Annotated in this window: 47 protein-coding genes (2 of these 47 running past the window's edge); 10 read left to right on the top strand and 37 right to left on the bottom strand. The window is 67.5% G+C overall.

All coding sequences use genetic code 11. The annotated features are described in order from the left end of the window. Positions 1–129 carry the final stretch of a sensor domain-containing protein gene (locus tag BST13_RS12355; RefSeq protein ID WP_083164166.1) on the top strand. Its footprint begins 876 nt before the window's first position, so the window shows 129 of its 1,005 coding nt (coding positions 877–1,005); the start codon falls outside the window, past its left edge; the stop codon is at positions 127–129. 90 nt (positions 130–219) lie between these two features. On the opposite strand, the gene BST13_RS12350 is transcribed toward BST13_RS12355, so the two are convergent. The 16 genes from BST13_RS12350 to BST13_RS12275 all read right to left on the bottom strand — a co-directional run bounded on the left by BST13_RS12350 (position 220) and on the right by BST13_RS12275 (position 18,463). After that, positions 220–849, bottom strand: a complete 630-nt coding sequence (locus tag BST13_RS12350; protein WP_083164165.1) for an LppA family lipoprotein — start codon at positions 847–849, stop codon at positions 220–222. Then, the gene (locus tag BST13_RS12345) at positions 843–2,390 is read right to left on the bottom strand and encodes an alpha/beta hydrolase (protein WP_425437012.1); all 1,548 of its coding nucleotides are present in this window, start codon (positions 2,388–2,390) and stop codon (positions 843–845) included. The genes BST13_RS12350 and BST13_RS12345 overlap by 7 nt, the downstream gene beginning before the upstream one ends. A gap of 135 nt (positions 2,391–2,525) precedes the next feature. Next, on the bottom strand, positions 2,526–4,058 hold the full coding sequence (gene eccD / locus BST13_RS12340) for a type VII secretion integral membrane protein EccD (protein WP_095533512.1): 1,533 nt from the start codon (positions 4,056–4,058) through the stop codon (positions 2,526–2,528). Further along, positions 4,055–5,479 (bottom strand): MinD/ParA family ATP-binding protein, encoded by a 1,425-nt coding sequence (locus BST13_RS12335; RefSeq protein WP_083164163.1) that lies wholly within the window; start codon positions 5,477–5,479, stop codon positions 4,055–4,057. Before BST13_RS12335 ends, eccD begins: the two co-directional genes overlap by 4 nt. 125 nt (positions 5,480–5,604) lie before the next feature. After that, a complete protein-coding gene (locus BST13_RS12330) occupies positions 5,605–5,892 on the bottom strand; it encodes a WXG100 family type VII secretion target (RefSeq protein ID WP_029368901.1) in 288 nt (95 codons plus the stop codon). 32 nt (positions 5,893–5,924) lie between these two features. Beyond that, positions 5,925–6,224, bottom strand: coding sequence for a WXG100 family type VII secretion target (locus BST13_RS12325; protein WP_029368902.1), 300 nt, complete (start codon positions 6,222–6,224; stop codon positions 5,925–5,927). 89 nt (positions 6,225–6,313) lie between these two features. Then, entirely contained in the window at positions 6,314–7,603 is a 1,290-nt protein-coding gene (locus BST13_RS12320) for a PPE family protein (protein WP_083164242.1), read from the bottom strand. An 82-nt stretch (positions 7,604–7,685) separates the two neighbouring features. After that, the gene (locus BST13_RS12315) at positions 7,686–7,979 is read right to left on the bottom strand and encodes a PE family protein (RefSeq protein ID WP_083164162.1); all 294 of its coding nucleotides are present in this window, start codon (positions 7,977–7,979) and stop codon (positions 7,686–7,688) included. A gap of 147 nt (positions 7,980–8,126) precedes the next feature. Beyond that, on the bottom strand, positions 8,127–9,908 hold the full coding sequence (gene eccCb, locus BST13_RS12310; RefSeq protein WP_083164161.1) for a type VII secretion protein EccCb: 1,782 nt from the start codon (positions 9,906–9,908) through the stop codon (positions 8,127–8,129). Positions 9,909–9,939: 31 nt separating this feature from the next. Beyond that, positions 9,940–12,180, bottom strand: a complete 2,241-nt coding sequence (gene eccCa, locus BST13_RS12305) for a type VII secretion protein EccCa (RefSeq protein WP_083164160.1) — start codon at positions 12,178–12,180, stop codon at positions 9,940–9,942. Then, on the bottom strand, positions 12,177–13,619 hold the full coding sequence (gene eccB, locus BST13_RS12300; protein ID WP_083164159.1) for a type VII secretion protein EccB: 1,443 nt from the start codon (positions 13,617–13,619) through the stop codon (positions 12,177–12,179). The genes eccCa and eccB overlap by 4 nt, the downstream gene beginning before the upstream one ends. A gap of 13 nt (positions 13,620–13,632) precedes the next feature. After that, a complete protein-coding gene (gene eccA / locus BST13_RS12295) occupies positions 13,633–15,357 on the bottom strand; it encodes a type VII secretion AAA-ATPase EccA (protein WP_083164158.1) in 1,725 nt (574 codons plus the stop codon). Beyond that, positions 15,350–15,886, bottom strand: a complete 537-nt coding sequence (locus BST13_RS12290; protein ID WP_083164157.1) for a secretion protein EspD — start codon at positions 15,884–15,886, stop codon at positions 15,350–15,352. The genes eccA and BST13_RS12290 overlap by 8 nt, the downstream gene beginning before the upstream one ends. 14 nt (positions 15,887–15,900) lie before the next feature. After that, positions 15,901–16,749, bottom strand: a complete 849-nt coding sequence (locus BST13_RS12285) for an ESX secretion-associated protein EspG (protein WP_083164156.1) — start codon at positions 16,747–16,749, stop codon at positions 15,901–15,903. After that, the gene (locus tag BST13_RS12280; RefSeq protein WP_083164155.1) at positions 16,746–17,087 is read right to left on the bottom strand and encodes an ESX-1 secretion-associated protein; all 342 of its coding nucleotides are present in this window, start codon (positions 17,085–17,087) and stop codon (positions 16,746–16,748) included. Before BST13_RS12280 ends, BST13_RS12285 begins: the two co-directional genes overlap by 4 nt. Positions 17,088–17,116: 29 nt before the next feature. Next, positions 17,117–18,463 carry an EspA/EspE family type VII secretion system effector gene (locus BST13_RS12275; RefSeq protein WP_083164154.1) on the bottom strand — a complete coding sequence of 449 codons (1,347 nt, stop codon included), beginning with the start codon at positions 18,461–18,463 and terminating at the stop codon, positions 17,117–17,119. A gap of 253 nt (positions 18,464–18,716) precedes the next feature. Here BST13_RS12275 and BST13_RS12270 point away from each other — a divergent pair, with 253 nt between their 5' ends. Beyond that, positions 18,717–20,246, top strand: coding sequence for a MinD/ParA family ATP-binding protein (locus BST13_RS12270; protein WP_083164153.1), 1,530 nt, complete (start codon positions 18,717–18,719; stop codon positions 20,244–20,246). Positions 20,247–20,255: 9 nt separating this feature from the next. On the opposite strand, the gene BST13_RS12265 is transcribed toward BST13_RS12270, so the two are convergent. Next, entirely contained in the window at positions 20,256–21,044 is a 789-nt protein-coding gene (locus tag BST13_RS12265; RefSeq protein ID WP_083164151.1) for a transcriptional regulator, read from the bottom strand. 384 nt (positions 21,045–21,428) lie between these two features. On the opposite strand from BST13_RS12265, the gene BST13_RS12260 reads away from it, so the two are divergent. Beyond that, positions 21,429–21,722, top strand: coding sequence for a WhiB family transcriptional regulator (locus BST13_RS12260; protein WP_029368917.1), 294 nt, complete (start codon positions 21,429–21,431; stop codon positions 21,720–21,722). A gap of 201 nt (positions 21,723–21,923) precedes the next feature. Here BST13_RS12260 and BST13_RS12255 read toward each other — a convergent pair whose 3' ends face one another. Continuing rightward, positions 21,924–22,181: a DivIVA domain-containing protein gene (locus tag BST13_RS12255; protein ID WP_425437011.1), complete on the bottom strand. Its 258-nt coding sequence runs from the start codon at positions 22,179–22,181 to the stop codon at positions 21,924–21,926. Between the two features lie 53 nt (positions 22,182–22,234). On the opposite strand from BST13_RS12255, the gene BST13_RS12250 reads away from it, so the two are divergent. After that, complete coding sequence (locus tag BST13_RS12250; RefSeq protein WP_083164147.1) at positions 22,235–23,200, top strand: pirin family protein; 966 nt, start codon at positions 22,235–22,237, stop codon at positions 23,198–23,200. Here the strand turns inward: BST13_RS12250 and BST13_RS12245 are convergent. The 13 genes from BST13_RS12245 to BST13_RS40395 all read right to left on the bottom strand — a co-directional run bounded on the left by BST13_RS12245 (position 23,197) and on the right by BST13_RS40395 (position 44,108). Beyond that, entirely contained in the window at positions 23,197–23,712 is a 516-nt protein-coding gene (locus tag BST13_RS12245; protein ID WP_083164145.1) for a pyridoxamine 5'-phosphate oxidase family protein, read from the bottom strand. The two genes, BST13_RS12250 and BST13_RS12245, sit on opposite strands and share 4 nt — an antisense overlap. A gap of 126 nt (positions 23,713–23,838) precedes the next feature. Beyond that, entirely contained in the window at positions 23,839–24,744 is a 906-nt protein-coding gene (locus BST13_RS12240) for a sensor domain-containing protein (protein ID WP_158087144.1), read from the bottom strand. Between the two features lies 1 nt (position 24,745). Continuing rightward, entirely contained in the window at positions 24,746–25,762 is a 1,017-nt protein-coding gene (locus BST13_RS12235) for a sensor domain-containing protein (RefSeq protein WP_083164141.1), read from the bottom strand. Further along, the gene (locus BST13_RS12230) at positions 25,759–26,646 is read right to left on the bottom strand and encodes a sensor domain-containing protein (protein ID WP_083164139.1); all 888 of its coding nucleotides are present in this window, start codon (positions 26,644–26,646) and stop codon (positions 25,759–25,761) included. The genes BST13_RS12235 and BST13_RS12230 overlap by 4 nt, the downstream gene beginning before the upstream one ends. A gap of 2 nt (positions 26,647–26,648) precedes the next feature. After that, positions 26,649–27,806 carry a hypothetical protein gene (locus BST13_RS12225; RefSeq protein ID WP_083164137.1) on the bottom strand — a complete coding sequence of 386 codons (1,158 nt, stop codon included), beginning with the start codon at positions 27,804–27,806 and terminating at the stop codon, positions 26,649–26,651. Beyond that, the gene (locus tag BST13_RS12220) at positions 27,803–28,732 is read right to left on the bottom strand and encodes a hypothetical protein (protein ID WP_083164135.1); all 930 of its coding nucleotides are present in this window, start codon (positions 28,730–28,732) and stop codon (positions 27,803–27,805) included. Before BST13_RS12220 ends, BST13_RS12225 begins: the two co-directional genes overlap by 4 nt. Continuing rightward, positions 28,732–31,218 (bottom strand): GAP1-N2 domain-containing protein, encoded by a 2,487-nt coding sequence (locus BST13_RS12215; RefSeq protein ID WP_083164133.1) that lies wholly within the window; start codon positions 31,216–31,218, stop codon positions 28,732–28,734. Before BST13_RS12215 ends, BST13_RS12220 begins: the two co-directional genes overlap by 1 nt. Continuing rightward, the gene (locus BST13_RS12210) at positions 31,215–33,341 is read right to left on the bottom strand and encodes a SaeA-related protein (protein ID WP_083164131.1); all 2,127 of its coding nucleotides are present in this window, start codon (positions 33,339–33,341) and stop codon (positions 31,215–31,217) included. Before BST13_RS12210 ends, BST13_RS12215 begins: the two co-directional genes overlap by 4 nt. A 1-nt stretch (position 33,342) precedes the next feature. Beyond that, entirely contained in the window at positions 33,343–35,982 is a 2,640-nt protein-coding gene (locus tag BST13_RS12205; RefSeq protein ID WP_083164129.1) for a hypothetical protein, read from the bottom strand. 2 nt (positions 35,983–35,984) lie between these two features. Next, positions 35,985–39,536, bottom strand: a complete 3,552-nt coding sequence (locus BST13_RS12200; protein ID WP_083164127.1) for a tubulin-like doman-containing protein — start codon at positions 39,534–39,536, stop codon at positions 35,985–35,987. Beyond that, positions 39,536–42,499 (bottom strand): vWA domain-containing protein, encoded by a 2,964-nt coding sequence (locus tag BST13_RS12195; protein ID WP_245839530.1) that lies wholly within the window; start codon positions 42,497–42,499, stop codon positions 39,536–39,538. Before BST13_RS12195 ends, BST13_RS12200 begins: the two co-directional genes overlap by 1 nt. Before the next feature lie 63 nt (positions 42,500–42,562). Continuing rightward, positions 42,563–43,129: a COX15/CtaA family protein gene (locus BST13_RS12190; protein WP_142282772.1), complete on the bottom strand. Its 567-nt coding sequence runs from the start codon at positions 43,127–43,129 to the stop codon at positions 42,563–42,565. 205 nt (positions 43,130–43,334) lie between these two features. Next, positions 43,335–44,108, bottom strand: a complete 774-nt coding sequence (locus tag BST13_RS40395; RefSeq protein WP_095533511.1) for a DUF4190 domain-containing protein — start codon at positions 44,106–44,108, stop codon at positions 43,335–43,337. Positions 44,109–44,374: 266 nt separating this feature from the next. Here BST13_RS40395 and BST13_RS12175 point away from each other — a divergent pair, with 266 nt between their 5' ends. The 4 genes from BST13_RS12175 to BST13_RS12160 are packed head-to-tail and all read left to right on the top strand — an operon-like array spanning position 44,375 to position 46,919. After that, a complete protein-coding gene (locus BST13_RS12175) occupies positions 44,375–44,998 on the top strand; it encodes a nitroreductase family protein (protein ID WP_083164121.1) in 624 nt (207 codons plus the stop codon). 39 nt (positions 44,999–45,037) lie between these two features. Next, on the top strand, positions 45,038–45,802 hold the full coding sequence (gene ygiD, locus BST13_RS12170; RefSeq protein WP_083164119.1) for a 4,5-DOPA-extradiol-dioxygenase: 765 nt from the start codon (positions 45,038–45,040) through the stop codon (positions 45,800–45,802). Positions 45,803–45,838: 36 nt separating this feature from the next. Next, on the top strand, positions 45,839–46,255 hold the full coding sequence (locus tag BST13_RS12165) for an EVE domain-containing protein (protein WP_083164117.1): 417 nt from the start codon (positions 45,839–45,841) through the stop codon (positions 46,253–46,255). Positions 46,256–46,277: 22 nt separating this feature from the next. Further along, positions 46,278–46,919, top strand: a complete 642-nt coding sequence (locus BST13_RS12160) for a class I SAM-dependent methyltransferase (RefSeq protein ID WP_083164115.1) — start codon at positions 46,278–46,280, stop codon at positions 46,917–46,919. A 224-nt stretch (positions 46,920–47,143) separates the two neighbouring features. Here the strand turns inward: BST13_RS12160 and BST13_RS12155 are convergent, their stop codons facing one another. The 5 genes from BST13_RS12155 to BST13_RS12135 all read right to left on the bottom strand — a co-directional run bounded on the left by BST13_RS12155 (position 47,144) and on the right by BST13_RS12135 (position 55,575). Continuing rightward, complete coding sequence (locus BST13_RS12155; RefSeq protein WP_083164238.1) at positions 47,144–50,524, bottom strand: ATP-binding protein; 3,381 nt, start codon at positions 50,522–50,524, stop codon at positions 47,144–47,146. Then, positions 50,508–51,179, bottom strand: coding sequence for a DUF4194 domain-containing protein (locus BST13_RS12150; RefSeq protein ID WP_083164113.1), 672 nt, complete (start codon positions 51,177–51,179; stop codon positions 50,508–50,510). The genes BST13_RS12155 and BST13_RS12150 overlap by 17 nt, the downstream gene beginning before the upstream one ends. Before the next feature lie 16 nt (positions 51,180–51,195). Next, a complete protein-coding gene (locus BST13_RS12145; RefSeq protein WP_083164111.1) occupies positions 51,196–52,653 on the bottom strand; it encodes a DUF3375 domain-containing protein in 1,458 nt (485 codons plus the stop codon). Positions 52,654–52,766: 113 nt separating this feature from the next. Continuing rightward, positions 52,767–55,013 carry an NADP-dependent isocitrate dehydrogenase gene (locus tag BST13_RS12140; RefSeq protein WP_083164109.1) on the bottom strand — a complete coding sequence of 749 codons (2,247 nt, stop codon included), beginning with the start codon at positions 55,011–55,013 and terminating at the stop codon, positions 52,767–52,769. A gap of 109 nt (positions 55,014–55,122) precedes the next feature. Next, positions 55,123–55,575 (bottom strand): MarR family winged helix-turn-helix transcriptional regulator, encoded by a 453-nt coding sequence (locus tag BST13_RS12135; RefSeq protein WP_083164107.1) that lies wholly within the window; start codon positions 55,573–55,575, stop codon positions 55,123–55,125. A 92-nt stretch (positions 55,576–55,667) separates the two neighbouring features. Here BST13_RS12135 and BST13_RS12130 point away from each other — a divergent pair, with 92 nt between their 5' ends. Together BST13_RS12130 and BST13_RS12125 are read left to right on the top strand one after the other, a co-directional pair. Continuing rightward, the gene (locus BST13_RS12130; protein ID WP_083164105.1) at positions 55,668–56,894 is read left to right on the top strand and encodes an FAD-dependent oxidoreductase; all 1,227 of its coding nucleotides are present in this window, start codon (positions 55,668–55,670) and stop codon (positions 56,892–56,894) included. Beyond that, positions 56,891–57,637: an alpha/beta fold hydrolase gene (locus BST13_RS12125; protein WP_083164103.1), complete on the top strand. Its 747-nt coding sequence runs from the start codon at positions 56,891–56,893 to the stop codon at positions 57,635–57,637. Before BST13_RS12130 ends, BST13_RS12125 begins: the two co-directional genes overlap by 4 nt. Here BST13_RS12125 and BST13_RS38670 read toward each other — a convergent pair. After that, positions 57,634–57,671, bottom strand: the 3' portion of a protein-coding gene (locus tag BST13_RS38670) for a hypothetical protein (protein ID WP_083164101.1). The gene runs 361 nt beyond the window's last position; only the last 38 of its 399 coding nucleotides appear in the window; its start codon lies off the right edge, out of view; the stop codon is at positions 57,634–57,636. The genes BST13_RS12125 and BST13_RS38670 overlap by 4 nt on opposite strands.

The raw sequence follows: 57,671 nt of genomic DNA, 5'->3' as shown, positions 1-57,671 counted from the left end.
CGCACAGTCTCTGTCAGAGACAGATACATCGTCGACGTACGGGTTGTCGGGTACGCGAGCAACCACGAAGATCCCGGAAGCGGCGCTTCTGATGTAGCCAACGCCGTGTTCAGGAAGATCGGCGTGTGAACCCGCGCCATCACTGACTTCCACGAAAGTGTCGCTACACCAAGAGAATCCCTGCGTTTACGTCGAATTCGGAGGTGCAGTGCAGACGACTCAGGGCGTGGGGACGATCGGTGGTTCGGGCGGCAGTTGACCGGCGGGCAGATTCACCACGCTCTGCATCAGGAAGCAGTCCCCGGTGATTTCGAGTGTGGCGTACTTGATTTGACCTATCTTGAACTCGTAACCGTTGCCTGTCGCGGCGTAGTCACGCTTGGCCTGATCGTTGAAGAGAGACGATTGGTCGGTCGCGCCATAGGCGGCGGCTTCTTGCCGGACGATGTCGTGGGCCGTCGTGAATTCCTCTGTGTTGAAGGTCCTTCCGAACACGACTGGGTCGGCCATCGGGCGACGGGCAATGTCGCCGGTGAGCTTCTCGCACGGCAGCCCTTGCCGTTTGGCGTCCAGCCCATGCGGATCGTCCTCGAACTTCCAGGTCTGCCCGGGAATGGCGGCGACGATGCGTGCGGCGATGACGCTTGCTGTGTCGGTGAGGCGTTGGCGAGCCGCCTCGAAGGAGCCTTTCGGCCGGAGGCTGTCGATGAGCTGGATCGCGTCGTCACCTTTCACGGTCTTCGACTCGTACGGATTCTCGGTCACCTGGCATCCACCCATCAGTGTTGAGGCACAAAGCAATAAGGACCCCGCTGCCAGACCACGCCAGGAGCGCCGTGAATTCACCATGACAGGGGCGTCTCCTTTACTGCGAGGTCCGGACGGTTGAGCAGGATCGCGGCGAGGTTGTAGCCGGTCATCCGATGTTCGGCGTCCCGCCCGTAGTCAGAATGCCCCGACGCACCGGTCTTCGATTCGTAGCCAGGTATCGGGGTGTCGCCGGCCGAGGTTTCCAAGTGCTGGAACCGGAACCGCAAGTGCCCGTCCTCGTTGATGATGTCGTTGGGATCCGACCCCCACCCGTGCAAGGGCGCCAATGCTCCGATCGGGTTGATCGGGTCATCGGGGGCGGCCATGACGAAGAAGTTGTTGTCGTTCATGCCGAGTTGCGCCGGAGTGGTGGCTTCGAAGCCGGGTGAGCCGTACAGCACCGCGTTGTCGACGTAGGCGCTCGCACCCTCCTTGAGCGCGATCCCCGACGTGAGCGAGCCGTAGGAGTGCCCGAACAACGCTGTGGTGTGTCCCGGATTCTTCGACGCCGCGTCGATGTCGTGCAGGAAAGACGTGAGCTTCGGTGCCCCAGCCTGAGCCAGGTCGTCGCTGAGCATGCCGGAGTCACCGAGATTCGGCGGCGGTTGATATCCGACCCACGCCACGGTGGCGATGTTCTGACTGTCCCCGACCTGCCGTGCGATGTCGATGGCTTCGTTGCGCAATTGGGCTGCCTCACCGGTCATCCCGGCGATGGTGCCGCGGGTCGTCCCGGACACCCCGGGAACCGTCACCGATACGTGGTCGGCGGTGAACGGATCGCCCACGGAGGTCGCCGCGGGGATCATCTGCGACGGATCGGCCGGCTTCTCCAGATACACCAGGTGCGAACCGGGAACCTTCAGTGCGTCCTGGATTGCCGCGATATCGGCCAGTCGGTCGCGTTTGACCTGGCCATCTGGGAGACGCTGGTATTCGTCGAGCATCTCCTGCAGCAGTTGGCGATTCGCCTGGTCGATCTGATTGATGTCCCCGGACGACATGTCGGTCTTGGTCGGCCGCTCGTCCTTGCCGTCGTTCTTGAATTCGTGGACGTCACGGTCTTTATCGGCCCCGGGCCCGAATTTCTGGCGGGTCAGCGCCTCATATTCGCCCTTGATTCCCTGGATTCGCCTGCCGATCTCGGTCATGTCGGCGGTCGATTTGTGGATGATGTCGCGGATGTCGCCGGTGCCCTTGCTGACGATGTTCATCAACGCTTGCCGGCCCGCCTCGTTGTTGGGCACCGAGGATGCGGCGCTGGCGACCCAGTCACGACTCACATCGAGATTCTGCCGACCTGCGGTGACGACAGCTGCGGCGTTCCTGACCTCGGCGGCCATCCGCTTGTCCAGATCTGCGAGCTTGCCGTAGACCGCGGCATGTTCCCTGTTGGCGGCGGCATAGGCACCGGCGGCCGAGCCCTGCCAACGAGAATCCGGCGCTGCCGCTTCGACGTTGGCCTTCATCTGCTGCAGCCGGGAACTGCCATCGAACCGCGAGCCGTCCTCGGGCGTGCCCTGGCCGAACGTCTCCCGCGCCTGTGACCAGGTCTCCATGTAGGTATCGAGTAGCCCCACGGACCACCTCCAGGAACTCAACAGTGACTGTCAGTATCCCAGCGGTGCAGCCACCCCTAACGCACGAATTCTCAACAGGTGCACAAAAGGTGATCCTGGGCGGGGCACTGCCCCGCCCAGGATCGGTGACAAGCCCTAGTGCAGACGAAGATTTCGCAGCAGGTCGTACACCCCGGCGATCCACAGCAGCAGCGGGATCACTGCGGCGATCGCGGCGCCGTCGGTCAATTCGAGAATGCGCTTGGTAACCGGAGAAACCCTACGCACACCATCGGTGGCACCGACGGTGATCAGGGCGACGACACCCACGATGGTGTAGATCGCCAGCACCAGCCACGCACTGTCGGGGTACCACAGGCACAGCCGAACCATCACGCCCGTCGGGACGATCACGGCGGCCGCCAGAAGCGCCCAGGAGCACCATCTTTCGGCGTACAGCCGGGAGCGGAAGCCACAGACCACCGAGACCAGGCCGGCCACGATGAGGCTGTGGATGAAGAAATGCCCCTGCACCACGACGGCGATGGCGCCGACGGACAACACCAGGGCACCTGCGGACAGGAAGCCGATCAGCAGCTGGCGGGTCAGCAGGCTGCGTTCTTGCAGCCGCACAGCCGATTCCGGCACCGAAGCGATGATCGCCTGCCAGGTCGAGGTCTCCTCCTCGGCCGCGTCAGGACCCGCGACCGGGTCGAGCAGCTCATCGTTGGAGACCACCTCGCCGGGCGCGGGGATGGGCGGCAAGGCGATACGGGCCACGGCGACAGTCAGTTTCGCCGAGTTGGTGACGACGACAAGGCCGAACGCAATGGCGCCGGCGGGCACCCACGCGTGCGACCCGTACCCATAGGCAACGGCGGCACCGGTGATGGCGACGGCCAGCACCGCCATGAACGACGCGACCTCGGCCCGGCCTCGCGGCCCGCCACGTGTCGCCAACGTCAGTAGCAACACGACAACGCCGGCACCGGCGATCTGCGGAGCTCCCAAGCCGTCGACACCGTTGGGTAGCGGCACCGCCAATGCCGCGGCCCCGGCCAGGGCAGGCGCCGCACCGAGCAGCAGGCTCTCGGCGAGGTTGATGTTGTCATAGTTGCTCTGCGCGAACACACTTCCGCCGAGCAACCCCAGGCCGAAGATCGCCAGCGCCAGGGGCCACCACCAACCGTGGTTGGTCTGGCTCCAGGCCACGACGGACATCACCGTGATGGCCAGCGCGACCACAGGGATCGCGATCCCGATGAAGCGGTGCAACGACTCCCGGGTGAACACCGGCGACTCGTCGAGCACGGCGATCGCGTCGATCACGTCCTCGACCAACGGCCGGTAGCGCTCGGTGCGGCTGACCGACACCAAGGTCAACAGGGATCCGTCGACCACACCCGAATCATCCAGCGATTCATCGGCTTTCAGCGGCGGCGCCCCGGGGCGTGCGAACGCCCAAGAACCCTGTGCGGTGAAATCGAACCCGGCCAGCACGTCCTTCGGAGTGTCCTCGAGCAGATCGGCCAGAACACTGACGGTTTCGTCGATGTAGGTCTCGATCGGCGCCGCTGCGGGCAGCACCAGATCGGTCAATCGCTTACCGGTGAGGACGGTGACCCGCGTTGTCGCCGGACGGCCCGGCGTCACACTTGAGGTGTCTGAGGCGGCGGCGGTGGCGGTCAACGGCGTTCGAGCCTGTCGAAGTCATCGGACAGGGCTGCGGCCAACTCGGTGATCCGGCGCTGGAAGGTGTCGCCGAGTAGGTCCAGCTGAATCTCGGTGCCCTGGGCGATGTGCTTGTCCCACGGCAGCACGATCACTCGGCCGGGCGGCACGTGCCGCTCGAACTGCTGCACCAGGTCATCGACGTCGACGTTCGGCTTGCCCGGGGTGACGTGGTTGATCACCACGCAGGAGCGGCCCAGCAGGTCTTGATAGCCGTTCTGGCGCAACCAGTCCATGGTGATGGCAGCCTGCCGGGCGCCGTCGATGGAGGCGCTCGCGACGATCACCATGCCCGACACCGTGGAAAGCACGCCGCGCGACGACTTCTGGAACAGGCCGGCGCCGCAGTCCGCGAGCACCAGGTTGTAGTAGCGCGACACGATCGAGGTCGCACCCTTCCAGTCCTCATCGTTGAACTCGCGGGTGGCGCCGCTGTACTCCTCGGAGGACAGCACCTCCAGATTGGAGGAATTCATGCTGGTGTAGGCGCGAATGTCGTTGTAGCGCGACAACTCTTGATCGGACAGCAGGTCGGAGACGGTGGCCGCGGACTGCCGGCCGGCCCGATCGGCAAGGTTGCCGCCGTCGGGGTCGGCGTCGATGGCCAGAATGCGGTCACCGCGGATCTTCGCCATCGCGGACCCGAGCGCAACGGTCACAGCGGTCTTGCCGACGCCGCCCTTGAGGCCGAAGATGCCGATCTGGTAGGAATCACGCGCATTACGCCGGATCCGGGTGTGCAGATCCAGCTCATACACCTCGTCGGGCGACAGTCCGAGATTGATGCGCGTCATGAGATAGAGCCAGTGCCGCCAACCGCGCTGCGACGGCATCTTCACGCCGGTCTTCACACCGACGTGCGACAACGCGTCGATGGCGCGGTGATTGCCCATGGTCGCCGCCGACGTCTGCGCCGGTTGGGCCGGAACCGGAATCGCTTGTCCGGCACGCCATGCGCCGCTGATCTCGGGGTCGAATTCGGGGAACTGTGATGGCGCCGGGCCGGGTGCTACACGGGCGGGCGGGCCGGGCAGTGTGCGCGGCTGCTCGTGGCGGGCTCCCATGGGCATCTGCTGCTGCGGAGCACGCAACATCGAGTTCTGCGGCCACTGCGGCGCAGCCGGGGGCGGCGGCATCTGGGGCATGGGTGGCGGCGCTTCGGCATGCCGCTGCGGCGGAGCCGACTGCGCCTGGGTCCGCGGCGGCGTCACCGGCATGGGGGTCGACGGTGCATCGCCCGATCCGGTATCCCCAGTCGGCATCGGCGGCGGTGTCGCCGTGGCCTTCAGAATGGCATCTCGGTCCACGGTGATCGTGGCATCGTCGACCGGTTTGCCCGGATCTGACGAGTGAAAGAGCCGGTCATAGTCGGCCGACATGGGGTCCCCTCAGAATAGTGAAAACAAAGATATTCAGGTGTTTTACACCCAGGCGCACGCAGTGGGCGGGTGAGGCTTGGCCTAGTCGGCTAGCCTACCCGCCCACAAGCGTGCATATGGTCGTGCTAGGCGAACATGCCAGTGACGCCGGCCTCGGTCTGCGCCATGGTCGAGCTGGCCTCGCTGATGGTGTGCGCGAGGTTCTGCAGTGCGGTGTTCAGCTCGTTGGAGGTGTTGTCCCAACGGGTCTGAACGGCCTGGTAGGCCTCCGAACCCGAGCCGCCCCACACCGAGGCGAGCGCGGCCAGCGAGCCCTTGCCCTCGTCGAGCAGACCGTGGGTGGTGCTCACAGCGCCCTGGATCTCGCCGACTCCGCCTTCGATCCCGGCGAAATTCCAAACCTGTTCCGTCATGTCTGATTCTCCGTTTCTCTGTTGTCTCTAGGTCAGATGTTCATCGCCGAGGACAGCGAGGAGGCCTGGTCGTCGTCGGTCGAGCTGTACTGGGTGCCCGACTGGTGGATGTTCTGCGAGATGTCGTTCAGTTCCTGGACCTGCTTGGCAGCGGCCTCGTGGAACCGTGCGAGAGCAGCCTGGGCTGCGGTGCCGGCCTGGCCGACCATCTGGCTGGCCAGCGTGCTTCCGGTGGACTCGACCTGCGCGATGACGCTCTGCAGCTCACCGGAGATGCGCTCGAAATTGCCGGCCTCCTTGGCGAGGACGGCAACGTCTGTATTCATTGCCATGTTGGATACCCCTTATTTTCCTTTTGTCCTCACCATGGGTATGGCGAGTCTTCCGACCCCGTGGCCGGGAAGTCTTGTGGTGCAACCACTTACCAGTCGTCGTCTTCGTCTTCCGACTGGTCGTAGGTCAGCGGCGTCGCAGCGGTAAGGCCCTGCTTCGTCGACTCGCCTTCCTTCTTCTCCTTGGCCGCACCGGTCATGGGACCGGCACCGCCTCCTCCGACCGGAGCCAGGCCGCCCGTCGCGTTCGACGAGGCACCTGTCGCGGCCGGGATCTTGACATCCTCGGTCGTGCCCAGCAGACCGGACAGCAGCGAGGTACGCGGTCCGGTACCGCCGAGGCCGGGCAGCGATGCCGCCCGGACCAGCCCCGCCCCGGAACTCGGGCCCGAGCCGCCGGCCAACGGATGGTTCGAGAACGGCATCGCGTTCAGCAGCCCCATCTGAATGCCCTTGTCCTGCCCGCCGCCCATGCTGCTGAACTGGCTGACCATCTGGGTCACCTGTTGCAGCGGCTGGGTCAAGGTCTGCATCGGACTCTGGATCATCTGCGCGAACTGCTGCGGGATCTGAGCGGCCTGCGATCCCATCTGCATGGCCATCTGCATCCCTTGCTGAAGGCCCTGCTGCGCCGGTTGCTGACTCTGCTGAGTCTGCTGACCCGAATTCTGTGCATTCTGCGCGGCGCCCACCGCGCGTTGCTCACCCTGATTGATTTGTGCTGCCGTGCGGCCGGTGATCAAACCGACCGACTCAATCATCGCAGTCGCGCCGGCCTGTTCGATCACCAAATTTCGGAGGGCACCCTCGGCGGCCCGAGGGGCCGTCGACGCCAACGCGGCGGCGGCGGTCGTCTCACCCACTCCGGGCATGACGATGGGCGTCATCGGCGTGATCGGCTCGAACAGCAGGTTCACGGCCGTCTCGGCCTGGTAGGCATCCATGGCGCCTGCCGCCTGGTTCCACATCCGGACGACGTAGTCCGTCTCGTTGGCGGCGATGGCTCCGGTATTGACCCCGAAAAAGTTCGTCGCATTGAGAACCGCATTGGTGATGTGGTTTTCCTCGATCTCCGGAATAGGCGGAGTCGTGGCCAGCGCCACCGAATATGCACTGGCCTGCGCCGAGGCCTGCAATGCCCGCTTCTGCGCTTGCAGCGCCGTGGTGCGCAACCACATCACCATCGGCATGGTCGCGGCGACCGCGCGTTCGCTGGCGGCCCCACTCCAAACCGAGGTGAGGTTAGCCAGCGCCGCCGCCAATTCGTCAGCTTGGGTCTCCAGCAGCACGGCCATGGCTTCCCACCCGGCCGCGGCCTGAAGCATCGGCGCCGGGCCGGCACCGACCATCAGCCGGCCCGTGTTCACCTCAGGTGGCATGCCGTGCCACGTCGGCGGCGCAGGCGGTACCAGGACCATTGCTGGCTGAACCTATCTGTTGGAGACGAATGCTGACCGAGAGTTAGAGCGTGCTGGCCTGCGCAGAGTCAACCGCGTTGTAGATGCCCGAGGCCTCCGTGTACGCCGCACCAGCCCGAGTCAGCTCTTCCTGGGCGAATGTGTTCTGCGTCAGAGCCTCGACACCCTCGCTCGCGAAAGACATCGCGGCCAGGGCGGACACCTCGTCAGCGCCGGCAGGCACCAGCGCGGTCACAGCGGAGGCGGCGGTGGTGCCACCGGCGAGACCACGTGCGGCATTTGCGATGACCTGCGCGGCAATGGCTTCGGCGCCCGGATTGTGCATCATCGGTTGCATTTGCTGTTCTCCTTTATTCGAGACGAATAGTAAGGACGTGCACCCACGAACAGCCCGGCTGCAATTTGCCAGTCCGCTAAGGAATCTGTCCCCCGATCCCTTTGCTGACGGGCTGCCGCCAGCGTTGCTGAGTGCGTTGAATAAATACTAACCGCCCTGTAGGGGTGGTGCGAACACTTCTTCTTCGGGTGGATCGATGTAGGCCGCCTGAATGACTTCCTTGGCATCCGGCGACACCATGAACGCCTGGCCAGGGGGCCTTTTCTTGACCGTGATCTCCCGCGACGGGAAGTCGTTCTTCTCCCCCGAGAGGAACAACGTCGGCGAACCCGCGCCGTACGCGGCACCCACGAACTTGTCCATGGTGGCCTTGTGCGCCTGGCTCATCTGACACGTCACCACGAGGTGCAGGCCGATGTCGGCGGCCGCAGGCAGCAGCGGCGACAACGGCATCATCGGCGACATCATGCCGGAGGCGGCGACGATCATGTGCCAGTCGTCGACCAGCAACACGATGTCCGGACCGCTCCACCACGACCGCGCCCGCAGCTGCGCCGTCGTCAGATCCGGCGGAGGCAGGCGCTTCTGCAGGTTGGTTGCCAGCGCCTTGATGGACTCCTCCAGCGACGCGTTGTTGCGGTTGATGGCGCCTGCCGCCAGCAGATGACTCTGCGGCACCGCGTCGAGCAGGCCGGAGCGGTAGTCGGCCAGCATGAACCGCACCTGCTGCGGGCTGTTGCGGGCACAGATCGCCCGTGAAACCGCCTGGGCGATGGTCGTCTTGCCCGACTTGGGCGCGCCGAAGATCAGCAGATGCGGCGTCACGTTCATCTGGTTGTAGGCGACCGTGAGATCCGATTCCCGCACGCCGACCGGCACGGTCCAACGGGTCCGGTAATCCGAATCCGGGCCGGGCGGGTTCGGATCGAGCTGATGCAGGTAGATCCGCTCGGGCAGCACCCGCACCTGGGGCGCCTGCTCGGTGTAGAGCTCGGACACGTGCTGCACGGCCGCCGAGATCGCCGCGACGATCCCGTCGGCACTGTGCACACCGTCGAGCCTCGGCACCCCCATCATCAGGTGGTGCTTCTCCACCGACACCGCCCGACCCGGCCGGTTGGCCGGGATCTCCCGGGTGATCCGGTCGATCTGCGTCTCGTTCACGTCACCGAGGCGGAACTCGATCTTGGTGCCGAGGTAGTCGCGCACACGGGATTTCAGTTCGGTCCACCGCGGCGTCGAGATGATGACGTGCACACCGAACGCCAGCCCCTGGCCTGCGAGATCCTGGACCACGGGCTCCAGATCGGGGAATTCGGCGACGAAGGCCGGCCACCCGTCGATGACCAGGAACACGTCGCCGAACGGGTCCTGGTATGCCGCGTGCTCGGGGTCCTGCCGCATCTCGCGGTATGCCGCGATCGAGCCGACGCGGTACTGCTTGAACATCTGCTCGCGCGCTCGCAGCACCGCCTTGACCTCGGCGACGACGCGATTGACCCGGTCCGGTTCGGCACGGGTGGCCACACCACCCACGTGCGGCAGGTCTTCGAGATACATCAGACCGCCACCGCCGAGGTCGATGCAGTAGAACTGCACCTGCCGCGGCGAATGAGTAGCGCCGGCCGAGAGCATCAGCGTCTGCAGAAAGGTCGACTTACCGGTCTGCGGCGCACCACCGATCGCGATGTTGCCGCCCGCCGCCGAGACGTCGACGCCCCACACCTCCTGACGATGACGCCGCGGCTCGTCCATGATGCCCAGCGCGAAACGCAGTGGCTGGCGCTGATAGTCGCGTTCGATCAGCTCGTTGACCGGCGTCGGATCGGCGAGCGGCGGCAGCCACATCTTGTAGGCGCGTGATTCGCCGGTGGCCAACTGCGCAAGGACGACCTCGCGCAGCACCTTGGGTTCGGCCTCTGTGCTCATCCGCAGTCCACCCCCATGTCGTCGATGCGGTTCATCGCGTCGCTCCCGCCGCATCCAGGATCGGTGCCGTCGTGAACTGACGGATCCGAATCGCGGTCTGCCGCTTGGCACGCGGCTTGTCATCGCCGTCGCCACCGGCCTTGTCCGCGGGCACGTAGTTCGCACCGGTGTAGAGGCTGCGGAACTTCACCGGGTCCTCCATGCCGACCCGCAGGAAGCCCACACCGCTTTCCTTATTGGTGATGAACTGCGCCTCGGGAGTACCGATCACCGCCTTTGACTCCGCAGAGCTGGTGGTACGCAACGCAATTCGATAAGTCAGGTTCGGTTCGAGCTTGTCGATCCGGACACCGCCGGTATTCAGCGACTGGGTGGCCAGCAGCAAGTGCACGCGCAACGACCGGCCGACGCGGCAGATCCGGTCGAACAGTGCGATGAAGTCGGGGTGGTTCTGCAGCAGCTCGGCGAACTCGTCGACCACCACGAACAGCGTCGGCAACGGCGCCAGGTCGGCGCCGCGCTCGCGGTGCTTCTCGTACTCGGCGACACCGGACAGCGCACCGGCCGCACCCACCTGGATACCGGCCTGCCGCAGGATCGACTGGCGCCGGTCGAGCTCGCCGGTGAGCACCTCGCCCATCCGGCTGACCAGCTCGGCTTCCTCTTCCATGTTGGTGACGACCGCCGCGGTGTGCGGCAGCTTCTCCATGCCGAGGAAGGTCGAACCACCCTTGAAATCTGTCAGCAGGAGGTTCACCTGGTCCGGATGGTGGGTGGCCACCAACGACAGGATCAGCGTGCGCAGGAACTCCGACTTACCCGAGCCGGTGGTCCCGATCAGCATGCCGTGCGGGCCTGCGCCGAACTCGGCGCCTTCCTTGATGTCGAGGCTCATGATCTCGCCGGACTTCAATTCATGGCCGAACGGGATCTTGAGCCGGTCTCGGTCGGTGTCGCTGAACATCCGCCAGCGGGCCGGGGTGACCTCTTCCACCGACTGGGCACCCACCAGGTGGTGCCATTCGTTGGAGACCTTTTTCTGCACCCGGACGTTCTTGTCGATGATCGTTCCGGTGATCGACCAGCCCGCCAGCTTCCGGGCGATCCGGTTGGCCTGCGTGGGCGTCATCCGGTCGGTGCTGCGCACCACCTCGCGGTAGATCTGATTGGGCATCTTGTCCTCGGTCATGCCGTCCGGCGAAACCCGCAGCCGGTACGCCGAGCCGCGGTGGTTGCCGAGGGTGAGCACGGTGACACCGGCCCGCCCGTCGACCGGGAACCCGGCCTTGCCACCGGTCAGGTCGACGACGATGACGTACGGCCCGCCCGGTGCCGCGTCTGGGGTGTGCGGTCCACGCGCCGTCAGATCGGCCAGCCCGTCCGGCCGGGTGAACACCATCCGGGTCGAACCGGCGGCGTCGGTGTCGGTCTGGTGCTGCACATGCGGCAACCACTTGACCCAGGACCACTTGGGGTCCTCGGGATCGTCGGTGAGCACGCGGATCTGCAGCAGGTCCGGCGGATGAAACACCGCCAGGTGGCAGATCATGGCGGTCAGCAGCTCGGCCGCGCCTGCCTCGTCACCACCGACGGCGATGGTCGGAAAAGCGCGCAGCTGAACGAGTTTGGGGCAATCGTGGACCAGGCCGTGGGTGCGCAGGAACTTGGTCACCCACATGTGGCTGACGGGTTCCAGATGCGGCGCCGGAGCGGCCTGCCCGCCCGCCAACTCCCCGCTGGTGTTCGGCTTGAGCAACCGGTCGACCGCGACCTCGGCACCGATGCCCACCCGGGCGGCGGTGAAGAAGTCGGGGTTGCCGTTGGTCTGCCGCGACCACTGCCTGCTGGTGCCGATGATCGACAACAGGTCTTCGGGATGCGGGGCGTGGTAGCTGAAGAACGCCACCTGAGCCGACGCCGACGATGTCACGCGGGTACGCAACCCGGCCAGGTACCGCAGATACTCCTTGCGGTCGGCGTTGACCTCGGGGACCTTCTTGCCGCCCGAACCGCCGCCGGCCATCATGCCGAATGCGCCCATGATCATCATCAGCGGCATCATCAGCATGTACGGCGACAGCTGCCGGAAGCCGGTGAAGGCCATGATCGCGATCATGCCGATCATGCAGCCACCCATCACCCACGGCATCGCCTTCTGGAAACCCGAGGGCGGGATCTCGATGCCGAGATCGTCAGGGGGAGCGACGTTGATCTCGCCCGGCGTCAGACGCGGACCACGCTTGATGGTCGGGGTGAATTTCCGTGTCGTCATGAGCCTGTCTTGTCCTCCACCTTGCGGGGCTTGGGATCCGAGGGCAGCGTGTCGTGCTCCAACAGGGCCGCGTCCTTCGACAGCACCGGCCCCTCGACGAGCAGGCTCACCACCGGCCACGGTGCGTTGACCGGCGCCCCCAGGCCGAGATTCTTGGCGGCATCGGCGTTGGCCACCCCGTACCGAACGCCCTGCGGATCGATGTAGAACAGGCCCTCACCGACTTTCGGATCGGGAGACTGCAGGCGAACGAACTGCCCGCCGTCGATGTACACCGTGGCGTCGCCTTCGATCTGCTTGACACCGGTGCCCATGGCCGCGGACGAGATGGGCAGGTGCCGCCCCGCGATCACCATGGTCTTGGCGGACTGATCACCCGGTTCGCGCTGCCAGGCCCAGCACAGCACCGGGTCTTCCGGCCGTAGCAGGATGGTCATCGGCTTGGCCGGCAGCGGCGAAACATACACCTGCTCAGGGATTTTCGCGACGACGCTGGACTCGACCGTCGGCGGGGTGATCAAACCGTAGGAGTTGGTGGCACGCAGCGCCGCGGCGGTCGTCTCGTTGACCCGCGCGACCCCGTCGGTCAGCACGACGTACTGCTGGTTGCCGGATTCCGTAGCGGTCTGAAACACCGAACCGATCACCAGATTCTCCGGCAGCCCAACGGTATTCGGTGCGCCCGCGGCGACGATCTGCGGCAGCTGCCACGGCCCCATGTTGGGCAGTGCGTTGAACAGGCCCTCGGAGATCGGCGTGGCCTTGGCGGTGACCGGGATGCCGACCGCGGAGGTCACCGCGCGGTCGGCCAGATCGATTGCGTGCCTTCCGACATCGTTGACCAGCCAGTTGCCGCCCTTGAAGGTCACAAGCATGCCCTGGCTGGGGCCCAGTGGCCCGACGGACATGTCGGTCACCAGCGACCGGATGAGGACCGACGTTTCCACTTCCGGCGCAGCGCTGTCCGGCTTGGTCACGGTGTCGCACAACGACCAGGTGGACGCCGGAACTCCCGTCGGGGTCGCGTACGGCGCACCCGGGATGCCGATCGGCTGGCCCTTCGGCATGCGGTTCAATTCTTCGGACTTGACCACCGTGGGCGCGTCGCCGTGCCCCAGCGCCAGCCGCGCCGAGGTGAGGTTGTACACGGGCCGCAGCAGATCCGAGCCGGGCAGCATCACATAGAGCTGGTTGGTGGTGCGGTCCACCACCAGGGTGTCGCTCCCGCGCTTGCCGAGCGGCTTGAAATAGGCCAGTGCGACCGCGCCGAGGCAGACCATCACGGCGATGACGATGCCCGTCGACACCGCGCGGCTGTAGAACTGCAGCGGGTCGTCGAACATCCGGGTATCCCGGCGCACGATCGCGTGCTCGACCCGGCGCAGCAAGAACCGCCAGCCGCTGACCTGGATCTTTGTGGTGAGTCGGAACCCTGCCATCGCCCGTTCTCGCCTATTCGCCGATGTTCAGTCGGCTGTGCACCGACGCGATCGCCGATGCCATGTCCTCGCCGTTGATCTCGCTGAGCTGCTCTACGCCCAGGCTGTCGAGGTCCAGCGTGCGGGCCAGGCGCATGTCGCGGTTCTGCTCGCCCGCCTCGACCAGCTGACGCGCATACCGCCCGTTGCCCGCGATGTCCAAGGCCGGTTTACCGTTGAGCCGACGCTGGCTGAGCAGCGAGGCGGCCTCGTACACCCGCTTGGCGGCGGTGTCGTCGAGCTGTGAATCATTGGCTTTGGCAATGACTTTCGAGATCTCGACGATGTCTTCAGGTGCGTACGAGTCGAATTCGATGCGGGTCGCGAAACGCGAGCGCAGACCGTCGTTGGCCTCCAGCAGCCGATCGATGTCGTTGCTGTAGCCGGCGATGATGACAACCAGCCGATCGCGGTCGTTTTCCATGCGGGCCAGCAGCGTGTCCAGTGCTTCGGTACCGAACGGGTCGGCGCGTCCGTCGCGCTCCTGCACCAGCGTGTACGCCTCGTCAATGAACAGCACCCCGCCGAGCGCCCGGTCGATGGTCTTGGCTGTCTTGACCGCCGACTGCCCCTCGTACTCGGCGACGAAATCCTTGCGCGATGTTTCGATCAGCTTCGGCTCGGAGATCACCCCGAGGCCCGCCAGGATGTTGGCCACCACGCGCGCGATGGTCGTCTTGCCGGTGCCCGGAGGGCCGGCGAAGATCATGTGCTTGGAGGCCTGGGCGACCTTCATCCCCCGCGCCGCGCGGATCCGGGCCATCTGGGTGGCGGCGCGATAGGCCTCGATCTGTTCCTTGACCCGGCTCAGCCCGATCTGCCGGTCGAGTTCGGCCTGCGCCTCGGCGAGCAGTTTCTCCCGGCCGGAGGTGTCGGCCACGACGCTGTTCGGGTCCCATGGATCCTTGCGTGACGAAATCGCCTCTGCGGTGGTGGTTTTCAGCCGGTAGGTCGGATCATTGAGGGCAGCAGTGACTTTCGGCTCCGGGAAGTTGGCCTGCAGCCACTCCAGAAGAACTCGGGCCGATTCCTCGTTGCCCTCGTTGCGGCGGGCCATCGCCAAGTACCAGGCGATGGCGGGGCCGCACGCGTCGCCGACGGGGGTGTCGTGCGCCTCGGTGAGCCTGCGGTCGGCCTCGGTGAACAACCCGAGGTTGGCGGCCGCGACACCGTGCGCGACGCCCGCCGCGGCGGCAAGGAACTTGTCCGGCCACGCGCTGGCCCCGCGGACCTCGTCGATGACATCGGTCCAGCGCTGCGCGGCGCCGTAGATGACTGCCTTGACCCACGCGACGAGGTGCTCCGAGCCCGCGGCCGGGGCGCTCTCGAGCGCCTCCATGGCGTCGGCGTAGTTGCCCTGGGCGGCCTCCTGCACTGCGAAGCCCATGGTGATGGCCAACGGTGAGTTGATCGGGTAGCTGATGTCCCTGCTGAACATGCCGCCGATCGGAATCCGCGCACCCAGGCTGTTCATCGAGATCTCGGCGGCGCCTGCGAGCTGTCCGAAATTCGATCGGGAGTACCACGCCCGGAACAGCGTCACCCGGTCGATGTCACCACACCGGATGCGCCCGACCCAGGCGTCGCACGCCGATTCGTCGTAGTTGGTGATTTCGGTGAACACCTCGAGGGCCCGGGCCGGGGAACTGGCCAGCATGCCCACGGCGCTCCCGAACATGCCTGCGAGATGGTCAGCCATTTTCTCCTCCGTAGCGGGTTGCGAAGATCTGGGCCCGGGCCGCATCGGACTGTTCGGGCGTCGGCAGGTTGAGATCGCGCGTCAGGAAGTCGCGGGTCGCGAAATCGTCGTGCCCCTGTTCTCGCATCCCTTGGAGCATGAACGAGTACTGGGCCGAGCGGGCGTCCTGCGTCGCCAGTTCGGCGATCACGAGAATCTCGTCGATGAGATCGGATTCGGTCATGTTGACCGCCTTGGGCGAGAGGTCGATCTGCTGCACGCGGCCATCCATGTACGCGGTGACCGTCACGGTCCCCGGCGGGTTGGTGACGCTGAAGATCGGCACGTCGGGTTCGTCGCTCTCGACGTCGTCGACATCGAGAGCGGAGAACGCGGGCTCGGCGTCGTCGGACGCCGCCGGGGCGCCGATGTGCACGTCGAGGTCCGAATCGTCGTCGGCTTGCTGGTCCGGGTACGCAAAATCGATCGCCGAAAGGATGTCCTGATCGTCGTCTTCGTAGTCCCGGTCGTATGGCGGAGACTCACCCACCGTGGCGGCCTTTCTCAGTGAAGATAGGAACTGTCCGAATCGGTCTTGTCGAACCAGCCGCCAGAGGGCAGGAACTCCATCAGCCCGTCGAGGGCACGCTGCAGGTTGTCCTGCGTACCGGACAGGAAGCTGCCGTACAGTTCGCCGTTGACCTTGCGCGGGATCGAGACGATCCGCCCCGGGGCAGAGTCCAAAACGCCTGCGGCGACGTCTGATTGGGCAGTCGTGCCGCCGGGCAGGCGTTCACTGCCGACGATCTCGACCCAGCTCTCGGGCTCGGAGATGATGCTCGCGTAAGCCCGCGCCGAGTTGGGCGGGATGCCGTAACCGATCAGATCGTCGGCGGTGCGGCATTGGGCGAGCTGGTCGGCGACACCGGTGAGCGGTTCGACGTTGGCAGGATTGCCGGTGCCGAGCACCGCCATCACCATGCCGGCCATCCCGACCTGCGGTGCCACCCGCTGCAACACCAGCATCTCGTTGTCACGCGCGCATACGACATGTCGGGCCCCCTTACGACACACCACGAACCGGATCATCTTCCCACCGAGGTTGCGGCGCCACCAGCGCCCTTCCAGGGTGCGATCCGCTCTGCTGAGAGTGTCGACCATGGCAGCGACTTCCGGGTGGGGGTTACCGAAAACATCCAGTACGCCCTGCGCAGTCAGGTCCCGCTCGACCTGCTCCCAGACGATTTGGCGCAGGTCCACCTGCGGGATGTTGAGCCGGATACCGAGCGAAGGCGGGAAATCCGTCAGCCCCAACTTGTCGGCGATCACCAGCATGCCGTCGATGGTCACCTCGACGCCGACGACATCGTCGTAATGAGGCGCGCCGGGATCAGCCCCTTGCACGGACGTCATCGGGTTTGCTCCGCCAACTGTCCGAAACTGTCGGTGCGCGTTTGCAGGGCCGTGGCCCCGCCTTCATCGGTGTGGTCGTAACGCCGCGCGGCGGCGGTGAGCTTTTCACTCAGGCCCTCCGACAGCGTCGCCATGTACAGGCCCGCGGTACGACGAGCGTTCTGGGCGGCCTCGACCGCACCGGCCGTAGACCATGAAATCGGCCCATGTGTCCAGCGCAGCGACCTGTCGACGCCAGTCACGGCCTTCGTTGCCGTGGCCAGTTCGCCTGCGGCGTGACCTTGCCTGATGGACAGTTCGCGTAAGTGTTCGGTAGCGACGCGCAAATCCTCCGACATTATTTCCCCTCGATCCCTTTCCTAGATTCTTACGTCCCCGTCACGGACGTAGATCCAGGAGTAGCGTCATCCAATCTAACCGCAGCCGGAACACTTAGCTGAGTCTGCTCCAAATCCACTTCCGCCCGGGCCGGTGCGCGGAAGGCACCGGCGCTGAATTCGCCCGCCCCAAGATCCGGCGGCAGCGTCTTGGCGGCGCCTTTATCTGTCGGGCCCGCGCCTTCGGCAACAACGGCGCCGGCGTCGGGTGTGCCGGGGTTCCCGCCCTTTTCGCCCTTGTCCACCGCAGTGCCGAGTGCGTTGCTGCGGTCCTTCGCGTCTTTCCCGGGCTTGTCGCCCAACTTGTGCTCGTCGTCCTTGCCGGACTGCTCGTCCTTGCCGTCATCGGCCGCGTCGAGTTTCTCGGCCCGTTCGTCCAGGGTCGCCGAATACGGCTGCGCCTGCCCGATCCCTTGTGTGACGCCCTGGACGGTTTGGGTGGCGGCCTGCACCGCCGCCTGCAGAGCCTGCGACGCGGCCTGGGTGATGCCGCCGAGAATGCCGCCGAGCGGACCGAGGATCGAGCCGACCACGGTGCCCGCCATCACGGCCGCCATGTCTCCGCCTCCAACGGCCGTGGGGCGCGCGCCTGCCGCGGGCGTGGTGCCCTGCTGTGGTTGCACCGGAGCCGGCTGAGATTCGGCGGTTGGCGTCGCGGGTGCCGTCGGGGCCCGGTTGGCCGCTTCGGGGTGCCCGGGTGCTGCCGCGCGCGGTGTGCTCTCGTCGGTACCGCCGTCATCGCCGCCGGGCTTGGTGTCGCGCGCGATGTCCGCATATTTGGCGACGGCCCCGTGCAATTCGGCGGCGTTGGCGTCGACGTTTTGCTGCATGGTGAGCAGTTGTTCGGTCGAGGCACCGACGGCACGCGCCACCATGGCGATCTCCGTCGCGGTCTGTGAAGCCTTGCCGACGTACGGAATGTTGCCGATGGCCGTGGTGACCTGACCCATGTCGGCCAACCAGTCCGATTGCCCGTCCAAGTTTTCGCGCGTGGTCCAGATCTGCTCCGATTCGCGCGCCAGCACGGTCGCCACGGTGTGATCGGCCTCGATCATCGCGGAGGTGCGACTGAGCTGCTCGTGGTTGCGGGCCGCGTAGGCGCTCGAACCGCTGCTACGCCATGAGTCGTCTGGAAATGCGGACTTCAGCGTGTCACCAGCCTTGCCCAGTTGCTCGGCCGCCGCACCGAACGTGCTGCCGTCGTCCGGCGTGCCGGTACCGGTCGTGGTTTTCATGCCTTCGATGACGTTGCGCCCGGCATCGAGGATGCCCTCGCCGGGTCCGCGACCCTCGATCAGTTCCTTACCGGTTTTGGCGATATCGCCCGTGCCGCCCATACGCAGATCCCCCTCGACGCGACAGACGTTACCAGCGGGGGAAGGCCCGGATGAGCACCAAATTTCTGTCCAAATCCGTTGCCATCTGGCGACTTAACCTGCGGATATGGAATTGACGTCAGTGTCGGCGTGACATGGGCGGACGACGCCTGGTATCCGGTGCTGCCACCGGCCGCTGCGGTGAGGCGGTGGCGTAGTCGATACTGAGGGCGGTCGAGATAGCCGTCGCGTGACAACCCGAGGAGATTCAGTCGTGACCGACCCCGACGACACCCTGCGTAGAGAGCTCGGCTGGACGGGTGGGGAGGACACCGATTTCGAACCGGACACCGGGCCGACGCGCCGCCCACGGCGGGCTCCGGAGCCGCCTGCGCCGTCACTGCCCGGCCGGCCACCGGTCGACTACGTCCCGCCGAAGTCCGGCGACGACGACTCACGTGCCGGGCATCACGAGGCCGCCGACCCGCCGCAGACTCCCCCGGAGGAGCAGTCCCGCAGCAGCTTCCGCGAGCCCGCGCAACCACAGCAGCCGCCTCAGCAGCCGGTGCAGCAGAATTCCAAGCAACCTACGCAGCCACCGCGTGACGGACGTCCCGCTCCCGCGGCACCTGCGCGGCCCGAAGGCGGCCAGTGGGAACAACAGTCCGGCTGGCCGACCCATCAGCAGCGGCCTCAGTCGCCACCGCAGCCCGCTCCTCCGGCTCCGCCTGCCCCGCCGGCGCCGCCCGCCCCGCAGCAACACCAGCCCTTCGGCCCACAGCCCGGGTCACCGTGGCCGGCCGAGGGCGGATTCGCGCCCGACGGCCACGCCCAGACCCCGCCGCCGAGCGCGCCGGGCTCCTACGCCGACCGGATCCGGGTCAACGATCTGGTGCCGCCGCGCCGGGAACCCCCGGCCGGGGGTTGGCGGCTGCTGGTCTACAAGGCCTCATTCGGATTGATCAACCCCGGACCGTCCGCCGAGGACGTGCGGCAGGCCGAGCTGGAAGCCAAGATCAAGGGCGTGCTGCGCGGCCACTACAAGGTCGGCGTCATGGGCAAGGGCGGCGTCGGTAAGACCACCGTCTCCGCCAGCGTCGGATCCGTCTTCGCCGAGCTGCGCCAGGACGATCGCGTCGTCGCCATCGACGCCGACACCGCCTTCGGCAAGTTGGGCAGCCGCGTCGACCCCCGCGCCCAGGGCTCCTACTGGGAACTGGCCTCCGACAAGCACCTCGACACCTTCGCCGATGTGCGCAGCCGGGTCGGCAACAACGCGGCGGGTCTTTTCGTCCTCGCCGGCGAGGGCACCCCGGCCCGCCGCCGCGTCCTGGACGCCGCGATCTATCGCGAGGCGACCACCCGGCTCGACCGGCACTTCTCCATCTCGATCGTGGACTGCAGCTCGACGATGGACTCCCCGGTGACCCAGGAAGTGTTGCGCGACCTGGACGCCCTGATCGTGGTGTCCTCGCCGTGGGTCGACGGTGCAGCCGCGGCCGGTCAGACACTGGACTGGCTGGCCAACCGCGGCATGACCAGCCTGCTGCAACGCACGGTCGTCGTGCTCAACGATTCCGATGGCCACGCCGACAAGCGGACCAGGTCGATCCTGGCCGGGCAGTTCTCGGGACAGGGCCAGACCGTCGTGGAGGTGCCGTTCGACGGGAACCTGCGGCCGGGTGGCGTGATCGCAGGCACCCGCGTGATGACCCCGGCCGCACGCCGCAAGTTCCTGGAGATCGCCGCGGCGCTGGCCGACCACTTCCCGTCGTCGGACGACCGCCACCGGGAGCGGTACTGACCTGCGCGGTCAGACCATGGCGCTGATCAGCGCCTCGATCGCGTGCACGGCGGCGGCGTCCACCGGATATTCGGCCTCGGCGCGGCTGATCACGTCCTCGGGCACGCCCGCCGCCTGCCCCATCTCGCCCATGGTGAGGTTGGCGCGTCGACGCGCGGCGTAGAGCCGCTGGCCCAGCGTGGCCCCCGGCGCTGCCGCGGCTCGCATGGTGAGCTCGTCGATCTGATGCCGGACCGCGCTGAGCGCCTTGATCAACGCCGGGGTGACCTGGCTGATCCGGGCGGCCCGGGATGCCACCGCCTCGAGCTGGCGTAGGTCGGCGAGGATCGCCGTGACGCGGGGGGTGAAATCGGGATCGCTGACCGGCGGCATGGCGTCCATGGTCGAACCGAGGGTGTTGGCCGCGGTGAGCACGGCCTGGGCGATCAGCGGCACCTCGGCATTCGCCGTGACCGACGCAGGAGCGCTGGGTGCCGCCGCGGGCTCGGCGGGCAGGCTCGCCGCGGGCGGGGGCGGCAACGTGGGTTCTGCAGCCGGGACGGGACCGCCCTGGCGCAGCCGTGCGATGGTGCCCGGCGGCCAGCGCAATACCTCTTCCAACTTCAGCCGGGTGCGTTCGCGAGGCCAGCTGCGGCCCTTCTCGAAGGCGATCAGCGCACCGGCATTGATGACACCGTCGGCGGCGAGACTGCGCTGGCTGATGTCGAGTTCGCGTCGGCGCGCAGCGGCGGCCGCTCCGGCGCGGATCAAGCCGACGTCGAACTCGCCGGTCGCGAGATCGAACTCCGCATCGGTCATCTCCGGATGGTTCCTTAGCTGAATGAGCTGGAGCGCTTGGCGGCCCGTGATGGCTGCGTGGACCCATCGATTCTAACCCCATACCGCAGCACCGCTACGACTTGGGTTTCGGGATTTTTCCGTAACTGCACCAGTGCTACAGCTTCGCCGGGCACCTACCCGTACCCATGCTACGGAGCCCGCTCCGGCCGCTTCATTTGCCATTGATGCTGTTCATGCAGGTAATGACAACTAGGTAGTTTTACGCTTGCAAGCGAACCAAATCCGTTTCGTAGCGCCGCAACGGTTTAAATTTCCTCAAACTGTTGCACCGCTACGGTTCTTGCTATAGCGTTCCCCTCAACGCGGGGACACCGCACAGTCCTTACGAGGGGAGCAGTACAAATGACCGCATTGATGGCCAACGGAATCCCGCTCGGCGTCTGCACCGCCAACCCGGAGCGCTGGACCTCCACGCCCGACGACCAGGCCAAGGTGATCTGCCGGGAGTGCCCGCGCCGCTGGCTGTGCGCACGGGAAGCCTGCGAACTGCCGCGCGCCGAAGGGCTCTGGGCCGGGATCATGGTTCCCGAAGGTGGCCGCGGCCGCACGTTCGCGCTCAAGCAACTGCGCTCGCTCGCCGAGCGCAACGGCTACCCGGTCCGCAAGACCAAGCTGATCTTCCCCGAAGCCGCCTGATCCACCTGCCCTCTCGCCGCCGATTTCGAGGGGACGGCGGCGGGAGGGCAGCAGTTCCACACGGGGGAGGAATAGGGGCCCGGGGTGTGCTGTTGATGCATGCGAGGGTGCCGGGCATTGCCCCGGGCCCCACACCAGAACTGTCGCTTCGAGCGACCACTCGCCGCGAGGCGCACTGACGGCACCGTCCCCCAACTTCTTTCAGCGCTCGAGCGTGGCGACTACCGCATCGAGCAGACGATCGACCTCGTCCTCGTTGTATCCCCGCTGGAACAGCGGTGGCTTCGGGAAAGCAATGTTGCGCACATCGCCTGCGCTCAGATGTCCACGGCCCTCGAGCCGGCGGGCGACGAGTTGCAGGAAGTCGTCGACGGACTTGCGGTCGTAACCACGTTTACCCACGGGCGGTTTCGTCAACGCGACATTGCGAACATCGTCGGCGGTCAGCGGACGGGTCATGCCGGACATGCTAACCACGCGTGGCGCACACTGGATCGCACTACGGTGGCAATATGAGCAACACCGACGCCCTCCCGGCCGAAGTCACCTGCACGGCTTCGACATTCACCGGGGTATTGCACGCACGTGAGGTGCCGCTCGGCGGGCCGCGGGCTCTGCTGGTGCGGCGCACCCTGCCGCAACGTGACCGGTCGCTGATCGGTGCGTGGTGCTTCGCCGACCACTACGGTCCCCACGATGTCCGCGGCGGTACCGGCATGGACGTCCCGCCCCATCCGCACACCGGATTGCAGACCGTGAGCTGGCTCTTCCAAGGCGAGATCGAACACCGCGACAGTGCCGGGGTGCACGCGTGGGTCCGTCCCGGCGAGCTGAACCTCATGACGGCAGGCGCAGGCATCTGCCACTCCGAGGTCTCCACCTCCACCACGACCATCCTGCACGGCGTGCAGTTGTGGGTCGCCCTGCCCGACGCCGACCGCGACACCGACCGCGATTTCGCACACTACGCACCGCCGGCCCGCAACCTCGGCGATGCGACGCTACGGGTGTTCCTCGGCGAGTTGGCCGATTCGCGTTCGCCGGTACACACTTTCACCCCACTGCTCGGCGCCCAGCTCGACGTCGATCCGGGCGCCACCGTGACCCTGCCGGTCGACCCGACCTTCGAACATGGTGTGCTGCTCGACGAAGGCGACGTCGAGGTGGCCGGAACGCCGCTGGCGGTCGCCGACCTCGCCTACCAGAGCCCCGGTCATCACGAACTTCACCTGGTCAATCGCGGGTCGGGCCCCGCTCGCCTGATCATCCTCGGCGGTGTCCCGTTCCGCGAGGAACTGGTGATGTGGTGGAACTTCGTCGGACGCAGCCATGACGACATCGCCGCCTACCGGGAACAGTGGCAAGCCAATGCCGCCCGGTTCGGCGACGTCGAGGGATATGCCGGCCGGATCGCGCGGCTGCCAGCGCCGCCGCTGCCCAACGCCAAGCTCAAGCCGCGGCCGCACCCGACGGCCTAGCCGGACGCGCCGTCACCCAGGTATTGCGCCGTGCTGCCGCTCACCGGCATGGCGGGCAAGCCCAACTTGCGGTGATCCCAACTCCGCAGCCGGCCGGGCACCACCCGCACCGCGATGCGGTTGTTCATCATCTGGTCGACGAACGGCCGCATCTCCTCGGTGTAGGGGCCGGTGTAGCGCTCCCACACGCTGATGCCCACGCGCAGAATGGTTTCCGGGTCGTCGACGATCTCGGCACGGCCGTCGATGGACACGCCACGCAGGGTTCCGTAGGTGAGCCCGTCCTCGATCATCACCGTGACCGTGGGATCGCGGCGCAGGTTGACCGCCTTCTGTGACTTGGCCTTGGTCTCGAACCAGATCTCACCGTCGAGCACCGCGTACCACATCGCGACGAGGTGCGGCCTGCCGTCGGCCTGCAGCGTCGCCATGGTCGCCGTGCGGCTGTGCTCGATGAATTCCGCGATCTCGTCGTCGGCCATGACGATCTTCGCGCGTTCGTTCTTACCCACGCACCAGCACCTCTCTGCTCATCCGCCCACCATAAGTGGCGGCGAGGGGCGCCCCGTCAGCCACCTATCCCGGCGGCTACCCACCACGTCGGCGAGGACTTGCACAGAGTCGGCTAGCGTTTGCGCCTAGGAGCTCGGTATGCGCGACAGGATCTCGAGCGCGATCGATTCCGCGCTCTCGCCGAGATCGGCGCCCATCAGAGCCAGGTCGACGACGACGTTGGCCTTGGCCACGACAGCCCGCGTGCTGACGAACAGCGCCGAATTGTCCATTGTCGCGCTCACCAACACGATCGACGGATTCCGGTTGCCGTGGGTGACCGCCCGCACCGTGTAATGCGAGGTGGGGGTGCCATCGTCGAAGGCAACAGACACCGGGCCTGCACAGCCACGCCACTTCGCCTCGATGTCGGAGACGAGCCGGCTTGCCACAGAGGGGTTTTCGTAGAGCACCACGCGCTGGTCGAGACCGCCGAGGCCGACCTTCTTCATGTCCCCGACCAGGCTCACGTTGCGGGCGAGGGTCGCGATGACATCGCTTGGCACGAATTCCTCGGTGCCACCGCCGAACAACGCGGAGACGCACTGGGGCGGGGTGACGGTGATGCCCTCCGATCCGTTGAGTGCTGTGCTGTCGGTCGTCTTGTAGTCGTTGGCGGCGTTCGCCAATCGCTTGACGTCGTCGAGGGACAGCAGAAAGCCGGCCAGCTGCGACGGGCTCACGGGTTCCGGCACACTCAAGGTCGGGGTGGTGCTCGTCGACTGTGTCGTCGTCGTGGTCACCGCCGGCCCGGCCGACGGAGTGCTGCGATTATCGGGCAGGACGAGCCAGACCACCACTGCGACAACGGATATCACCACAACGGCGGCCACTGCCGCGAGGATCACGCCGCGTCGTTTCCGGCGCGGCCGCGACTGCGGTACGGGCGCCGGGATGACGGGCGGTCCAGCGTACGGGGGCTGCTGGCCGGCGGGATAGCTACCGAACGGCGCCCCGCCGAACGGGTCGTCTGGTCCACCCGGGTACGTCATGTCAGCCCGGGATCTTGTCGAGGACGTTGTTGACGGCTCTGATGTTCTGGTCGGTGAGTCCGGCGCCGACCATCTGCACGTCGACCAGGACATTGGACTTGGCTCCGATGGCCCGATAGATGCCGGTGGTCGAACCGATGTTGGTGTTGTGCACTCCCGTTACAGCGCCGCTGTTTTCGGGCGCGCCGAGGATGAACTTGGACCACTTGCCGTCCTGGACGATGGTCCACGTCAGTGTCTTCCCGGCACACTGCTGCAGCAGCGCGATGTAGTTGGTCAGCGTCTTCTGCGCTGCGGCGGCGTCGTCGAACACGGCCACACCGATGCCTGCCTGGGTGTTGCCGTGGGGCCCGGAGGCATTCACCGACAGCACCGAGCGGTAGCCGCTGTCCTTGTACGGCTCTGGGGTGAACGAATTCATCGACACCACGCATTCGGGCGGGTCGAAGGTCTGCACCGACGAAGAAACCACGCCCACCTCGTCGCCGTTGCCCGCATCGGTCAGGTCGGGGTTGTTCATGAGCTGACGCATCTCGTCCAGGCTCGGCAACAAGCCGGCCATGTCCGCGGGTGCGACCGGCGGCGGGGGTGGCGGAGGCGGCGGCGGCAGGCTCGTGGTCGTGGTCTGCGCCGAGGTGGTCGTCGTAGTGGTCTGTGAGGCAACGGTTTTCGACTCGGAAGCCGGCGGTTTCATCGCGATCCACACCACGAGGCCGACGACGGCCGCCACGATGAACGTGTACGACAGGGCCACGCCGATGAGGGCGCGGTCGTGGCCGCGCTGGCCGGTCCGCTTGACCTGCGACAAGCCTAGGTGGCCGAGCACCGCACCGATCGGGGCGAACACGAACGCGAACACCACCGAGAGCGTCGCGAAGGTGTTGACCTCGCCGGACGGTGACGGCGGTTGCGGCGCAGCCGGAATGACGGGCGGGCCACTGTAGGGCGGTGGCGGAACCGACGGCAGTTGACCGAACGGCATGCCGCCGAACGGATCGTCGGGAGGGGGGTAGGTCATGTCAGACCGCCTATCCGCGCGAGGATTTCGGCGGTGATCCGCTGCGGGCCGTCGCCGAAGTTGCCACCGAAAACGGCGACGTCGACCAGGACATTGTTCTTGGCGGCGACGACCCGGACGTTGCGGAAGTTGGGAACACCGGGCGTATCGGTCACGATGCTGCTCAACACCACGATCGACGGATCCTGCGGTGAGCGGGTCAGCGGGTCCACCTGGTATTTGATCCAGTTCTTACCGTGGTTCAGCGTCTCGGTCAGCAGGCCGACGCACCCCCGCCACAGATTCTCGATGGTCGCGGCCTGCTTGGTTGCCGCAGATGTGTTCGGGTACAACACCACTCGTTCTTCGACACCGCCCAACTCGGTCGTGGTCAACGGGTCGGGCAGCACGATGGATCGCGAATACGTCGCGGTGGCACCACTGTTGACGAATATCTCGCCGGCCCCGGTGAACAACGCCGAGCGGCAGTTGTCAGGCTGTGTTGCAACCCCTTCGGAGGCGTTGAACTGCTGCTTGTCGGTCACGGTGTAGGCGGTGCTCGTCGCGCCTGTCGCGCTCTTGGCCTCGTCGAGGCTCAGCAGCAAGCCGGGCAGTTGAGCCGCGGTCGCCAGCGCCGGCGCCGCCGGGGTGGTCGGCGCCGACGTGGTCGTCGATGCGGGACCTGCTGCCGGGGTGCTGGACGAGTCGGGAATCACGGCCCAGATGACCAGCGCTGCAACGGCTATGGTCGCGATCCCGCCGACGGTCGCCAGCATCACAACGGTCTTGGATCTGCGCGGCGGCTGCGACTGCGGCACGTGAGCCGGCGCGGAGATGATCGGTGGACCATCCGGTGACTGACCGAACGGCGCCCCGCCGAACGGATCCCCCCAACCTTGCGTCACCCCTACAGAACCCCGAAGCTCGACGTCACCCACCGAACCGGATCAGCGCACCGGAACGGGGCGATACCCCGCGAATGCAGCCGGTTGCCGCTGGGTGGCTGCCCCAGCGCGGATACGACGAAATAGCGGTTCTGCAAACGCATCCCGCTCGAAGGGTTCTCGACCGCGGCGACGATCGAGCCGGCATTGAGCCGGGTCAGCAGACTGCGAACCTCTTCGTGCATCAACTGCCCGCCGACCTCGTCGTACTGCTGGCTGTCGGAGGTGTCCCGAAGGTAGGCCGCGCCCGCGTTGGACATGATCAGGCTCCATTCGGAGCCTTCGACTTCCCGCAGCACGCGCAAGGCGTCGAACTTCGACAGGATCACCGCCAGTTTGGGCTGGCCCGGCGCGACCGCCATCATCACGTTGTTGAGCACCGATCGCGGATCGCCACCGCTGAACAGCTGGGCGGGCAGCAGATCCTGCAGTTGATCGCGAATTGCCTTGACCCGCAACGGGTCGAACATGAAGAACACCGCGTCGGCGTTGGCGAAGAACCGGAACGGCGGCGTGTGCAGATCACCGGACTCCATGTCCTCACCGGCCACGTCCCGCAACACCAGGAACCGCCGCACCCCATGCCAGATGCCGATCGAGAACATCAGCGGTTCACGCTGCGTCGAGGCCTGGGTGTGCACGGTCGGGGTCGGCGGGATCAGCCCACGCTGCACGTACAGCGGCGTCTCGTAGTTGGTCGCATAGGCCTGTGCAGTCGCGCGGGTGACCGGCTCCATGGACACACCGAGCCGTTCACACAGCAGCTCAAGCTGTTTCACCAACACGCCGATGTAGAGGCTCTTGCCGGTGGCACGCGCCCCGGCCATGGCGATGCAGATGGCGTGCCCCTGCCGCCAGCCCTCGGGCAACACGTAGTGGCAGACCGGGCAGATCTCGACCGCCGGACCCTGCAGAGCTCGGCTGGCCTCCGCGGTCGGCGGCGGCGGGCCGTTGTAGCCCGGCGTGCGGGTCCAGGTGTAGAGCGGGCCGCAGTCGGCCGGCGCCCCCAAGTACGCCGTCGCGACGTCGTCGCGGTAGCGCGTGCCGCCGGCCTGGGCGGACAACGTCCACAGATGCTGGTTCGGGTTGAGCGCCGAAAAACAGCGCGGGCATTTGCTCATGGGGCCAGGGCCTTCACCAGCGACGCCGTGATCCGGTCCAGCACAGGGGGATGGGCCAGCAACTCGGCGATCGCCTCGTTGCCCGGCCGTGGCGCGGGAAGCCGCGCACCGGCAGCGTCGAGCCTGCGGTCATTGGACAGCGCGATCACCGGAAACCGTTGCCGCACCGCGCTTGTGGGGTAGTCCGCGCAGACCACCACGCGGGAGCGCCCGGGTGTCAGCCGGGTCCAGCGGGCGCCGGCAGACCAGCGCGGCGTCGCCCGCCGGACCGCCTCTCCCAGCTCCGCACCACCCGTCGCGGCGATCGGGACCACGTCGGCACCCACCAGCACCGCCGATATGTTGCGCACACCCACCGCGTCGGCCACGCCGACCACGATCTCGGTGGCGGCCACCACGCTGCCGTCGGCGAACCAGCTGCGCATCGACGCCGAGCTGTCGAGTGCGATCAGAACCGACCCGTCGGACTCCCCCGGCCCGCGGCCGGTGATCTTGCGCGCCGAGGTGCGCGCGGCGGTGGCCAACGGGCTCAGCTGGGTATCGGCAACCGCGCTGACCGAGATGTCGATCTGCGTGCCGTCCGGGGTCAGCTTGGCGAACGTCACCCCGGTGTCACCGCTGACGTCGATCGGGTCGAACATCACCTGAACCGGATCGACGTCACCGGGATTGTCGTGGGCGATCGCCAGGTGGATGACCGTCCCGCTGCCGAACCGGTCGGTGCCCACCGGACGCACCGACACCATGACCGGGCCGGTGAGACTCGGCAGCAACGCCTGATGCGCGCTCGAGCGCACCACCGGCTGATCGGGTCCGCCGTGCACCTCGAGTGCGGCGCCGCCGACGGCGCCCGTGATGGACACCGACAGCGCCTGGCTGGGTATCTGCACCCGCTGGTTGCGTGCATTCACCACATAGATCGGCATCAGCGACTCCCCCGCAATCGGGCCGCCAGCGACGGTTGCGCGTCATTGCGCCGGGCCAGCAGCCTGCCCACCATCTTCCGGTACCGCCGCACCGTGCCGTCCGAGGCATCCCCGGACAGCTGTGTCATCAGCATCGTCACCGCGTCGACGTCGCTCTCCTCACCGGGCATGCCTGCCGCCACGCGTTCGGCCAGTTGCCCCATCAATTGATCGATCACGTCCAGCTGCTGCTGGGCATCCTCGGCCGACGCGACCCGCAGCAGCGTCACTGCCAGCACGGCCTGCGGGGCCACTTCGTAGCCATCGACCAGGGGCATCACCCGCGCGATGGCCTCGCCGCCGAGACCGGAATCGGCCGCCAACGCCGCGCAGGCCTGTGGGTACGGCTGCCCGGCGATGACACCCAGCAGCGCGAACGTCAGTATCCGCACGGCGAAGTCGTGGTGGACGCCGCTGGGCTCGGTGCTGCCCAGCACCTGGTCCCAGAACGGCAGGTAGGCGCTCTGGTGAGTCTCCACATACCGCTGGTGCATCCACGTCTGCGGGTCGATGTACCGCACCGCCGCGCAGGCCACGGCCGTGCTGTCACCGTTGCCTTCGATCACCCGCCCGGCCAGCTCGGTCAGCGCCGGCGAGTCCGGCGCGCCCACCAGGGTGCGCACTGTGCCGGCCCCGGTGATCGGGTCAGCACCCAACGCCAGCAGCAGATCGGCCGGATCCCAGACCGAATCCGTGACGGCCTGTTCGAAATGCGGCGAGGCGGTCGCGCGCAGCCACCACAGCTGCGCCCCGGAATCGCCCGGCTCGACCGATCCGCGCCGGCCCGCCCGGATGCCGCGCAGCGCCGCCCGGATCCAGGTCGGATCCCAAGGGCTGGCATGTGCCAGTTCGTCGGCGCCCGGCAAGGGGGTGGCGTCGGCCAGCCAGTCGAGCAGGTTGTCACCGATCACGGTGCCCTCGATGTCACCACCGGCGCGCAGCAAAGCGGCACCGATCGCCAACCTGCCGTCGACGTCGACGCGCTGACGCATTTTGGGACCGCGCACCGGATCGTCGAGATGCGGCACCACATCGTCGAGCAGCGCCGGGGCGAGCCGATCGTCGGCGACCCCTGCCCGGAGCAGCAGTTCGATCACGCGCAGCTCACGTTCAGGACCTTGGTCCCGGGCCGCGGCGAGCCCCGGACCGATGGCCGACTGCACCTGTGAAGGCGTTGGTTTCCCGTGAAACAATCTGGGGCCCAACGGGATTGGACCGAGTTGCCCGAGCCAGGTGTCGTCGGTGATGGCCCGGCTCAGATACGTCGCGTCGGCGAAATCCGCGGCGGGCCCGTCGGGCAGTTCCTGCACGGCGCGCCAGGCGTCGGCGGTGCTGGTACCGACCACTGCCGACAGCACACCGGCGATGGTCTGGGCCGCCTGCGACCCGGCCGGGACATCCGGAGGCGAGTGGGCGGCGATCACCTCGTGAGCCTCTTCGACGGCGTCAGCAAACTCAGGGCGGCCGGCCACCACCATGGCCGTCGGCCAGGCCGGGTGCAGACCCTCGTCGTTGACCTGCTCGGCGACCCGGTCGATGTCGTCGAGCAATCGGCGCGCCGAATGTGGTTCCAGCAGCACCACCTGGGCCATCGCCGACCAGTGCGTGGCCTCGATGGTGTGCCCGCGTGCGGTCCTGTGCGGCTCGCCGTCGAGCTCGCCCATCGACACCGCTTCGGTCTCGCTGATCACGACGACGCCTGCAGGCACGGCATCCAGATCACCGATCGGCACGGCCGTCAGCAGCTGCCCGCTGTGCAGCGCCAGCATGACCTGGTCGGCGCGGTCGAACGTGGAGAAGCTCAGGGTCGCAGCGGTTCCCGGCGACATCAGAAAGCTCACCAGCCCGATCCACTGCGCAGCCGATTCAACCGACTCCGCACCGAGCACCACTGGTGCTCCGCCGTCGAGCGCCCCGGCCACGGCATCGAGCAGCGCGAACAGCGTCGCCAGCCGCCACGTGCTGGTGTCCAGCGCGAACGCCACCACACTGTCCTTGGTCACCACCGTGCCCGGCTCGGGTGGGCTGTCGGGAATCGTCGCCCTGCTCACCGCCGCGGCACCGTACGGACGTGCCCATTGCGGCGAGCGCCACCACTGGATCGGCCGTCGGCATGGCGCCGACAGCGGCGTGCGGTCCAGCACGACGTGCGCGAACACGTTGCCCGGCCGACCGGTGCTGTCCGACCCCGCGGGCACGGTGTGCCAGTACCCCGTACCGGTGTCGACCCTGCCGTAGGCCAGCCGTCGCGGTCCCTGCTCGAGCTGTTCGGGTGTCGGGTAATCGGGCAGCGGCTGCACCGGCCGGAACACCGTGCGCACCCCGGCGATCAGCTGCTGGGTTTCTTCCTGCGTCAGACCACCGGTGGTCTGCTTGACCTGCCAGCCGCCGGCCGAACCGACAGCATCGAACGACGTGTAGGCCAACTGGCCATAGCGCGACGTCATTGCGCCATCGCCGTCAACCGCAAACTGTCGACCGGCGGATCGAGCAGGGCGATCACCCGCAGCCGCTCGGCCGACGGGGTGTTGACGAATAACCGGATCCAGCCCTGCAGGCCACGGACATTGGCGGCCCACAGCTCGCCTGTACCCGTGGTCGTCAGCTGCGACCAGCGCAGTTCCTTCGACGGACGGTCGGCGAACTGACCCTGGGCATCCAGCGGAGCCACGTCGACGGCCTGCCCGTCATGGACACTCAGCGGTATCCGCTGCGGGTTGTTGACCAGCACGAACGCGGGCGAACCGGGCAGGTCGTGCTCGGAGCGCATGGCGATGGTCGCGGTGGTGGGAAAGCCCTGCGGGTCCCGGCCGATGCGCACGGCGTACTGCAGCCGCAGCAGTCCGTGGTACTCGACGCTGGCGATCGCCCCGGTGACCCGACGGCCACCCGAGAACGCCACCGGGGCCAGGTGCAGCGAGCAACCACCGACAGGGAGCTGCCCGGTGAGCTGCATGCCGCCGTACTTCTCGTATTCCTCGAGCGAGATCTCGAACGACTTGCCGGTCAGCCCGGCGCGCGGGTCGTAGCCTTTGGGGGCCAGGTACAGCACCACACCGGCCGCGCCGTCGGGCCAGTCGAAGGTGAGCACCTGCTTGTTGCAGTACTCGGCCAGCTCGATGTCGCGGATCGCGCCGGTCCGCACCGATGACAGGGTCCGGCCCACCAGGGCCCGGCCGGCCAGGATGGTCACCGGGGTGAGGTAGGCGCGGCTCCACTCCGCCGGCCAGGACACCCCGGCCATCAGCGCGCGGGGCCTGCCGTCGGGCCCGGTCTGGGTGACGACCGGCTGGGTGAGCCGCAGCTCCGGTGTCAGCCCGACCTGTTCGAGCGCGCCTTCGGGCAACTCTGCTGATTCCGCGCCGGCGTTGGGCCCGTCCTGGGTGCGGTAGATGACGATGCGGCCGCCCGGCGGCGGCGTCCAGGTGAGGTCGAAGGACGAGCCGTCCACACCGGTGGCCACCGCGAGGTCGGTGACCGGGGCCAGCACGGCCGAGATCTCGATGTCCGTCTCGACGGCTTCGGACAGCCGCAGCACCCCGTCGACGTTGGCTGCGCAGCGGGCGCGGTATTGGTAGCGCTCACCGCGGACGGGCTCGGAGTCGACGAAGCCGTTGAGGTTGTCGCTGCCCGCGAGGATGCGGTACTGCGGCCCGTCGCGACCGGCCTCGGCGGCGGGCACCCGGTAGACGTAGACGGCGCTGACCCCGGCCGGCACGGTCCACTGGCCGATGACCCGGCCGGAGTCCTCGCGGATGGCGAAGTCGGTGATGGGGCTGACCAGCACCCCGGCGGCGTAGAGCATCGGCTGCGCCGCCAATGCCTCGGCGCGGGTGGCCCCGACGTTGATCCAGACCTGGTAATGCCGGACCGCCGCGCCGGGCGGGCGGGTGTCGGCCGCCGACGTCGTATCGGTGGCGGCCACCAGGTCAGCACGATCCGGCGAGTACGGCGGGTTGTCCTCGGAGCTCACCAACCGGTACAGCACGACGCCGTCGGAGCCCTGCAGCGGCGGCCAGCTGATCTCCATCGCACCGCCGGCGGCACTGCGGCGCAACGCGATGCTCTGCCGGGCCGGCTGCTGCTGACCGAACGTGAACGGACTGAAATCTGCCGCACTGAGCGGAGTTTCGGCCGCCGGCGCAGGTTCGGCAGGCGGGACCGGTTCGGCGGGCGGAACCGGCTCGGTGGGGACCGATGGCGGCAGGGTGCCCGACGCCCCGGCCGGCGGCGACGTCGGCGGCGGGAGGGACGCACCGGCCGATGCGTCGGTGGTGCGGTGCCTGCCGGTGATCGACGTCTGCTCGGTGGACGACGTGTCCAACTCGGAGAGCACCCTGGCCATTTCGTCGGCATGCTCGGCGACCGAGCCGGGCAGCATGGCCCGGATCTGCTCGACGTCCGTGCGGCCCGACCTCAGCACCAGACGAAGATGCGCCTCTTTGAAGCTGCGAGCGGCGACCGCGCCGGAATCGATGAGCTGCTGGCGCCACGCCAGCAGCGGTGCCAGCCGCGGGTCGGCGTCGTCGGGATCTTCGCGGTGAAAGGGATCGGGGCTGGAATCCTGCATGTCAGAACACCATGTCCTCCCCTGGCGGCGCATCGGATTCGGTGCGTCGAACCATCGTCGTGGGCTCGTCCTCGCCACCTGGCGCGACGGGCACCGGCATCTCGAACAAAGCAAAATCGTACGGCGGCAGACCGTCACTGGCCTGGACAACGACCGCCCGGTAGCCCAGCCCGGCCCGGATCACCACCGCGTCGTCGACCGCGACGCCTGATCGGCCTGCCGTCACTGCGGCGTTGGTGAACAGCGACGCGTCGAACGGCGCGGCCCGGCCCGGGCGGTGGTCGGTGAATCCGGCACCGAACTGCTGCGCGGGCACTTCCCGGCCCAGCGTCGGCACCGCGACCGTGCCGGTCAGCGCGTCGGCCAGGCCACCCGGTTGCCCACCGGCCTCGTCGGCGAACATCTGCTCCACGCGCGCCCACAACGCATCGGCCCCGGCGGGCCGCACCCGACCCTGCAGCACAGCGGTCGACCACTGGTCCAGCCCAGATCCCGACCCGACGCCGGGCAGCTTGAACAATGCCGCGGGCTCCTCACGCAGCCTGCCCGCGGCCTCGCCGAGCATGTCCTCCCACGGTTTGGTCAGCCAGCCCAGCGCGTAGAGCCGGCGCTGGATGCCGTGGGTGGCGTTGTCGGCCTGGTCGGCACTGGGCGTGGCAACCCCGATCTGGGTGGAGCGCGGCAGCCCGTCGACGAGTTGCCCGACGGCCGCGCGGGCCGGCGGCGCGACGCCGAACGGGGCGCGCAGCACCGCGCCCAGCGTGCGGCACCACGCCAGCAGCTGACCGTAGGCGGAGGTGAGCCGGCTCAGATCCTGCACTGCGTTGCGCAGGTTCGCATGCATGGTCTCCAGCTGATTGAGCTGCGATCTTCGCAGGTTCATCTCGGCGAACAGGTCGCGTTGGCTGAGCATGAACAATCCGAGCGAGACCACGATGTACAGCACGATCAACGATGCCCCGGTGATGAGCGCGAACTTCCAGCTCGACCAGCCGATGGCGGCGACCCCGATCAAGGCCAGCAGCACCACGAACAGCGCCACGGTGAACGTCTTGAGGATGGTGCTGACCGCCTGCTGCCGCTGCCGCAGCTGCTCGTCGACGGCATTGCGGTCACCCATCGACTGGATCTGCGACACCAGGCCGGCCACTTCGCCGCGGGCCCGCTGCATGAAGTCGGCCAGGATGGTGCCGACCTGCCACGCATAGCTTTTCGCAGCGGCGGCCTGCCAGCGATCCAGCTCGGTCCCGGTGTTGCGGGCCTCCACCCCGGCCGCAGGATCCGAATAAGCGTTCTGCAGGCGTTCGCGTACGTTGGCGGCGCCGAGCACGTCGGCGCCCTCGACAGCGGTGACGCCGATGACCGCGGCCAGCGAGGTGGGAATGCCACGGAATTCGTCGGCCGCGCTCGGCACCACGTCAGCGGCGTTGAACACCACGCCGACCGCCGATCCCACGGCGATCGGGTCAAGACCCGCGGCCCGGCGACCGCCGTCGGCGAGGGTGAGCGCGCCGTTGACGAAGTCCGTCCACAGCGCGCTGAGGTCCTGCTGGACCAGGTGTGCGCCCTGCCCGCTCAGCGCGGTCTGCAGGGTTTCCGCACTGCGGTTGAGGTCCTGCCAGTCGGCCTTGGCGGTGTCGGCGACGACGGCGAACGCCGAGTCGGTGCGGCCGAACACGGTGCCCTGCACGGTCGTCGCCACCACCGAGGTGACCGATCCCATCACCGCCGATAGCCACGCCGACGGGGCGCTGCGCAGCGCGGCGCCCATGAACTTGAAGAACATCTTCAGCGCCGCCCAGATGCCGATCGCCTGGGTGGGCGCGGCGTCGGCCGCCAGCCGAGGCCCGCGCAGCACGTCGCGGTGTTTGGTCCACAACGCCCGCGCCATCGACTGGGCAGCCGTCGGAACGTCCTCCACATAGACCACGGGCACCTGGCCACCGCGCGGCAGCGGCAGCCGGCCTGTCGGGTCGAACAGCTGGGTGCGCAGCGTGCTCTCGACCGCGGTGGTGTCCAGCCTGCGATAGAACGCCCGCACCGCGCGCACGGTCTGGCCGGGCAGGATCTCCATGGTGTCGAACGGGCTGGCGTCGATACCGGCCCACAAGCCTGCGATCCCCGCCACGACCGGCGCGGTCTGCTGCGCGATGTCGAGAGGATCGGTCAGCCGGCCCCACGGCACCGCGCCGAGGCCTGGCGCGGCCGAATCCTCCGGGGCGATCAGCAGGTTGTGCCAGCCTTCGAGTACCAGCGCCAGATCCGGAGCGGTCGGCACCGAATGCCCCGGCGTGAGCAGCAGCCGCAACAGGCTGATCCGCGCGCCCATCGAGGTGCTGCGCACGATCTGTTCCACGGCCTGCTCGGCGGCCAGCGGCACGCGTTCGGCGGCAGGCGCCTCGATGGGCACCAGCACCGCGACCCGGATCCGGTCGTAGCGCTCACCGGTCAGCAACTGCTGCAGCACAACAGGTTCGGCGTGGCCGTCACGGATCAGGGTGGCCGGGGTGGAGGCTCCGCCGACATCGCCGGAATCGACCCACGCGAACGGGCTCAACAGGCCGACCGCCGAATAGTCGGCCAGCACGGCGAGCACGTCTTCGCATGCGCGAGGCGGTGCCAGCAGGACGGTCAGCGACATCGTCAGAACGTCCCGCCGTCGGGGATGACCACCGAACCGCCCGCGTCGTCCAAAAATGCTGCGGCACCGGCCTGCTCGCCGCGGGCGAGTGCGTCGGCCTCCCGGTTGACCAGCTTGATCAGTACATCGGTGGCCCAGTACACGTCCGGGGCGACATCACGGAAGATCGGCGTCTTGGACGCCTTGGACCGCGTGGTGATCGTGGTGAACGCACCTTCCGGGGTGGCTCCTGGCGTGTCGGCGGGCAGGTACTGCGCGGCGACGTCGCGGATACTGCCCAGCCATGTCTCCACCGCGGCGCGACGTTCCTCGGGAGTCTGAGCAGCCGCGATCGGGCCGACCCGGGAGGTGACGCCCGGCCCGGAAGACCCCGACCGCAGGAAGTCCCGCAGCAGGCCGGCCGCCGACAGCTCGACGATGCCGCTGGCCGGGTCCTGGCTGTGCGAGTCGTAGAGTTCGCGCAGCACGCTGTAGGGGCGCAGTGACCGCATCACCGGCGGCTCGTGCGAGGTCGCGATGGCGAGCAAGATCCCTTCCAGCACTGCGGGCAGCCAGTCGTAGGACGCGGTGAACGCCGACGGCGGGGTGAGCAGCGGGTTGGGGAAGGCCAGCCACTGGTTGTCGGTGCCGTCGTAGATGCGGACTGGGTCGTTGTACGGCGAGGCCGGGATCTGGATCCGGCCCAGGATCTGGCCCAGGAACCAGCCGGCGGTCATGGTGCGCCGCTCGTCGTCGGTCATCGGCAGTGACGCCGCCAGCGGCCGCGAGCGCCGGTACCGCCAGAACTGGCCGCGGCCCGGCCCGGCGGTCTGCGCCCACTGCTGCGCGGCAGGCTTGAGCACCGAATCGAACGCCAACGGCGAGTAGTTCGGGTACGAGCCGAAGATATCGATGCGGGTGACGCTGTCCTCGTCGGACAGCGAGCGCCCGTAGTTGTCCTTGGTGGCCTGGTCGATGCGCGGGTTGGCGCGCAGCACCTCGGCCAGCGCGTCGGCCACCGGCTGCCCGGCGAACGGCACCTCGGAGAACTTGTACCGGTACTCGACCTGCTGGCCGGGGTGCACGCGTTGCAGCGCCTGATCGTTGACGCTGGCCAGCGGGCGGGCCAGGGACAGCGCCTCGTTGAACTTGGTGGCGATGTCGCGGCGGCGGGTGCTGATCTCGGATTCCGCGGCGCCGACACCCTGCACGTAGTCGCGCAGGGACACCCGGCAGAACTCCTCGAACGCCTCGCCCGGCCGGCCCACGTAGAGCCGGGCACGCGCCAACAGTTCGGCGGGCCGGGTGTGAATGTCGAACTGCGCCATGGCCGGAACGCGCGGCCGCCCGGTCTCCGGGTCGGTGCCCAGCGCGCGGGTCACCCACGTCGAGGTGACCTCGGTGAGCCCTCCGGGTGCCGAGACACCGCCGGTGGTCTGCCATTGGCCCAGGATGACCCGGGTGCTGGCGTCGTCGACCGCGGTGCGCAGCGGGATCATCGCGTGCGCCCCCGCGACCGCCTTGGGCAGGTCGGTCTCGTAGCGCTGCTTGAACGCCGCCGAACTGATCAGCAGCACCTCGTTGTTGGCCTCGGCGAAGCGCGCGGGCACCAACTCGTCGGAGTCGGCGGGCCAGGCCACGTACTGGTCGGTCGATAGCCGGGCCAGGCCGACGTCCGACGGCGGTTCGGCGCGCGCCTTCTCCAGCAGGATCATCGCCTCGCCGAGCGAATCACGCAGCGGAGCAAGCAGTTCGGCGCCCATCACCCGCATCACGTCGGCGATCCGGGCGGCCGCGTCGGCGTAGAGCTGGCGGCGCACCGAAGACCGGAAGCCGTCCAGCGCCATCGCCAGCACCTGGTCGGCGTTGGTCATCACGCCGCGCAACGAGCGCAGTGCGGCGTCGACCTGCGGGGGCACTGCGACGATGTCGGGCGGGCCCATCGCGCCCAACTGCGCGACGCCCGGCGCCAGCACGTCGTCGATGTGCCTGCGCAGCCGGTCGACGAGTTCGCGGGCGTACGGCAGGCCGAGGGTCGCCGCTGCCGCGCCGACCACCTGCTCGAGGCGCTCGGCGAATTCGCGGTGCCAGCTGTAGGCCATCGCATAGCCGATCTCGGCGCACGTGCGGGCCAGGTCGGCGCGCCGGTTGAGCACCGCCTGCCGGAAGATCGGCACCCACTGCTCGGCGGCCATGCCCTGCGGATTGGGCAGGAAACCGCGCAGCTGCCGTTCGATCAGATTGTTGACCGCACCCGCCACGGCCTCGGGCGCGAACGCTCCGGTGGCGATCCAGTTGCCCAGGATGCCGACGCGGGTCTGCTCGTCACCGGCCGCATCGGGGATCCGCAGCTCACCGCAGTGGGTCTGCCACTGACTGCTGAGCAGCGTGTCGAGCTGCTCGTTGCTCGATGCCGGGTTGCCGTGCTGGATGTGTCCGAACAGCAGCTTGTCGGCGGCGCTGCGGGCCAACCGTTGCGCCGCGTACTCGGCGTACCGATCGCGACCCATGCTCAGGCTGGAGAAACCATAAGTGCCCCAAGGCAATACATCCCATGACGAGATGCCCCAGCCGAGCACGTCGCGGTCACCGACAGGTGACGCGGTGTTACCGAGGTCGTAGGAGACGAACTGATCGCTGGCCTTGCCGCTCATCATCAGCCCGGCAAGACCACGCGCCAGGCCGCGGTAGACGGCATTTTGTGAACCGTCACCGAACAGCGTGCGGTCCGCGCCGATGTAGCGGCCGACCGGGAACACGCGCGCGAACGGGATGGGTTCGCCGTCGCCGTGATGCTGGCCCAGGGCCCGCAGGATCCGCACGTCGTGCTCGCGGGCCGCGCCGGCCTGGCTCGCCACGATCTCGCCGAGCATCGCCAGGGCGTTGGCGCGCACGCCGGTGCGGGCGCTCTCGGGCAGCGAGTCGAAGATGTCGGGCGTCACCATGAAGACACCCAGGAGCTTCGGATCCAACCCGGTGACCAGGGTCAGCAGCCGGCACACGTCGAGCGCCATCGAGGCACCCGCACCGCCGGCCATCGACGACACCACCAGCACCAGCGGCGGCTCGTTCGGGTCGAACCGGCCCATGCCGGGCACGCTCGCGTTGGCCATCTCCGAGATGGTCTCGACCCGGAACAACGTGTCCCAGGCCGACTGCAGCCGCGCGTGGATCTCACTGGCCTTGCTCAGCGTGATCATCCGGCCGATCGCGCGGTACTGCCCGGCGCCGGCCGAGATCGGGTTGGTGACCTCTTGCGGGTTGCGCGGCGCCCACGTGGCGATGGTGTCGAGCGCACCACCCGCGGCGAGCCGCTGCGAGAGTGCCCCGTCGAGGATCGCGTAGCTGCTGCCCTGCGGTCCGCAGCCGATGTAGCTGCCGCCCTGGGTTGGCACGTTCGCCAGCCCCTCGGGCCCGGACTCCGCCGCACTCGGTACGTCGATGTGCACGAATTGCCAACCGGCCAACAGCTTTTCGATGCCGGCGGCATGCAGTTCGGAACGCAGTTGGTCCATCATGAACGCCAACGTGGCGCCACCCGAACCACCGCATCCGACTACCAGGAATCGACGCATCAGGCTCCTCCACCAAAGGGGTCGAACGGATCAGAGTCATACCGCTGAGGCGGCGCAGGGGGCGGCCCGCCCCGCCTGTCATCGGGCGGGGGCTGCTGTTGTTGCGGCGGCTGCTGTTGTTGCTGCTGCGGGTACCCCGGCTGGTAGGTGATGGGCGCCTGCTGCGTCACCTCATACGGGTCCGGCGGAGGTGGGTTGGCGCCCGGCCGGTAGTTCACCGGGGCGTGCTGGGTGACCTCGTGCGGGTCGGGCGGACGCGGGGCCGACGCAGTGGGCGCAGCTCCCCCGCCACCGAACGGATCCGCACCTTGCTGAGCCTGACCGGGAGAACCGACCGGGGCCATCGGCGCCGGACCGCCGGCACCACCGAACGGGTCGTAACCCGTCGGGGCGCCGCCCCCGGCACCCTCGCCGAACGGTGAGCCGCCCTGGGCCTGATCGTCATACGGCGAGGCCTGCCCGGCCTGGACCGCGCGCAGCCGCAGGCCGTTGAGCAGCTCGGGCAGCCTGCGGGCCACCTCTTCGTAGAGCTTCTCCCTGGCCGCGGTGTCGGTGTTGCCGCTGACCAGCAAGAGCACCTCGGCCTGCGACGACGGCCCGCGCGGATCGTGCAGCACCACCCAGGTGTTGTGCACGGCCAGCGGCAGGACCGCGTGCAGCCCGGTGCCGTCGGTACCCGGCAGCTCGGAACTCACGCTCAGTAGATTGCCTGCGTCCACCACGACCCGGCCCGCGCCGAACGGGCTACGGCCCATGACGGCGTTGAGGGTCACTCCCAGTACCGACAGCCGCCGGACACCGTCGGTCAGCCCGGTCACCGGCTGCACCAGGTCCGTTTCGGCCATTGCGAACGGTTCCCCGTTGCGCAGCGTCATGTCCTGGTTGACCTCGACGGGGATGCGCTCGGCCAGCAGCGGGGTGTTGGGGATCTTGGTCACCCACCACTTGGACAGGTACAGCAGGCCCAGCGGGATACCCGGGCCCAGCAGCAGCGCCGCGATCAGCACCAGCACGAAGTTGGTGGTGTTCAACGGCTTGAGCAGCGAGGCCACGAACGGCACGTCGACAACCTGGCCGTCGTCGGGGTGGTCGAGCGCCGCGACGTGCACGGGCACCGTGCCGTTGAGGCCGCCGTGCCCGTCGTGCTCGGTGCGCAGGGTGACCTGCAACTGCCCGGTCTGGCCTTCTTCGACCTTGAGGCAGTTGCTCGACGAGTTCGACGGCGAGGTCACCGTCGCGGTGCCGATGTCGTCGGGGCTCGCCGTGGTCTTGATGGCTTCCCCGTCGGCGATCCAGGCACACCCCGGGCCGGTGATGGCCAGTTGTGCCGTCACGCCCTTGGCCGCTTGCACGGTGCCGAAATCGATGCGCTCACCCGGGGTGGGCAACCCGAGCTTGGGCAGGATCTGCACGGTCTCGGTCTTGTCCTGCGGCGAGAGTTTGGTGCCAGGGGCGATCTGCACGCCCGCCGGGTCGACGGCCGGTGCCGTGGTGACGACGAGGGACATCTTGAGCGTCGCGCGGCCCGGATTGACCTTCGACAGGTCGGCCTTGGCCGGCTTGCCGATGTCCTCTTTGCTCGCCGCGTCGAGCAAAGAGATGGGTTCCTTGCCGTCGGGCACCAGTTGGACCGACATCTCCGCGGTGCCGGCCAGGCTGTCGATCGGTACCGGCTTGCCCTTGGCGTCGACCAAGCCGAAGCTCAGATCGTCGACGGTTGCGCCGCTGCGCCACTGAACCTTGTCGGACTTCAACAGCGCCGGGAAGATGTCGGTGCTGATGTGGATGTTGACCTTCGACACCGCGTCGGCATGCTCGCCGGTGGTGTCGACGTAGACGATGGCCCACTGGCCCGCCCACTCGCCGCTGCCCGCATTGTTGATCGCGATGGACTGCGCCGTTTCGGACTGCCATTCGTAGCTGACCGGTGTGCCGCCGACCTCGACGTTGACCTTGCCGTCCTTCTTGGGCAGCTCGACGGTCTGTCCTGACGGCGACACCAGGTACGGGACGACGCCCGTCACATCACCCGAGCCGAGGATGTTCACCGACTTGATCGACTTGTCCAGCACGAAGTTGTGCCGCGCCTCGGGGCACACCTGAAGCTGGCAGACCGGGCCCTGGGTGTTGATGCCGGGATCCGGGGTCAGCGAATCGAAGGCGAACAGCATGTCGTCGATGTTGGACACCGGATAGAAGTCGCCGGGCACGGGATCGGTGACGTTGCCGCACTTCATCCCGTTCAGGCCCTTGCCGGTGGCGATCGCGCTCATGACGTCGAAGTCGGCGGGCGTCTCCTTGGCGCCCAAACCGACGGCCAGCGTCACGATCTCGGCCGAACGGATCTGGTCGGCCAGCCCACCCGCGCGGCAGATCGAGTCGATCGACTTCTGTTTGGCCTGGTCAACGCCGGCCTGCGTGCTGAGGTCCACACCCTCGGCGTATGGCTTGGTCACCTGGCGCGGAGTGAAGTCGATCTGACCGTCGGAGAACCACGCGATGGCCTGGCAGCGCTGCCCGCCGTTGGGGCCCTGCCCGCGCGCGGCCAACGCCTGCCGCGCGCCGTCGAGCGCCTGCCAGTAATCGGTGTCCAGACCGTTGTTCTTCGACTTGATCTCGTTGAGCTGCTGCGCCGTCGAATCCGCGGTCGCGGCGGTGAGCTCACTCCAATCGTGTTCCGGCTTATAGGTGTCGGAGAAGCCGGCGGCCGCGACATCGAGCTTGGCGTCGACCCGGTCGGCGTACCGGCCCAGGGTCTGCAACAAATAGCGGGCGGCGTCCACCCGGGCGCCGTCGGGGTCGGTCTGCTGCAGGCTGCCCGATTCGTCGAACAGCAGCAGCAGGTCGCCCGTCTTCTGGGCGGCCAGGCATGCGCCGAACCGCTTCGCCCCGCCCGACGCCGTTTCCGCCGAGGCGACGGGCGCCCAGCCCATCACCACGACCGCCGCGGCCAGCACGGCCACGACGGCGATTCTTATGCTCCTCGCGTCCGCGGCAACGAACCTGATGATCCCCCGAGCCATCCCCTATAACCTGCCTGCCCACAGGGCGATCTGCCAGGCGCCGATGGCGATGCCGATGAGGCATACCGCCAACACCACCCAATACAACGTGGTCGTCCAACCTGGCGCCGAATAGACGAATTCGGTCCTTCTGCGGGTGTCCACCCGGGTGTAGAGGGCCAGCGCCCCGATCGCGACGGGCCCGGCCAACAGCCATCCGGCCATCGCAGTCGGCCAGCCGAATCCCAGGACCGCGCCGAGAATGCCGATGATGACGCCGAGCAATGCCAGCCCGAGCGCCACGGCGAACCAGACCAGCGGCGGGCCTGCGGTCTGCAGGGTGGCTCCCGGTGCCACGGCGGCAGGCTGACCGAACGCATCGACGGCGCCGTAGTTACCCGGATCAGGCGCCGAACCGAACGCGTCCTGAGGCTGCGTGTGCTGTGGGCGCGGTTGCCCGGGAGGTTGTCCTGCCCACGGGTCGAAACCGCCGGGCTGCGGCGCCGGCGGCGCGCCGGCCGGTGCGCCCTGCTGGCTCGGGCGCTTCGGTGGCCCGAAGTCGCTGAAATCGAACGGGTTCGGATTGCTCATGACCGCCCCGATCCTCCCGTCTGCGATCCGGTCATCCAGGTGTTGGCGACCGCGCGAATGCGTCGGCAGCAGCCCGCTGTGGTTGCTGTGAACACCGGTCGGGCGGCAATGCACGACTCTATCGGAGACATCTCGACCCGGACCCCGTCAGCTAACTTCTGCCGAAGCGGTCGCAGCGGTCCACTCGCATCCGCGCGAACCCATGTCAGCCGCGGTACGGCGAGATGCAGGCGAAGATCGTCTGGTCCGCATCCGCGATGAACTGGTCCGTGCACACATTGGTCGGTGCCACCTTGTCGACGCGATAGACGCCAGGAATCGCCAGGCACGCCGACCGCACCATGGTGACGGCCTTGGCGTCGGGGTTGTTCGGAGAGGCCCCATGCTCCTCTATCTGGATGCAGTCCCCGGCCCGCAGATCGGTGACGTGCACCTGCTGCGGCTGCGGCGGTGGCGGCGGTGCAGGCACCGTGGTGCGCGTCGTCGACCTCTTGGTGGTGGTCTTCGAGGTACTCGTCTTCGATGTCGTCGTCGTGGTGGTTGTGGTGGTCGAGGACGATTCGTTCTTGTTCAGCACCAGGAATACGACGAGCGCGATGACCGCCACGAAGATCATCAAGTACGACACCGTCAGACCGATCAGGGCGCGTTCACGGCCCCTCTCGCCGGTTTTCTTGATCTGCGACAGCGCCAGATGCCCAAGTACCGCGCCGATGGGCGCGAACACGACACCGAAGACGATGGACAGGGTTGCCAGCGCGTTGGTCTGACCCGACTGCGGGCCGGGAGGCGGTCCGTATCCAGGTGGACCCGGCGGATAGCCCGGAGGCGGCCCCTGCGGCGGAAAACCGGGCGGGCCACCCGGTGCGCCCGGAAATCCCGGTGGACCTGACGGGGGAGGAAAGCCTCCGCCTTGTCCGGCGAACGGATCATTGCCGAACGGACCTGTCGGGCCACCCCCGTACCCGCCGTATGTCATTTATCAGTCCCGCCGTCGACTACGCGTGATTCTGCGTCAAATTTCACCACCATTGCACACGGATTACCCGGCAATGTTGGTGCGGAGACTCGATCGTAATCGGCCCGCGTTTGCCATGCGTGCCGCTGCGTGCTGGGCTGCGCCACTACCGCCTCGAGCCTCCTTCGGTGTTCCACGTGCAACGGCCGCCTTGAGCCTAACCCGGCCAGGCCCGCCCTCCCGGCACCAAATAGGTTGGCTGAGCGAGTGCACAGGAAGGGGTCTCGATGAGCGCTGCCAGCGATGACGTCTGGGAAGTCATGTCCACTTCGCGCACCATCCGACGGTTCACTTCCGAGCCTGTCGACGACACCACGCTGAGCCGCTGCCTGCAGGCCGCCGCCTGGGCTCCATCGGGAGCCAACGCGCAGGCCTGGCGTTTCATCGTGCTGCGATCGCCCCGGCAACGGGCAGTGGTGGCCGAGGCGGCCGCGCAGGCGCTCAGGGTGATCGAGCCCGTCTACGGAATGACACGCCCCGCCGACGACGACACCGGTCGACGAGCCCGCACCAACCGTGCGATATACGAATTACACGACCGCGCACGCGAATTCACCTCGGTGCTGTTCACCCAGCAGCGGTTTGCGACGGCTTCGGAACTACTGCTGGGCGGCTCCATCTTCCCGGCCATGCAGAACTTCCTTCTGGCCGCCCGTGCGCAGGGCCTGGGTGCGTGCCTGACCAGCTGGGCGTCGTACGGAGGCGAGGCGCTGCTGCGCGAGGCCGTCGGCGTGCCGGAGGACTGGATGCTTGCCGGGCACGTCGTCGTCGGCTGGCCCCGCGGAGGGCACGGCCCGGTCCGGCGCCGTCCCCTCGCCGAGCTGGTCGGCTACGACACGTGGGACGGCTGAGCGGTCACCGGGCGCTAGCCTGGTCCGATGGGGCCTGTCATGCCAGCGGCGTTCATCGGGCACGGCAGCCCGATGAACGCCATCGAATCCAACCGGTACACCGCCGCCTGGCGGGAATTCGGCCGCTCGGTGCCCCGACCGCGGGCCATCCTGGTGGTCAGCGCGCATTGGTACATCAACGCCACCGCGGTCACCGCGATGCCAAGGCCACGCACGATCCACGACTTCTACGGATTCCCGCGTGAGCTGTTCGACGTGCAGTACCCGGCGCCGGGGCTGCCGGAGCTGGCCGAGGAGATCAGCGACACCGTGCGTCCCACCTGGGTGGGCGCCGACGTGGACAGCTGGGGCATCGACCACGGGACCTGGTCGGTGCTGGTGCACGCCTTCCCTGACGCGTCGATTCCCGTGGTGCAGTTGGCCATCAACGCCAACGAACCCGCGGACTACCACCTGCAGCTCGGGGCCAAACTGGCCGCGCTGCGCGAGCGCGGTGTGCTGGTGCTGGCCAGCGGCAACATCGTGCACAACCTGGCCGGGATGGACGTCGGGCGTCCCGACGATGGCTACGACTGGGCCCAGCGTTTCGACGACGCCACGCGCGAGCAGGTGCTCGACTCCCCCGCCGACATCCTCACCCTCGACGCCCACCGCGACTATCCGCTGGCCGTGCCCACCCCCGACCACTTCATCCCGTTCCTGTATTTCGCCGGACTTGCCTGCACCGCAAGCACTTCCGCAGAGGTCCTGATCACCGGCTACACCTTCGGATCGCTGTCCATGACGGCCTACACGCTGCCCTGAACCCGATCTGTCGGTGGCCCGCCGTAGCGTGCCGTCATGACGTACTGGATCAACACGGTCAGCCGTGACCACGTCGCACGCGGGGTGGCCGGCGGCTTCACCCAGGCCAACCATGGCAAGCCGCACATGCTGCGCAAGATGGCACGTGGGGACTGGATCATCTTCTACTCACCGAGGACCACATTCCCCGACGGGCCACCGCTGCAGGCGTTCACCGCAATCGGCCAGGTAAGCGACGACGAGCCGTATCAGGCCGAGGTGGCCCCTGACTTCCGTCCGTGGCGCCGGGCGATGGATTTCCAAGCGTGCGAGGAAGCCCCGATCCGGCCGCTGATCGACGATCTCGACTTCGTGGATGACAAGAAACGATGGGGGTACCGGTTCCGGTTCGGGGTTTTCGAGATCGATCAGCATGATTTCGACGTCATTCGTTCGGCAATGAGCTCGCCGTGATGCCGCGCCTACACTCGGAGCGGTGACAACGACGCAGCGCCGCGGATTCAACGACACCGTCACTCGGTTCTGGAGCTTCGCCGCCCCGGCCTACGACCAGCGGTGCCTGCAGCGGTGGGTCTACCGGCCCGCCCAGGACGAGGTCATCGCCAAGCTGAGGCAGCATGGTTCGACCCAGATCGCCGATATCGCCTGCGGCACCGGCATCCTCGCTGACCGCATCCAGCGCGAGTTGCGGCCCGACGAGGTGTACGGCATCGACATGTCCGAGGGCATGCTGGCTCAGGCCCGCAAGCGATCCGACCGGGTGCGCTGGATGTCGGCTCCCGCCGAAGAGCTGCCGTTCGAGGACGGATTCCTCGATGCAGTGGTGACGACGTCGGCGTTCCACTTCTTCGACCAGCCTGCCGCACTGGCCGAGTTCCACCGAGTCCTCGCCCCGGGCGGCATCGTCGCGGTGACGACCATCAGTCCGCACCAACCGATTCCGGTGTTGCAGGCAATGTCCGCGGCGGTGTGGAGCCCCGCGCACAACCCGTCCGAGTCGGAACTGCTGGCGCTGTTCGCCGGCGCCGGGTTCACCGTTGCCGACCAGCATCGGGTGCGCCGGCCGTTCTGGACACCGATCTCCGATCTGATCACCGTCGGGGTCAAACCGGCTTAGTGCCCTGTCCCTTGATACGTGAGTTCGATCAAAGTAGAAGGCACCGACAAGCTCCGGCGCTCACCGCACCGACATTCACACCAGGGACAAACTCGTCGCGGAATTTGTCCCTGTGGTGAATCTCGGTGATCGCGCGCACTATCGGACGCGGACTACACCGCGACGACAGCTTCGCCGAGCACCACAGAAACTGACGCTGTAACTCGAGGACCGCAGCGCGGATATCAGACCGGTTCGGGCACCTTCAGATCCCGGCGCAAGGCACTGAAATCGCTGATGGTCTTGGTGACCACGGTGGCGACAGGCCGCGCGTTGCGCCCGGTCGCCTCGGTCTTGGACACCATCACCACACCGTCGATGTAGGGCTGGATCGTGGTCGCGTTCTGCACGGTGGCCACGATCACCAACTGGAAACCGAACTTGCGGAACGCTTCCAGCGCCTGCGAAGCGAACTGGGGATCGGATTTCGAGAACGCCTCGTCCAGCATCAGCTGCGCGAACACCGGGGTGTTGTCTCCGCTGTCCGGGCTGGCCAGGTTGAAGCTCAGCGCGCCGGCCAGGCAGAACGCCATCAACTTCTCCTGCTCGCCGCCCGAGTTGTCGCCGGCGTTGCTGTGTGTGCGGATCAACTCGTCGCTGCGCACATCCCATTCCGCGCAGTCGAACGCGAACCGGTTGCGCACGTCGAGCGCGTCCCGTGTCCAGGCCCGGTCCTCAGGTGTGTTGCTGGCCAACCTGTTTCGCAGCCGCAGAATATCGGCGTACTGGTCCAGGATGGCCTTCTTGTCACCGAGGCCGACTTCGGCGATCCGCCGCGAGATCGCCTTGACGATATCGGTCAGCTCCGAGACAGCGGCCAGGCTGCGCGGGGTGGCCCGCAGCGTCAACCGGGTTCCGCGGTTGAATTCGACCGCGCCGAGCCCGGTGTTCACCCGGGCGATCTGGTCGCTGATCCGGCGCGTCTCCTGCTCGGCCACCCGGTGCAGGGTCAGGATTGCGTCGGGGGCCTGCTCGGTGATGAGCCGCATCATCCGCTCGTAGGCGTCGGGCAGTTCGCGCTCGTCGATGTGGCGGCACACCGCGACGTAATCGTGCACCCGCTCGTCGAAGTCGTCCGAGTCGTTCGGAATCGCGTCGGGGAACGAGGTGTCGAAAGTGGCGATGATGCGGGCCAGTTCGTCGTATGAACGCCTGCGGCTTTCGGTCAGCTGGTCACGTTCGCGACGGATCGCGTTGAACAACGCGTCGCGGTGCGGCTCGGGGTTGAGCAGCTCGAGCTCCACGGGGATCTCGGCGGCGTAGCGGTGCAGCAGTTCGCTGATGGGTTCGGACACCGCCGCAGGCGCGAGCCGGTCCTGCAGTTCCAGCAGGCGGGTGCGACGCCTGTCCAGCTCGTCGCGACGCGTCTGGATCGCCCCGCGCCGGGTCATCAGGGTCTGGATCTCGCTCCAGATCTCCTCGGCCCGCGCGCTGAGTGCCTCGATGTCGGGATTGTCGGCCAGCAGCAGCTCGTACTGTTCGCGCAACCGGTCGGCATGCCCGTCGGCGGTCTCGGTGTCGATCTGGCTCCACTGCGGATACTGCTCGTAGATCGCCTTGCAGGCTGCGGCCTGATCACGCCACTGTTGCCGTTGGCGCGCAATCTCATCCGCGGCGTGCCGGGCCTGCTGAAAGGCGTCCTCTGCTTCGGTCAGCTCAGCGGTCAACGCATCCAGCTTGGCCGCGATATCACCCTGGTAGATGTACTCCGACGGCTTGATCGGGCGGCGATCGTCCTTGATGGCCAACCGGTCGGAATCCTTGTACAGCCCGGAGTCGGTCACCGCGCGGCGGAACCGGGAGAACACGTCGGGGGTGTCGACGCAGATGTGGTCACCGGCGGCGGCGATCACGTCGGCCGCTTCGGCCGCGCACGGATGCGCCGGGTCGACGACGAACAGCTTGCCCGCCAACGTGTTCGGCTCGGCTTGGCGACCCGTGGCGGTGACCCGGACGTGGTGTAGCGCGAGCCGGCCGCGCATGTTCGTCTCGTTGACGAACCGCAGCACCTTGGCGTAGTGCTGATCGGGCACCAGCAGCCGCAGACCGACCGGCCGCAGCACCTTCTCGACCGCGAGCCGCCAGCGCGCCTCCTCGGGACGCAGGTCCAGCAGCTCGGCGACGTATGGCAGCTCGGCCGGGTCGATACCGACTGCATTGCAGATGTTTTCGCGCATGGCGACGGCCGACTCGGGCAGCGCCGAACCTACGTGTTCGACGCGCTTGAGCTCCTTGGCGGCGTTGTCACGGACGATGCGGGCCGACTTCTGGGCGTACTCGGCATCGGTCGACGCGTCGCGGCCCCATTCCAGCTTGCCGAGCATCTCGGTGGCCTGCCGGGTGAGTTCCTCACGCAGATTCCAGAACTCGTCGGCGGACTCGGGTGGCTCGATGCCCTGCGCGCCGACCAGCTCCTCGTAGGCCGCGCGGCGCCGCGAGACCTCTTCGGCCTGCGCTTCGGCCGCGGCCACCTGCGCCTGCAGCGGGCCGACGTTGGTGCTGGCACCGCTGATCTGGGCGTTGAGCGAATCCCCTTCGGCCTTGGCCAGATTGAGCTGCCTGGTCAGATCTGCGTGCTCGTTGTCGAGCTGGGTGACCTCGGCGTCCAGGGTTTCGATCTGGGCCGGGCATTGCTTGAGCCGCACATGGTCGGTGTAGGCGCGCACCGTCGGCTGGTCCACGAGGTCGATGATGCCCAGATCGGAGGATTCCGAGGTGTAGCGCACCTGGATGGCCTCGATGTCGCCGAGAATCTTGCGCTTGCGCTGCGCGACGGCCAGCAGCTCGCGCGCCTCCACCAACGGGTCGATCTGCTTGAGCGCCTCCGGCAGCCGGGCCAGGCTGTCGGGTTCGTCGAGCATGAACTCTCGAACGAACTGTTCAAGCCCACCAACACTTTTCAGCGACTTGGCCTTGCCCAGCAGCTGCTGCGCGGCTTCGGACGCGCGGATTCCGATGGCCGCGTACAACTGGGCCAGGTACTGCGATTCCACCTTGGTGGTGAACTTCCAGCCGCCATATTCCCCGTCGCTGCGCTCGCCCCGGACACCTTTGAACACGCCCGTATCGAAACGCCCTGCGGCCCAACGGTTGCAGACTTCTTCGATGTCGAGGTCACCCTCGCCCAGGACATACCGGCTCGACGAGTCGGAGCGGGATTCCCCGGTGAGCCACTTGAGCACCAGGCCGGTGATGGTGCGCCCGGTGTTGCTGGTGTAGCTGACCGCCACGGCCGACCACGTGGTCCCTTCACCCCGCAGGTACATCACCTGACTGGCGCCGCCGTCGCTGCGCTGCCCCCATGCGCCGCGGACATACTTGTCGACGGTGCGCCTGCCTGCGCTGGACCCGGCCGCGGTGTTGTCACCTGAGGCGTTGAAGTTGCGTCGGTTGAACGGCAGGAAGCCCAGCGAAATGGCGTCCAGCAGCGAGGATTTACCGCTTCCGGAGGCACCCGCGATCAACGAGCCGCCAGCGCTGAACGGAATCGAGTGGTAGCCGTCGAACACGCCCCAGTTGATGATCTGCAGCCGGGACAGATAGAACTGTTCAGTCGCGGACGGCATCGTCGCCACCCCCATTCAGCAGGGCCTCGAACTGCTGCTGCAGTTCGGTGATCACCGACGCCGTCATGATGGCGCTGATGACCGGGCTGACGGTGTAGCTGTCCTCGTCGTCGCGGGTCTTGCGCAGGATGTCCAGACCCGCGAGCCGCGCGATGGCCGCGTCGATGCGTGCGGTGAACGTCACGGTGTCGCGGTCGGTGTCGTTGAGCACCCCGGAGAACAGACCATGGATCTCGTCGCGGGTGATCAGGAAGCTCTGGTCGCCACCGGCACGCATCGTCTGCGCCAGATGCAGGGCCAGGATCGAATCGTAGGTGCCGAGCGGTTCGCGGCGTAACAGCTTGATGCCCTTGGCGGATTCGTAGCGGGCCTGCTCGATGAAGGCGATGCCTATGTCGTCGACGATGCGCAACTGCAGGTCGAGCTCGGACAGCCGCACGGCAAGGTCAGAGCGGTACTCCTTGACCCAGCTGTAGACGTCGGTGTCGGATTCGCTGCTGATGTAGCGCCGTGTCAACAGGTGCTGCAGGGCCCAGCAGGCCCGGTCGGGCATGGCGCTGACGTCACCGTCGAAGCGGGGCCGACGTTGCTGCGGGGCCCTGCCGTTGCGGTCGACCTCCGGAAGTGACGCGAAATCGATGGGCGCGTCGGTCATTTCGACTCCTCGTCGGTCACGATGCTGACCCCATAATCGGTTCGGTGAACACGAGGTGCGGTACCTCCATCTCGCGGTCCCTGCCGTCCAGGGATTGGAATCTGACCGTGGTGGACGCCGGGGCGGTCGCCACGTCTCCGGCCGACCGCGGCTGCTTGAGCGCCCACGACCACAACACGATGACGTGGCCCAGATAGGCCGAGTCGAGCATGCCCACCGCGTCCGGCAGCGACACCGGGGCTTGGCGCAGTGCGGTGTTGATCATCTCCGACATGGCCGGCGCGTCGACCTGGGTGGTCAGCGCCGCGAAGGTGGACAAATCCACCTCGCCGTCGGCGATCTGCGCGGGCTTGGGCGCGGACAGGTCGTTGATCCGGAAGCTCAGTGCGCCGATCGAGCTGATGGTGTGCCGGGCCAGCGGCACGTCGAGGTCCAGGCGTGAATCCGTCAGCGACACCTTCAGCAGCGCGCGGGCGGCACCGATCGCGTCGTTGAGCTGCCGCGCCACCCCGCGGCTCTGCTCGAGAGTGCCGAAAGCGGTGAACCGCTTGACCCGCTGAGCGCAGCGCTGCTGGATACGTTCCACCTCGTCGATCTGGTGCCCGACCAACTCGAAGAAGCTCGCCATCACCTTGCGCAGCGCCGGGTCCAGCTCGGGCAGCGTCGCCGCGACGGTGGCGATGTCGGCCTCGAACTCGGCGCGCTGCTGCGGATCGTTGATCATCCGCAGGAATGCGCGGTGCGAGTCCCGGCCCGCCGAATCCCACGCCGCCTGGTAGTCGGCGTACATCTGCCGTTGCCGGTCACGGTAGTCGGCGTTGCTGTCGATCGGATCGTCGAGTGCGGCGGTGGCCTGCTCGATCATGCTGCCGTAGAGCCCGATGTCGGTGATCAGCCGTTCCATCTGCATCGCGATGGCGCGCGCCTCGTCGTACATCGCGGTGACATCGGGATCCGGCCGCATACCGGCGTCGAGCTCGTCGAGTTCGGCGTGCAGCGCCGCGATCTCCGCCTCGATGCCGGCCCGGATCCGCTCGGGATCGTTGCCGACCCGCACAGCCACCTGCTTGAGCCGCGACGCGATGCCGTTGATGGATCCACCGGTCGCGATGGTGTCGTTGCGGCGCACGCCCCGCACGAAGTCCAGCGCCCGGCGCGCGTCCTGGGTCAGGTAGCAGACGTTGCGCTCGTGACCGGTACGCGTGTCGGCCACCCGGTGCAGCCAGCCCTGGCTGGCCCAGCTCTTGATGAGGGCCAACCCGGACTGCTCGGAGTCGCCGAGTTCGGCGAGGTCACGCTCGAGACGCACCACCAGATCGGTCTCGGCCACCGTGCCACCTGAGAGGTGGCGTTCCATCAGCGTGGCGTACACGCCGAGGTTGAGGGTGGCCAAGAGCCGGACCGCGCGCGAGCCCTGAACTTCACGGTTGAGTTCGAGTAACTCGGCGGCCGACAGCGCCGCGTTGTCCTCCACCTGATTTCCCCCATGTCGTTCGCCAGACGGTCCAAGATAGGCCACGGCACCGACATCGGGTGAAATCGGGTTGGGGTCGCGCAGGTCAGGCCTGTGCCTTACTCCGCGGCGCCTTAATTGCTCCTCGCGTCCGCAGAAGCCAGGGTCGAGTTGAACGTCTCGCTCGGCCGCATCACCGCGCTGGTCTTGTCCGGGTCTGCGGCGTAGTAGCCACCGATGTCGACCGGCTTGCCCTGCACCGCGGCGAGCTCGGAGACGATGGCTTCCTCATTCTCGGCCAGTGCCTTGGCCAGCGGCGCGAAGTGCTTGGCCAGCTCCGGATCGTCGGTCTGGGCCGCGAGCTCCTCCGCCCAGTACATCGCCAGGTAGAACTGGCTGCCGCGGTTGTCGAGCTCACCGGTCTTGCGTGACGGGCTCTTGTTGTTGTCCAGCAGCTTGCCGGTCGCGGCGTCGAGCGTCTTGGCCAGGATTGCGGCCTTCTTGTTGCCGGACTTGTTGCCGAGGTCCTCGAGGCTGGCGCCCAGGGCCAGGAACTCGCCGAGCGAATCCCAGCGCAGGTGGTTCTCCTCCACCAGCTGGTGCACGTGCTTGGGCGCCGAGCCGCCGGCCCCGGTCTCGTAGAGCCCACCGCCGGCCATCAGCGGCACGATGGAGAGCATCTTGGCGCTGGTGCCCAGCTCCAGGATCGGGAACAGGTCGGTGAGGTAGTCACGCAGGATGTTGCCGGTCGCGGCGATGGTGTCCTGACCCCGCATCGCCCGCTCGATGGTGTGCCGCATCGCGCGTTCCTGCGACATGATCTGGATGTCGAGGCCCTCGGTGTCGTGGTCCTTGAGGTACCGGTTGACCTTCTTGCGCAGCTCGGCCTCGTGCGGGCGCTCCTGATCGAGCCAGAACACCACGGGCATGCCGGAGATCCGGGCCCGGTTGACGGCCAGCTTGACCCAGTCCTGGATCGGCGCGTCCTTGACGATCGGCATGCGCCAGATGTCGCCTGTCTCGACGTTCTGGCTCAGCAGCACCTCGCCGGTTTCGTTGTCGACGATGTTGGCGACGCCGTCCGCCGGAACCTCGAACGTCTTGTCGTGGCTGCCGTACTCCTCGGCCTGCTGCGCCATCAGACCCACGTTGGGGACGGTGCCCATCGTCGTCGGATCGAACTGGCCGTGGGTCTTACAGAAGTTGATCATCTCCTGGTAGATCCGGGAGAACGTCGACTCCGGGTTGACCGCCTTGGTGTCCTTGGTGCGGCCGTCGGCGCCGTACATCTTGCCGCCGAGCCGGATCATCGCCGGCATCGAGGCGTCGACGATGACGTCGCTGGGCGAGTGGAAGTTCGAGATGCCCTTGGCCGAGTCGACCATGGCCAGCTCGGGCCGGTGCTCGTGGCAGGCGTGCAGGTCGCGAATGATCTCTTCGTGCAGTGAGGCCGGCAGCGACTCGATCTTGGCGTACAGATCGGACAGGCCGTTGTTGACGTTGACGCCCAGTTCGTCGAAGAGCTTCTGATGCTTGGCGAAGGCTTCCTTGTAGAAGATCTTGACGGCGTGGCCGAACACGATCGGGTGGCTGACCTTCATCATGGTGGCCTTGACGTGCAGCGAGAACATCACGCCCGTCTTGTAGGCGTCTTCCATCTGCTCTTCGTAGAAATCGCGCAGTGCCTTGACGCTCATGAACATGCTGTCGATGACGTCGCCGGCGTCGAGCTTCACCTCGGGCTTGAGCACGATGGTCTCGCCGTCGGTGGTCACCAGCTCCATGCGTACGTTGCGGGCCTTGTCGAGCGTCATCGACTTCTCGCCGTGGTAGAAGTCGCCCTCTTTCATGGTGGCGACGTGGGTGCGCGACGCCTGCGACCACTTGCCCATGCTGTGCGGGTGCTTGCGGGCGTACTCCTTGACGGCCTTGGGCGCGCGGCGGTCGGAGTTGCCTTCCCGCAACACCGGGTTGACCGCGCTGCCGAGCACCTTGGCGTAGCGGTCCTTGATGGCCTTCTCGTCGTCGGTCTTCGCGTCGCCGGGATAGTCCGGCACGGCGTAGCCCTTCGCCTGCAGTTCCTTGATGGCGGCCACCAGCTGCGGGACCGAGGCGCTGATGTTGGGCAGCTTGATGATGTTGGTGTCCGGAAGCTGCGTGAGCCTGCCCAGCTCGGCCAGGTTGTCCGGGACGCGCTGATCCTCGGTCAGGTAGTCGCCGAACTCGGCCAGGATGCGCGCCGCCACCGAGATGTCGCTGGTCTCGACATTGATGCCGGCCGGATCGGTGAAGGCACGGATGACGGGCAGAAACGCGTACGTCGCGAGCAGCGGCGCCTCGTCGGTGAGCGTGTAGATGATGGTCGGCTTGTCGGAGCTCATTTCTTTAGCATCTCCTGGCGTCACGATGTCACGGCGGCTATCAGTATTACGTCGAACTCGACACTACGTGCGGCTATGGGTGAGCTGTTCATGTGCCCAGCGGTCCCAGTTAACGCATGGCGCGCAGCTGCTCGATATGCCGGTCCTGCAAATCGGCGGTACGGGTGAGGAACTGGATGATCAGCTGGAGTTGGTCCACGGTGTAGTCGCGCAGCAGGCGGGTGCCGTCGGCGATCAGCGGATCGATGAGCGCGTACGCCCGCCGCGTCGCCTTGTCGGTGGCGGTGACGATCACCTTGCGCCGATCGGCGGGGTGGGCCGTGCGAGTGACGTAGTCGAGCTTCTCCAAACGGTCGAGCATCGTCGTCACGCTGCCGGTGGTCAGGCCCAGCCGGTCGGCCAGCATCCGCGGCGTTGCCTCGCTTTCCTCCCGGATGAGGATCTCCAGGCAGCGCAGGTCGGTTTCGTTGACACCGAGCACCCGCGCGCTTTCGCGGTCGAAGTCGTCGACGGCGGCCTGATACCGCGCGATCGCATGGGACAGCGCTTCTTCGGCTTCCATTCGTCTTGACAATCAAGTAACTCGACTTCCATACTAATTTTCGCTTGACTCTCAAGATACTTCATCCTCGCAGCCGCCGAAGGGATTTCGACATGACCCGCGCACTGGTGATCGGCGCCGGTGTCGCCGGTCCGGTCCTGGCGATCGCGCTACAGCGCGTCGGTATCGACGTGGTGCTGTTCGAACGGCAGCCCTCGCTCGAGCACCGCGGCGGATCGTGGTTGACGTTTCAGGCCAACGGCATGGACGCGCTGCGCGCGCTGGGTATCGCCGAACCGGTCGAAGCGCTCGGGTTCGACGTGGAGACCATCAGCTTCGTCAACGGCAAGGGCAGGCACCTCGGCCGCATGCCGCTCGCGAGCCCGCGCGCCGACGGCCAGTTGTCGCAGATGATGCGGCGCGACGAGCTCTACCGCACACTCACCCAGCTCGCCGCCCAACACGGCATCCAGGTCGCGACCGGCAAGGAACTCGTCGACGCACGCGTGACGCCGCGCGGTGTCGAGGCTCAATTCGCCGATGGCGACCACGCCACGGGGGATCTGTTGATCGGCTGCGACGGCATCCACTCCCGGGTCCGCACCATCATCGACCCTGCGGCTGTGCCGCCACGCTATGTGCCGGTGCTCAACATCGGCGGCTACATACCGGGTTTCACCGTCGACGTGCCACCCCGGGAATTTCGCATGCAATTCGGAACCCACTGCTTTTTCGCGTGGATGGCCGCGCCCGATGGCGGCACGGTGTGGTTCGCCAACCCGCCGATGGCCCGCGAACCTGCCGACGGTGTTCTCTCCGGGCTGGCTGATGGCCAGTGGCGCGCATGGTTACACGAGTTGATGGACGGTGACGTCGGCCCCGCACCCCAGATCATCGACGCCGCGCCAGGTCCCCTGTTCGGCTGGGCGACCTACGACATGCCCGTCGTGAAGCGTTGGTCCAACGAGCGGATGATCGTGATCGGCGATGCTGCCCACGCAACCGCGCCCTCGGCCGGCCAGGGGGCCGCCATGTCGCTCGAGGACGCCGTCATCCTCGCGAAATGCCTGCGCGACACTCGCGACAGCACCGCGGCCTTTGCCCTCTTCGAATCCGCGCGCCGCGCCCGCGTCGAGCGGATCGTCAAATACGGTGCGCGGTCGGCGAACTCCAAGGCCGCGGGCCCGGTTGCGCGCAAGATCCGCGACGCGCTGCTGCCTGTGGTGTTCAGACGGATGGAACGCGACGGCGGACGCTCGCTGACCTGGCTGCAGGGCCACCACATCGATTTCGCAGAACCGGTGAGATCTCCCGCCTCAGCCGCGAGGATGACGCTATGACAGTGGTTCTGGTGCATGGCAATCCGGAGTCCGACGCGCTCTGGGATCCGCTCGTGGCGGCGCTCGGGCGCGACGACGTCCTCCGGTTGTCCCCGCCGGGGTTCGGCGCGCCGCTGCCGGACGGGTTCACGGCGACCTATCTGGAGTACCGCGACTGGCTCGAGGCCCAGCTGGAGGGCATCGACGGCCCCGTCGACCTCGTCGGGCACGACTGGGGCGGCGGCCACGTCCTCAATGCGGTGATGCACCGGCCCGAGCTGGTGCGCAGTTGGGCCAGCGATGTCGTCGGACTGTTCGACCCCGAGTACGTCTGGCACGACCTGGCCCAGGTGTGGCAGACGCCCGGCGACGGAGAACACGCCGTCGACGCCATGCTCGGTGGCTCGGCGGATGACCGCGCGGCCCAGATGGCCGCGTTGGGCATACCGATCGACATCGCCGCGCAGATCGCCGTGGCTCAGGGCCCGGAGATGGGCCGGGCGATCCTGGCGCTGTACCGCTCGGCGCGCCAACCGGCGATGGCGGAGGCCGGCCGGGCCCTGGAGAACGCTCGGGCGCGTCCGGGCCTGTCGCTGCTCGCGACCGACGATCCCTACATCGGCTCCGATGCGGTGCGACGGCGGGCGGCCGAGCGCGCCGGTGCCGAGACCGCGGTCCTCGAGGGCCTGGGGCACTGGTGGATGGTGCAGGATCCGGTGCGCGGCGCGGCCGTGCTCAGCGGCTTCTGGGAGTCACTCAGCTAGCGGCCGTGCGGGACGGTCGGCGCGATGTACTGGT

The sequence above is a fragment of the Mycobacterium aquaticum genome (genome assembly GCF_002086485.1).
Taxonomy (GTDB): domain Bacteria; phylum Actinomycetota; class Actinomycetes; order Mycobacteriales; family Mycobacteriaceae; genus Mycobacterium; species Mycobacterium aquaticum.
This window is presented reverse-complemented; position numbering and strand designations above follow the sequence as displayed.

Excerpts from the sequence above, each read along its gene's own strand:
- BST13_RS12155 (WP_083164238.1), bottom strand. The coding sequence starts at position 50,524 with ATGCCGTCCGCGACTGAACAGTTCTATCTGTCCCGGCTGCAGATCATC.
- BST13_RS12260 (WP_029368917.1), top strand. The coding sequence starts at position 21,429 with ATGACCGCATTGATGGCCAACGGAATCCCGCTCGGCGTCTGCACCGCC.
- BST13_RS12215 (WP_083164133.1), bottom strand. The coding sequence starts at position 31,218 with ATGACGTCGCGCTATGGCCAGTTGGCCTACACGTCGTTCGATGCTGTC.
- BST13_RS12140 (WP_083164109.1), bottom strand. The coding sequence starts at position 55,013 with ATGAGCTCCGACAAGCCGACCATCATCTACACGCTCACCGACGAGGCG.
- BST13_RS12210 (WP_083164131.1), bottom strand. The coding sequence starts at position 33,341 with ATGCAGGATTCCAGCCCCGATCCCTTTCACCGCGAAGATCCCGACGAC.
- BST13_RS12275 (WP_083164154.1), bottom strand. The coding sequence starts at position 18,463 with ATGGGCGGCACGGGCGATATCGCCAAAACCGGTAAGGAACTGATCGAG.
- BST13_RS12190 (WP_142282772.1), bottom strand. The coding sequence starts at position 43,129 with ATGAGCAATCCGAACCCGTTCGATTTCAGCGACTTCGGGCCACCGAAG.
- eccB (WP_083164159.1), bottom strand. The coding sequence starts at position 13,619 with ATGGCAGGGTTCCGACTCACCACAAAGATCCAGGTCAGCGGCTGGCGG.
- eccCb (WP_083164161.1), bottom strand. The coding sequence starts at position 9,908 with ATGAGCACAGAGGCCGAACCCAAGGTGCTGCGCGAGGTCGTCCTTGCG.
- BST13_RS12250 (WP_083164147.1), top strand. The coding sequence starts at position 22,235 with ATGAGCAACACCGACGCCCTCCCGGCCGAAGTCACCTGCACGGCTTCG.
- BST13_RS12125 (WP_083164103.1), top strand. The coding sequence starts at position 56,891 with ATGACAGTGGTTCTGGTGCATGGCAATCCGGAGTCCGACGCGCTCTGG.
- BST13_RS12225 (WP_083164137.1), bottom strand. The coding sequence starts at position 27,806 with ATGAGCAAATGCCCGCGCTGTTTTTCGGCGCTCAACCCGAACCAGCAT.
- BST13_RS12175 (WP_083164121.1), top strand. The coding sequence starts at position 44,375 with ATGAGCGCTGCCAGCGATGACGTCTGGGAAGTCATGTCCACTTCGCGC.
- BST13_RS12240 (WP_158087144.1), bottom strand. The coding sequence starts at position 24,744 with ATGACGTACCCGGGTGGACCAGACGACCCGTTCGGCGGGGCGCCGTTC.
- ygiD (WP_083164119.1), top strand. The coding sequence starts at position 45,038 with ATGCCAGCGGCGTTCATCGGGCACGGCAGCCCGATGAACGCCATCGAA.
- eccCa (WP_083164160.1), bottom strand. The coding sequence starts at position 12,180 with ATGACGACACGGAAATTCACCCCGACCATCAAGCGTGGTCCGCGTCTG.
- BST13_RS12135 (WP_083164107.1), bottom strand. The coding sequence starts at position 55,575 with ATGGAAGCCGAAGAAGCGCTGTCCCATGCGATCGCGCGGTATCAGGCC.
- BST13_RS12235 (WP_083164141.1), bottom strand. The coding sequence starts at position 25,762 with ATGACCTACCCCCCTCCCGACGATCCGTTCGGCGGCATGCCGTTCGGT.
- BST13_RS12350 (WP_083164165.1), bottom strand. The coding sequence starts at position 849 with ATGGTGAATTCACGGCGCTCCTGGCGTGGTCTGGCAGCGGGGTCCTTA.
- BST13_RS12165 (WP_083164117.1), top strand. The coding sequence starts at position 45,839 with ATGACGTACTGGATCAACACGGTCAGCCGTGACCACGTCGCACGCGGG.
- BST13_RS12330 (WP_029368901.1), bottom strand. The coding sequence starts at position 5,892 with ATGACGGAACAGGTTTGGAATTTCGCCGGGATCGAAGGCGGAGTCGGC.
- BST13_RS12130 (WP_083164105.1), top strand. The coding sequence starts at position 55,668 with ATGACCCGCGCACTGGTGATCGGCGCCGGTGTCGCCGGTCCGGTCCTG.
- BST13_RS12205 (WP_083164129.1), bottom strand. The coding sequence starts at position 35,982 with ATGTCGCTGACCGTCCTGCTGGCACCGCCTCGCGCATGCGAAGACGTG.
- eccA (WP_083164158.1), bottom strand. The coding sequence starts at position 15,357 with ATGGCTGACCATCTCGCAGGCATGTTCGGGAGCGCCGTGGGCATGCTG.
- BST13_RS12320 (WP_083164242.1), bottom strand. The coding sequence starts at position 7,603 with ATGCCACCTGAGGTGAACACGGGCCGGCTGATGGTCGGTGCCGGCCCG.
- BST13_RS12150 (WP_083164113.1), bottom strand. The coding sequence starts at position 51,179 with ATGACCGACGCGCCCATCGATTTCGCGTCACTTCCGGAGGTCGACCGC.
- BST13_RS12265 (WP_083164151.1), bottom strand. The coding sequence starts at position 21,044 with ATGACCGATGCGGAGTTCGATCTCGCGACCGGCGAGTTCGACGTCGGC.
- BST13_RS12325 (WP_029368902.1), bottom strand. The coding sequence starts at position 6,224 with ATGGCAATGAATACAGACGTTGCCGTCCTCGCCAAGGAGGCCGGCAAT.
- BST13_RS12285 (WP_083164156.1), bottom strand. The coding sequence starts at position 16,749 with ATGACGTCCGTGCAAGGGGCTGATCCCGGCGCGCCTCATTACGACGAT.
- BST13_RS40395 (WP_095533511.1), bottom strand. The coding sequence starts at position 44,108 with ATGACATACGGCGGGTACGGGGGTGGCCCGACAGGTCCGTTCGGCAAT.
- BST13_RS12220 (WP_083164135.1), bottom strand. The coding sequence starts at position 28,732 with ATGCCGATCTATGTGGTGAATGCACGCAACCAGCGGGTGCAGATACCC.
- BST13_RS12280 (WP_083164155.1), bottom strand. The coding sequence starts at position 17,087 with ATGTCGGAGGATTTGCGCGTCGCTACCGAACACTTACGCGAACTGTCC.
- BST13_RS12255 (WP_425437011.1), bottom strand. The coding sequence starts at position 22,181 with ATGACCCGTCCGCTGACCGCCGACGATGTTCGCAATGTCGCGTTGACG.
- BST13_RS12335 (WP_083164163.1), bottom strand. The coding sequence starts at position 5,479 with ATGTCGGCCGACTATGACCGGCTCTTTCACTCGTCAGATCCGGGCAAA.
- BST13_RS12315 (WP_083164162.1), bottom strand. The coding sequence starts at position 7,979 with ATGCAACCGATGATGCACAATCCGGGCGCCGAAGCCATTGCCGCGCAG.
- BST13_RS12200 (WP_083164127.1), bottom strand. The coding sequence starts at position 39,536 with ATGCGTCGATTCCTGGTAGTCGGATGCGGTGGTTCGGGTGGCGCCACG.